Raw genomic sequence first — 54494 nt, 5'->3', positions numbered from 1 at the left:
TGTTGCCGCTGTGCTTCGGCGAGGCGACCAAGATTGCCGGTCTGCTGCTCGGCTCGGCCAAGGCCTACGACGCCGAGATCATGCTGGGCCAGACCACCGACACTGACGATTCCGAAGGCCAGGTGCTGTTGCAGCGCCCGGTGCCTTCGATCAGTGCCGAGGCCCTGCAGGCGGCGCTGGCGCCGCTGACCGGCAGCATCCGCCAGCGTGCTCCGATCTATTCGGCACTGAAGCAGGGTGGGGAGCCGCTGTATGTGAAGGCCCGCCGCGGTGACGTCATCGAAGCGCCGGAGCGCGAGGTGCAGGTGCACGCCATCGAGGTGATGGAGCAGCAGCCCGAGCGGTTGCGGCTGCGCGTGACCTGCGGCTCCGGCACCTACATCCGCAGCCTGGCCCGCGACCTGGGCGAGGCACTGGGCTGCGGTGCCCACATCAGTGCGTTGCGCCGGCTCTGGGTCGAGCCGTTCCATGAACCGGCGATGGTCACCCTGGACCAGCTGCGGGCGATGGTCGAGGCCGGTGACGAGGCCGGGATGGACGCGCTGCTGCTGCCGCTGGCGGCCGGCCTGGCTGAATACCCGCGGGTCGACCTCGATGCCGACCAGGCCCACCGCTTCTGCGTCGGCCAGCGCCAGCGGGACCTGTCCTGGCCGCATGGCCTGGTGGCCGTGTTTGGCCCGGACGATGCTGTCCAGGGCCTGGGCCAGGTCGATGACAGTGGCCTGCTGGCCCCGCAGCGTCGTTTCAACCTCTGACCTGGGCCGGGCGGTTCAGCCCCGGTCCTTGTCCCGGAAGCCCCCGACCGTTACAATTTCGCGGCCGTTTTCCGGCAGCCTGCCTCGCGCAGGTTTCATCCTCGTAGTCCACGGCGAGCCTGGCGGTGCGCGAAGCGCGTTCCTGCCGGCCACGCATCACAGAGAAAAAAGAAATGTCGATCGACACCCAGAAGGTCATTGAAGACAACAAGCGCAGCTCGGCTGACACCGGCTCCCCGGAAGTCCAGGTTGCACTGCTGACCGCCCGCATCGAACTGCTGACCGGCCACTTCAAGACCCACAAGAAGGACCACCACAGCCGCCGCGGCCTGCTGCAGATGGTCAACCGCCGTCGCAGCCTGCTCGACTACCTGAAGAAGAAGGACGTCGAGCGTTACAAGGCCCTGATCGAGAAGCTTGGCCTGCGTCGCTAAGCAACGAATCCCCCGCGGCGCAGCGATGCGCCGCGGTTTTGTTTTGTAGCACCGCAATCCCCGATTCAGGCCGGAACGATCCGGCCACCCGCTGGCGGCAAGGGTCGCCGACGGTCCAAATTCGCAGACAGCATCCCCAAGGACACCCTCCGTGGCAAAAATCACCAAAACCTTCCAGTACGGCAAGCACACCGTCACGCTCGAGACCGGCGAAGTCGCCCGTCAGGCCAGCGGTGCCGTCATCGTCAAGATGGACGACACCGTACTGCTGGTCACCGCCGTCGCCGCCAAGAGCGCGCGCGAAGGCCAGGACTTCTTCCCGCTGACCGTCGATTATCAGGAAAAGTTCTACGCCGGCGGCCGTATCCCGGGTGGTTTCTTCAAGCGTGAGGGCCGTGCGACCGAGAAGGAAACCCTGATCTCGCGTCTGATCGACCGTCCGATCCGTCCGCTGTTCCCGGAAGACTACAAGAACGAAGTGCAGATCATCGCCACGGTCATGTCGTTGAACCCGGACGTGGACGGCGACATCCCGGCCCTGATCGGCGCCTCGGCTGCCCTGGCCCTGGCCGGCACCCCGTTCATGGGTCCGATCGGCGCTGCCAAGGTCGGTTACAAGAACGGCGAGTACATCCTGAACCCGACCGTCAGCGAACTGGCTGACTCGCAGCTGGAACTGGTCGTCGCCGGTACCTCCAACGCTGTGCTGATGGTCGAATCCGAAGCCGCGCTGCTGTCCGAAGAAGTGATGCTGGGCGCCGTGACCTTCGGTCACCGCGAAATGCAGAAGGTCATCAACGCGATCAACGAGCTGACCGTCGAAGCCGGCACCAAGCCGTCGACCTGGGAAGCTCCGGCCAAGAACGACGCGCTGATCTCCGCCCTGAAGGAAGCCATCGGCCCGCGCCTGGGCGAAGCCTTCCAGGTGCGTGACAAGCTGCAGCGCCGTGACGCCATCTCGGCGATCAAGAAGGACGTGGTCGAAACCCTGGCTGGCCGCGTGGCCGCTGAAGGCTGGAACCCGGCCGAGCTGTCGAAGGAATTCGGCGAGCTGGAATACCGCACCATGCGTGACTCGGTGCTGGACACCAAGGTCCGTATCGACGGCCGTGCGCTGGACACCGTCCGCCCGATCGCCGTGAAGACCGGCGTGCTGCCGCGTACCCACGGTTCCTCGCTGTTCACCCGCGGCGAAACCCAGGCCATCGTGACCATCACCCTGGGCACCGCCCGTGACGGCCAGGTCATCGACGCCGTTGCCGGTGAGTACAAGGAAAACTTCCTGTTCCACTACAACTTCCCTCCGTTCTCGGTGGGTGAGTGCGGCCGCATGATGGGCCCGAAGCGCCGCGAAATCGGCCACGGTCGCCTGGCCAAGCGCGGCGTGCTGGCTGTCATGCCGTCGCTGGAAGCCTTCCCGTACACCATCCGCGTCGTCTCGGAAATCACCGAGTCGAACGGTTCCTCGTCGATGGCCTCGGTCTGCGGTTCGTCGCTGGCCCTGATGGACGCCGGCGTGCCGGTGAAGGCGCCGGTTGCCGGTATCGCCATGGGTCTGGTCAAGGAAGGCGAGCGCTTCGTCGTCCTGTCCGACATCCTGGGTGACGAAGATCACCTGGGCGACATGGACTTCAAGGTGGCCGGTACCGCTGAGGGCATCTCCGCCCTGCAGATGGACATCAAGATCGAAGGCATCACCGAAGAGATCATGAAGCAGGCCCTGCAGCAGGCCAAGGCTGGCCGTCTGCACATCCTGGGCGAAATGGCCCACGGCCTGACCGCTCCGCGTGAAGAGCTGTCGGACTACGCGCCGCGCCTGCTGACCATCAAGATCCACCCGGACAAGATCCGCGAAGTGATCGGCAAGGGTGGCTCGACCATCCAGGCCATCACCAAGGAAACCGGCACCCAGATCGACATCCAGGACGACGGCACCATCGTCATCGCTTCGGTCAACGCCATCGCTGCCCAGGCCGCCAAGGCCCGCATCGAGCAGATCACCTCGGACGTCGAGCCGGGCCGCATCTACGAAGGCAAGGTCGCCAAGATCATGGACTTCGGTGCGTTCGTCACGATCCTGCCGGGCAAGGACGGTCTGGTCCACGTGTCGCAGATCTCCAGCGATCGCGTCGAGAAGGTCGGCGACGTGCTGAAGGAAGGCGATGTGGTCAAGGTCAAGGTGCTGGAAGTCGACAAGCAGGGCCGTATCCGCCTGTCGATGAAGGCCGTGGAAGAAGGCGAAGCCGCCAGCGCCGAGTAATCGACCTCCGGTCGATTACGGTAGGTGTCAACCTTGGTTGACACGCTTCTGGAATCGCTGAATTGAAAAAGCGGGCTTCGGCCCGCTTTTTCTTTGCCTCGCTGGTATCAAGAACCGCGCACCCAGGTCGTTGCATGTCCTGCCGCAGTGCACGAGAGGCGCTATGCAGCCATCGTTCTGTCGCGGTTGCGCGGATCGCACCTGTCCACTGGACGACATGCCGCGACAACCGTCCCACAGCCCCATCCGTTTGCTAACGTGGCGGCGCCTTCGAACCGGGAGATCCCATGTTCCGCCAGACTGTGGCTGCCCTTGCCGTGCTGATTGCCGGTGCTTTGCCCATGGCCGTGCATGCGGCACCCGCGCAGCCGCCGATCTTCGGTGCCTACTACCCCGGTGGTTCGGCCGAGCGCTACCCGGTGTCGAGCATTCCGGCCGAGCGCCTCACCCACCTGTTCTACGCGTTCTCCACCATCGAGGACGGGCGCTGCACGATCGGTGCGGAAGCGCCGAAGAATTTCGCGGCGCTGGCCGAGCTGAAGAAGGCGCACCCGCATCTGCGCACGTTGATTTCGATCGGTGGCTGGGGCGCAGGTGGATTCTCCGATGCAGCGCTGACCGAGGCCAGCCGCAAGCGCCTGGTCGACTCATGCATGGCGCTGTTCTTCGATCGTCATGCTGGCAGTTTCGATGGCGTGGACATCGACTGGGAGTTCCCGGTCAGTGGCGGGCCGAAGGAGCTCGCACACCGTCCGCAGGACCGCGCCAATCTGACCCGGCTCGCGCAGGCGTTCCGCGTGGCCCTTGATGCGCATGGCCGCAAGGCGGGGCAGCCGATGCTGTTGACCGCCGCACTGGCCGCCGGTCGCCTGCAGACCGATGGCCCCTACGATCCAGCCGCAAGCTATGACCTGCCGGCGCTGGCCAAGGTGTTCGATTTCATCAACCTGATGAGCTACGACATGGGCACCGGCTTCTCGGTGGTGTCGACGTTCAATGCGCCCCTGCATGAAGTGCCGACCGATCCGCTGGCGCCGGAACTGCGGCGCTGGAACAACGTTGCCGGCGCGGTGCAGTACTACCGCGAGCGCGGGGTGCCAGCCCACAAGCTGGTGCTGGGTGTGCCGTTCTACGGGCGCGGCTTCAAGGTCACCGGCGATGCGCCGGATGGGCTGTACCAGTCCTACAGTGCACCGGCCGATGCCGGCGACTGGCGCGTGATCAAGGCGCGCTATCTCGACCAGCCGGGCTGGACGAAGCACTGGCAACCACAGGCGCAGAGCCCGTGGCTGTACAACGCCGAGCAGAAGGTTTTCATCAGCTATGAAGACCCGCGCTCGATCGGCCTGCGTGCGCAGTTCGCCCGCGAGCAGGGCCTGGCCGGCGTCTTCATGTGGGAGCTGACCGGCGACGACGAACAGGCCAGCCTGCTCAACGCCATGCTGGGCCCTTGGCAGAAGGCACGCATCGGCGATTGAGCTGCATCAGGCGATGTCCGGCGCCACGCCGCAACGCCATCGGCCCGACTCCGCACAGCATGTCCATGCCCGCAGCGTTACGCTGCGGGCATGATCCATCTCGAACGCCTGGACCACCTGGTCCTCACCGTCGCCGACATCGACCGCAGCTGTGATTTCTACCAGCGCGTGCTCGGCATGCAGGTCGTGCACTTCGGCGCGGGCCGCACCGCACTGCAGTTCGGCCAGCAGAAGATCAACCTGCATCCGGCCAGCGCCCCGCTGCAACCGCATGCGCTGCGGCCCATGCCGGGCAGCGCCGATCTGTGCCTGGTCACGCGCACGGCGACGACCGATGTGCTGGCCCACCTGCAGGCGCAGTCCGTTGCAGTGGAGGAGGGGCCGGTGGCACGTACTGGCGCGCTGGGGCCGATCGAATCGGTGTACTTCCGCGACCCGGATGGCAACCTGATCGAAGTGAGTCGTTACCCCGGCGAGGCATGATCCTGCTTGGGTAGCGTCGAGCTTGCTCGACGGTGCTTGGCGCGAAATCAACAGCTGTCGAGCAAGCTCGACGCTACAGGGAGCGTTGCGCGTAACGGTCGGTAGCGCCGGGCCATGCCCGGCGAAGGCTCAGTTTGCCCAGACGCTGTTGGGATCGCCGTTGCGGGCGCGGCGTTGGCTGGCCACAGCCAGGCGGGCGAAGCCGAAGGCCATGGCCAGCGCGATGGCATCGACCCAGAACAGCGGCCAGTGGCCACGCGCGGCAGCACGCCACAGCCAGTCACCATTGAGCGCGCCATGCAGGATCGGCACCAGTGCGGTACTGATCGCCGCCGCCCACAGCAGTTCGCGTGCCGCCTGCGCCGGGCGTCGCAGCGCGGCCCACAGCGCACAGGCCGCCCAGCTGCCGAAGCAGGCCCAGCGGATGCCGTGATCGACCGCGGACGGTGCCAGCCGCTCCAGCACCAGTGCGGTGACGAACGCCACCGAAATCGCAACGCACAGCCCGATGCAGACGCCGACCGTGGCCCGTGCCATGTTCACGCCGGCACGCGGTTGCTGCGGCTGGCGACGCTTGCGCCGCGATTCGATCCACAACAGGTTGCCGGAGTAGAACAGGAAGGCACCGCCAAGGCCGAGCAGGAAGTACAGCCAGACCACCACGCCGTTGCCGAACTCGCCGAAGTGCAGGGCATAGGCCGCGCTGAGCGTGGCGTGGTTGGCGTCGCGCTGGCCGGGCAGCTGCGAGGCCAGGACGTTGCCGGTGGCCACGTCCAGTGCCACCGCGCCGAGCGGGCCGAGCGTTCCGGTGGATTCGCCGGTGATCTCGATGGTGGCGTTGGCATCGCCGGCGTTGGCCAGCTTCAGGTAGGCCGGTTCGAAATTGGCCACGCCCTGTGCGCGGGCCACTTCAAGCGCGCGTGCATGCAGCAGGCGCAGGCTGCCCGGCGGTGCCGGGATGCCGCTTGCGTCGCGCACGGGCGCGGTGTCCATTGCGGTCGGCACCGCCTGCAGGGCCTTGCCGTCGTAGATCAACGGGTTGAGCAGGGCCATCTGCACGAACACCAGGCAGAGCAGGGCACCGGTCACCGCGAACATCAGATGGAAGGGCAGGCTGAGCACGCCGATCACGTTGTGCGCGTCCTGCCACAGCTGCTTCAGGTTGCGGCCCGGACGCAGCGCGAACAGATCACCGAACAGCTTCGGCAGGTGGATCACCAGGCCGCTGAGCAGGGCCATGCCATACAGCAGGCTGACGATGCCCATCACGTAGATGCCGGCCACCGGCAGTCCGAGGCTGTAATGCAGCTCGTTGACCAGTTCGGCCAGCCCGGTCTGTGGCGGCGTGGTGCTGCCGGCGATCTGTCCCGGCCAGGCGTAGCGCCAGCTGCCGTCATCGGCCTGCCAGTAGGCCAGTGGCTGCGGGTGTTCGGTGCCGGGGAAGGTCATGCCGACGTGGCGGCGCGCTTCCGGATGCGCGGCAAGCACGTCTTCCAGCAGGTACTGCGCGTCGTCCAGGCCGGCGGGGAGTGCGGTGGCTGCACCGGGCGTCTGCCACAGCGGCAGGTCGTGGTGGAACAGGGTCAGCGCACCCGCGTAGAAGGCCACGAACAGGCCGAAGCCGGCAACCAGGCCGACCCAGGTGTGCAGGGTGGTGAACGTGCGCAGCGTCTGCGAACTGAACTTCATGGGAAAGGTCTCATTGCACCGCGCCGGTCAGGCGCAGCAGCCCGAGCACGGCGAAGCCGGCGGCGGCGCTGCCGGCCAGCACCAGCCAGGCGCGCAGCGCGCTGCGGAAACTGAACGCCCACAGGGCGGCCAGCATCCACAGCGGGATGAAGGCGATGAGGGTCGGCACCAGCGCCCGTTGCCACGGGCCGGGCGGCAGCCACGCCAGCAGGCCGGTGACGGCGGCGGCCAGGAGGAAGCCGGCCACGATGCCGGCGAAGGCGCGCGGCCACATCACGGCGACTCCGTGCCGGGGCGATGCCAGGCGGCCAGTGCCGGCAGCAGCATCGCCGCCAGCATCCAGGTGCACAGCATCGCCACCAGGCCGGCGGCAAAACCGAGCTCGGCCATCCACAGCCACAGCGCGGCGGCAGCGGCGACCAGGCCGATCTGGCGGCCAAGGCGGCCGGCACGGCGCAGGCGCGGCCAGCGGCAGTGTGGCGAGGCGGCATAGAAGGCCAGCGCCGAGAACATCGCCGCCAGCATGCCCAGGCTGCAGAAGCCGAGCGTGGAAAGGCCGACGGTGATCATCGCGGGCAGCCGGCGCGGCGGCGGGCCGGCGAACGCGGGACACGGGCGGGGCCGGCGGGAGCCGGTCGGAGCGGGTGGCGCATCACGGGGTCCTGGGGGGAAGCGGGCAGGCTGGCACGGGGCGACCTGCGGCGACATGGTAATCATTGCAATTTCCCCCCGCCAGCGAGGCCCATTCAGCGGACCGTACGGTAGCCCTTGGGCTTTCCGCCGGGCTGGTTTAAGATCATCGCAGAACCCTGACTGGAACAAGGTGGCCCGCGCCCAGCGCCGGCCGAGCGTGCGACATGAGCACTACCACCGCCCACTGTTGACCTGCCCCCGAAGGCCCTGTGTTCCAGGCGCCCTCGCGGCGCTTTTTTATTGCCCGGGCGCCGCCCCGGGAACGCTTTCCAGCCCGCCCAGCGGGCCCCGCACGAAGCCACTGCGATGATCAACATTACTCTTCCCGACGGCAGCCGCCGCGAATTCGAAAATCCCGTCAGCGTCATGGAGGTCGCCCAGTCGATCGGCGCCGGCCTGGCCAAGGCCACCATCGCCGGTGCCGTGGATGGCGTGCTGGTCGATGCCAGCGACGTCATCGACCACGATGCCAGCCTGCGCATTATCACCGCCAAGGACGAGGAGGGCGTGGAGATCATCCGCCACTCCTGCGCCCACCTGGTCGGCCACGCCGTCAAGCAGCTGTACCCGGACGTGAAGATGGTGATCGGCCCGGTGATCGCCGAGGGCTTCTACTACGACATCTACTCCGAGCGCCCGTTCACCCCGGACGACATGGCCGCGATCGAGAAGCGCATGGGTGAACTGATCGCCCAGGACTACGACGTCATCAAGAAGGTGACGCCGCGCGCCGAAGTGATCGAGATCTTCAAGACCCGTGGCGAGGACTACAAGCTGCGCCTGATCGAGGACATGTCCGACGACATCCAGGCGATGGGCATGTATTACCACCAGGAATACGTGGACATGTGCCGCGGCCCGCACGTGCCGAACACGCGCTTCCTGAAGGCCTTCAAGCTGACCCGCATCTCCGGTGCCTACTGGCGCGGTGACGCGCAGAACGAGCAGCTGCAGCGCATCTACGGCACCGCCTGGGCCGACAAGAAGCAGCTCGAGGCGTACATCAAGCGCATCGAAGAAGCCGAGATGCGCGACCACCGCCGCATCGGCAAGCAGCAGGACCTGTTCCACCTGCAGGAAGAAGCGCCGGGCCTGGTGTTCTGGCACCCGAAGGGCTGGGCACTGTGGCAGGTGGTCGAGCAGTACATGCGCAAGGTGTACCGCAAGACCGGCTACGGCGAAGTGCGCTGCCCGCAGATCCTGGACGTGAGCCTGTGGCAGAAATCCGGCCACTGGGACAACTACCAGGACGCGATGTTCTTCACCGAATCGGAGAAGCGCACCTACGCGCTCAAGCCGATGAACTGCCCGGGCCACGTGCAGGTGTTCAACCAGGGCCTGCACAGCTACCGCGACCTGCCGATCCGCTATGGTGAGTTCGGTGCCTGCCACCGCAACGAGCCGTCCGGCGCGCTGCACGGCATCCTGCGCGTGCGTGGTTTCACCCAGGACGACGGCCACGTGTTCTGCACGGAAAACCAGGTCGAGGCGGAAGTGACCGCGTTCCACCAGCAGGCGCTGGCGGTCTACCAGCACTTCGGCTTCGATGAGATCCAGGTCAAGATCGCGCTGCGTCCGGAATCGCGCCTGGGCGATGACGCTACCTGGGACAAGGCCGAGGGCGCGCTGCGCTCGGCACTGTCCAGCAATGGGGTGGAGTGGCAGGAGCTGCCGGGCGAGGGCGCCTTCTACGGCCCGAAGATCGAGTACCACCTGAAGGACGCGATCGGCCGTACCTGGCAGCTGGGCACCATGCAGGTCGACTTCATGATGCCGGGCCGTCTGGGCGCCGAGTACGTGGACGAGAACAGCCAGAAGAAGCACCCGGTCATGCTGCATCGCGCCATCGTGGGCTCGATGGAGCGCTTCCTGGGCATCCTGATCGAGCACCATGCCGGCCAGTTCCCGACCTGGCTGGCGCCGACCCAGGTGGTGGTGGCCAACATCACCGACGCTCAGGCCGAGTACGTCTCGGGCGTGACCAAAACCCTTGCGGAGCAAGGCTTCCGCGTCAGCTCGGATTTGCGTAACGAGAAGATCGGCTATAAAATCCGCGAGCATACGTTGCAGCGCGTGCCCTACCTGCTGGTCATTGGTGACCGCGAGAAGGAAAATGGGGCTGTGGCGGTGCGTACGCGTTCTGGCGAAGACCTGGGCAGCATGAGCCTGCAGGCCTTCATCGAGCGGCTCCAGGCCGAGGGCGCGTAAGCAAAGGTCCGGTCCGGGGGCACAGGCACCCGGACCGGTTCGATACCCTTGGGAGAACGTAATATCAGCACCCCTGACAACAAACAGAACCGCAAGAATCAGGAAATCCGTGTGCCGCGCGTCCGCGTGATCGGCAGTGACGGAGAAATGATCGGCGTGTTGTCGCGCGACGAAGCGCTGTCCATGGCCGAAGATGAAGGCCTGGACCTGGTCGAAATCCAGCCGCAGGCCGATCCGCCGGTCTGCAAGATCATGGACTTCGGCAAGTTCAAGTTCGAAGCGCAGAAGAAGGCCAGCGAGGCCAAGAAGAAGACCAAGCAGGTCGAGATCAAGGAAGTGAAGTTCCGTCCGGTCACGGACGAGGGCGACTACCAGATCAAGCTGCGCAAGATGCGCGGGTTCCTCGAAGATGGTGACAAGATCAAGGTCAACATCCGTTTCCGTGGCCGTGAAATGAGCCACCAGGAACTGGGCCGCGAAATGGCCAACCGGATCGAGACCGATCTGGGCGAGGACATCGTCATTGAATCCCGTCCGCGCCTGGAAGGGCGTCAGATGGTCATGATGATCGCGCCGAAGAAGAAGACCTGAGGCCTGACGGGCCGCCTTCCGGGGCGCCTGGCTGAATGGTTCAGGGTAGAGGGACGCCATGGGCGTCCCTTTGCTTTTGCAGGAAGCCGGTGAATTGCCGGCGAAAGGGTTGCAGGGGCTGGTGGCAGGGCGGTTTTGCCTGTATCATGCCCGGCTCGACCCACCCAGGACGGGTCGTACGCCGATCATGGCAGGACGGAAAGAGCGGCCCAGGCCGCCGCCAGATCAGTCAGAAACCAGGGTCATATCCCATCAAGGACATTGCAATGCCCAAGATCAAGACCAACCGGGCAGCGGCCAAGCGTTTCCGCAAGACCGCCTCGGGCAAGTACAAGTGCGGCCACGCCAACCGTAGCCACATCCTCACGAAGAAAGCGACCAAGCGTAAGCGTAATCTGCGTCAGACGGGCCATGTCCGTGCAGAAGACGCAGGCCGTCTGGACCGCATGCTCCCTTACCTCTGAGGAACTGAAAAATGGCACGAGTTAAGCGTGGCGTACAGGCGCGTCGCCGCCACAAGAAGATTCTGGATCTCGCCAAGGGCTATTACAACGCCCGTCGCAAGGTCTTCCGCGTCGCCAAGCAGGCGGTCATCAAGGCACAGCAGTACGCCTACATCGGCCGTAAGCAGAAGAAGCGCAACTTCCGTTCGCTGTGGATCACCCGTATCAATGCGGCTGCCCGCATCAACGGCCTGAGCTACAGCCGCTTCATGAACGGTCTGCTGAAGGCCGGCATCACCCTGGATCGCAAGGTCCTGGCTGACATCGCCGTGCACGACGCAGCCGGCTTTACCGCGCTGGCCGAAAAGGCCAAGGGCGCGCTGGCGGCATAAGTCCTTCCCGATGCCGTAACCGTTCACTCGGAACGGTGTCAGGTCAAGGCAATGCATGGGGAAGGGCGCAAGTCCTTCCCCATTCTTTTTTGGGTCCCGGCGAGGCCATGACGGCAGCGCGGGGACGGCGGTGGCGACAGGGGTCGGCCCTTCGCGCATCGCGATGGCAGATCGACTGGAGTTCCGGCCCCCCATGAGCGACATCCAATCCCTCACCACCCAGGCGCTGGCCGATGTGGCCGCCGCACAGAGCCCCGACGTGCTGGAACAGCTGCGTGTGGCCCTGCTTGGCAAGAGTGGCAGCATCACCTCGCAGCTCAAGCAGCTCGGCGCCCTGCCGGCCGACGAGCGCAAGGCCGCCGGTGAAGCGATCAACCAGGCCCGCGACGCGCTGACCCGCGCGCTGGGCGAGCGCAAGGCGCTGCTGGAAGACGCGGCACTGGATGCACGCCTGGCCGCCGAAACCATCGACATCACCCTGCCGGGCCGCAATGGCGACCGCGCCGGCCTGCATCCGATCACCCGCACCCTGGAGCGCATCACCGGCATCTTCGGCCGGCTGGGCTATGAGCTGTCGGAAGGGCCGGAGATCGAGGACGACTGGCACAACTTCGAGGCGCTGAACTTCCCGCCGCACCATCCGGCGCGCGCGATGCACGACACCTTCTACTTCGGCGACGGTCGCCTGCTGCGCACGCATACCTCCGGTGTGCAGGTGCGCTACATGGGCGACCACGCGCCGCCGCTGCGCATGATCGCCGCCGGCAAGGTGTACCGCAGCGACAGCGACCAGACCCATTCGCCGATGTTCCACCAGGTGGAAGGCCTGCTGGTGGACGAGCATTCGACCTTCGCCGACCTGAAGGGCACGCTGGCCGAGTTCGTGCGCGCCTTCTTCGAGCGCGATTTCGAGATGCGCTTCCGCCCGAGCTACTTCCCGTTCGTTGAACCGGGTGCGGAAGTGGACATCGCCTGGCAGCAGCCCGATGGCAGCACCCGCTGGCTGGAAGTGCTCGGCTGCGGCATGGTCCATCCGAACGTGCTGCGAAACGTCGGCATCGATCCGGAGCGCTACACCGGCTTCGCCTTCGGCATGGGCGTGGAGCGCTTCGCGATGCTGCGTTACGGCGTCAACGATCTGCGCGCGTTCTTCGAGAACGACGTGCGCTTCCTCAAGCAGTTCGCGTAAGCGCCGGTCCGTAGAGTCGAGCTTGCTCGACTGCTTCTAAATTCGCAGGCCCAGGCGCATGCGCCGGGCCCACCAGGGTGACACCATGAAATTCTCCGAAAACTGGCTGCGCAGCCACGTCCCGACCCGCGCTTCGCGCGATGAACTGAGTGCAGTGCTGACCGCCATCGGCCTGGAAGTGGAAGAAGTGACCGCGCTGGGCGAAGGCCTCGAACACGTGGTCGTGGCGCGCATCGTCGACGCCGTACGCCATCCGGAAGCCGACCGCCTGCAGGTGTGCAAGGTAGATGCCGGGCAGGGCGAGCTGCTGCAGATCGTGTGCGGCGCACCGAACGCACGTCCAGGCCTGGTTGCGCCGCTGGCGATGGTCGGCGCGCAGATTGGCGAGCTGAAGATCAAGCCGGCCAAGCTGCGCGGTGTCGAGTCCAACGGCATGCTGTGCTCGGCCAGGGAGCTGGGCCTGGACAACGATGCCTCCGGCCTGCTGGAACTGCCGGATGACGCACCGGTCGGCCAGGCTCTGGTCGAGTACTTGGGCCTGCCGGACGCCAGCATCGAGATCAAGCTGACCCCGAACCGCGCCGACTGCTTCAGCCTGCGCGGTATCGCCTACGACGTCGCCGCGGCCACCCGCAGCGACGTGCTGGATTTCACCGCCGAGACGATTCCCGCCATCGGCAGCCGTGAGCTGGCCATCCAGCTCGACGCCGGCGCCGAAGCACCGCGTTACCTGGGCCGCGTCATCGAAGGTGTCAACGCCGCCGCCGAGACCCCGCTGTGGATGGCCGAGCGCCTGCGCCGCAGTGGCGTGCGCCCGGTCTCGCTGCTGGTCGACATCACCCAGTACGTGATGCTCGAGCTCGGCCAGCCGATGCACGCGTACGACCTGGGCACCCTGCAGGGCAGCATCGCCGTGCGCCGCTCGCGCACAGGTGAAAGCCTGAAGCTGCTGGACGGCCGCGATGCCACGCTGGACGACAGCTTCCTGGTGGTCACCGACGCCGATCGTGCGGTCGGCCTGGCCGGCCTGATGGGCGGCTTCGACACCCGCGTCACCGACGCGACCACCGCCGTGTTCCTGGAAGCCGCGCACTTCGCGCCGGCCGCGATCATGGGCCGTGGCCGCAAGCTGGGCCTGCACACCGATGCCGGCCACCGCTTCGAGCGCGGTGTCGACCCGGCACTGCCGCGTACCGCCATCGAGTACGCCACCCGCCTGGTGCTGGACCTGGCCGGCGGCACCCCGGCGCCGGTCACCGAGGCCGTGCGTGAGGCCGATCTGCCGCAGCCGGCAACCATCGTGCTGCGCCGCGCCCGCATCACCCGCGTGCTCGGCATCAGCATCGACGATGCGGAAGTGGAGCGCATCCTGCGCGCGCTGGGCATGGACGTGGTTGCCACCGCCGACGGCTGGCAGGTCACGGCGCCGAGCCGGCGCTTCGACATCGCCATCGAAGAAGACCTGATCGAAGAGCTGGCGCGCATCCACGGTTACGAGCAGATCCCGACCACGCTGCCGGGCGGCGCCTCGCGCGTGGCGATGCCGAGCGAGACCCAGCTGGACGCGCTGAGCGTGCGTCGCCAGCTGGTCGCCCGTGATCAGCAGGAAACCGTCAATTTCGCTTTCGTCGACGATGCGCTGCTGAGCCAGTGGCAGCTGCGCGACGGCCTGGTACCGCTGGCCAACCCGCTGTCGGCCGAACTGGCGGTGATGCGCCCGTCGCTGCTGCCAGGCCTGGTCGCCACGTTGGGCCGCAACGCCGCCCGCCAGATCGGCCGCGTGCGCCTGTTCGAGTTGGGCCGCGTGTTCGCCCAGCAGGCCGGCGACGGCCGGCCGGCGCCGCTGGAAACCCCGCGCGTGGCCGCTGCGGTCTGTGGTGACGCACAGGCACTGCAGTGGGGCCTGCCGGCCCGCAAGGTCGATTTCCATGACCTGAAGGGCGATCTGGAATCGCTGGCCGCTGCCAGTGGTGCGGTACTGGAGTTCCGCCCGTCGGCCCGCCCCTACGGCCACCCGGCCCGTTCGGCCGAGGTGTTCCGCGATGGCGTGGCGATCGGCTGGATCGGTCAGATCCACCCGCGTCTGGCCAAGGCAATGGACATCGAAGCCGACGTCTATGCCTTCGAACTGGACCTGGGGCCGCTGACCGCCCGCCGCCTGCCGCGTGCCGGCGAGCTGTCGCGCTTCCCGGCAGTGCGCCGCGACCTGGCATTCCTGGTGCCTGAACAGGTGGCCTGGGCCGATCTCGCGGCCACCGTCCGCCAGGCTGCTGGCCCGCTGCTGCGCGACCTGAACCTGTTCGACCGCTACGTCGGCCAGGGCGTCGAGCCGGGATTCAAGAGTCTCGCTATGGGCTTGATTTTGCAGGACAAGTCGCGCACTCTGACGGACCGCGACGTGGATGCGGTGGTGGCCGAGGCGGTCACTGCCATCGAGCGTGAACATCACGCCCGGATCCGCGGCTGAGCGGGCAGCACTCGGGGGTAGCAGGCAATGGCATTGACCAAGGCGGAGATGGCGGAAAAGCTGTTCGACGAAGTCGGTCTGAACAAGCGGGAAGCCAAGGAATTCGTCGACGCGTTTTTCGATGTGCTGCGTGAAGCATTGGAACAGGGACGTCAGGTGAAGCTGTCGGGCTTCGGTAATTTCGATCTGCGGCGCAAGAACCAGCGCCCGGGTCGCAACCCCAAGACCGGCGAGGAAATTCCGATTTCCGCCCGTACGGTGGTCACCTTCCGTCCGGGCCAGAAGCTCAAGGAGAGGGTGGAAGCTTATGCTGGATCCGGGCAGTAACCGCGAACTACCGCCGATCCCGGCCAAGCGCTACTTCACCATCGGTGAGGTCAGCGAGCTGTGCGACGTCAAGCCGCACGTCCTGCGCTACTGGGAAACCGAGTTTCCCAGCCTTGAGCCGGCCAAGCGCCGAGGCAACCGCCGCTACTACCAGCGCCACGACGTGCTGATGGTGCGGCAGATCCGCAGCCTGCTGTACGAACAGGGCTACACCATCGGTGGTGCACGCCTGCGTCTGGATGGCCCCGATGCCCGCGAGGAATCGGCGCTGAGCAACCAGATCATCAAGCAGGTGCGCATGGAGCTGGAAGAAGTGCTGCAGTTGTTGCGCCGCTGATCCCATTTCCATCGTAATCCGCTATACTTCACGGCCCGCCGCACTGGCGGGTACATCGCAGCATCAGTCGGGGCGTAGCGCAGCCTGGTAGCGCATCTGCCTGGGGGGCAGAGGGTCGTCGGTTCGAATCCGGCCGTCCCGACCACTGTGATGAATCAAGAAGCCTGCGCAGCGATGCGTGGGCTTTTTTGTGCGTGCGGTGTATGCTGCGCGCCACTCGTACTACCGCGGCTGCTGAACCCGGTACTCACGAGAACACATCATGGAATCTGCAAGAAACCGTGCCTGGCGTCGCAGCCAGGCACGCAACCGTGGTGGCGACCGCGCCACGACCGCCTACAGCTACAAGCCCGAGAAGAACTGGAAGCTGCTGTACACGCGCGATGCCAAGCTCGCGCGCGCACGCCAGCTGGGCTTCACCTATCCGGTGCTCAGCGCCCGCCAATTGCAGGAACAGGAATGATCAACCTGCTGTTCGTCTGCAGCCGCAACCAGCTGCGCAGCCCAACCGCCGAAGCCATGTGGCGACGGCGGCCCGGCTTCACTGCGCTGTCGGCCGGCACCAGCCCGCATGCACGACGCCCCATCGGCCCGGCGGACATCCGCTGGGCCGATGTCATCTTCGTGATGGAGGCCAAGCATCAGCATCGCCTGCAGGCCGCATACTCGCGCCTGCTGGAACACAAGCGCCTGCATTGCCTGGATATCCCGGACGACTATCGCTGCATGGATCCCGTGCTGATGGATCTGCTGGACATCAAGGTGACCGCGTATCTCGATCAGCTGCCGGCAAAGCGGTAGATCAGCTCCGGGTCGCCGTCATCCAGTCCATGCACGATGCCGCTGTCGATGAAGCCCGATGCAACGAGCAGGCGCTGCATGGCGATGTTGGAGGCATTGGTCGAGGTGAACAGCTTGCGCTGTCCACGCTGTGCGATCGCGTGCCGCAGCAGTGCGGCGCCGACGCCCTGGCTGCGCCGCTCGCGCGCGACCATCAGCATTTCGACGAAGCCTTCGCCGAAGAAGTGCTCATGGAGGGTCATGTAGCCAACGATCTCGCGCTCCTGCTCGGCAACATGCACGTTGCCCCGCGCCAACCACTCGCCAATCTGTTCCGCCCGTCGAGGGTCGCTTGCCGCCACGCTGTCGAGTGCGATCAGCGCGGAGGCATCGGCGGGCGTCGCGTCGCGGAGGCGCAGCGCAGTCGCAGCGGGCATGGTCGGGCTCCTGACAGGAGGGGCCAGTCTATCGGCTATGCCACAGGTGCAGTCGCACCCGCCGCAGCCAGCGCGTGCTCGGCAGTCAATACACGCGGAACTCGGCCCGGCAGCCGTCGCTGACCCACACGCCGCGGCGGTCCCAGCCCCAGTTCTGGTCCTCGATGCAGGCCGTCACCGACTTCTGCTTGACCAGGCGCACCTCGTGGCGCACACGGATGCGGCATTCCTTGTCCTTCTTTTCGTAGGACTCGCAGACCAGGCGCTCGCCATCATCGTCACGGTCCCTGCCGCGGCCCGGCCAGCGTCCGCGCCCATAGCCGTCGGCGACGAACTCGGCGCGGCAGCCGTCGGTCACCCACAACGTGCGGCGGCTCTGGCCCCAGTTCTGGTTCTCCACGCAGCGGGTGACCGACAGTTGCCTGGCCAGGAGCATCGGGCCCTCGATCGGGCATTGCGCGGTCTTGTTGAACTGCGATTCGCAGCGCAGCGCCGGAATGTGATCGGTGTCGTAGTCCTGTGCGGCCACGGTGGTGGCGGCCAGCAGCAGGGCAAGGGAGGTGCCGGTGATCGTCAGCAGCAGGCGATGGGACATGTGCAGGCTCGGTGGGGATGGGGCGGCAAGAATGGCCCAGTCCGGGGCTGCCGGAACGCTTCGTTCCGAAGATGGCTCAGTGGCGGTTTAGTAGTACGCGCGGGCCCATGCAGAGGCTTACATCCCGTATCATCGCTGCACATCCGATCGCATCGGTTTACACCCTCTTACATGTCTCCCACGCCGGTCGGCACAGCCTGTGGCTGTTGTCACTGGCATGCGGCCGGCGCGTGGAGGAGGATGCGCGGACCACGACGACCACAGGGGGTTGCGTTGATCAGCAGTACCGTCATTCATCGCTCGGCCGACGCAGGTGGCGCCGAGGTGCGGGTCCTGGACACCACGTTCAAGGGCAAGCATGTGTTCATTGCCTGGGGCCTGCGCGGGCCGGAACTGACCCGCAGCGCGGACCCGGCTGCCACCGTGGCCGCACGCAAGGCGCTGCACGCGGTTGCCGGCCACAGCGAGGGGCCGCGCAGCCCGGAAGTGTTCATCGCCAACCAGTCGGCGGTGGCGATCACGGTCTATCGCCTGCTTACCGAGGCGCGCTCCGGCGATGCCATCTTCTTCCTGTGCGATTCACAGGCGGTGGTCGAGTGGCTCATCACCGCGCTGGAAGTGCAGGGCGCGGACTGATTCCGCGCTCCGGCGCGCATCGATTCACGCCAGCGCCGCGTCCACCGCAGCCCATGCGTGCAGTGCAGTGGTATCGAACAGCGGCACTGCGCTGTCTTCCGGTCGTACCAGCAGCATGATCTCGGTACAGCCCAGGATGATGGCTTCGGCACCGCGCGCCACCAGTCTCGCGATCACGCCGGCGTAGACCTGTCGTGAGTGCTCGCTGACCACACCGGCGATCAGTTCCTGGTAGATGATGTCGTGCACGCTGCGACGATCATCGGCTTCGGGAACCAGCACCTCCAATCCGAAGCGATCCTGCAGCCGGCCGCGGTAGAAGTCCTGTTCCATGGTGAAGGCGGTACCGAGCAGGCCCACCTTGCGTGCGCCTGCCTGCACGATGGCCTGGGCGGTGGGATCGGCGATATGCAGCAGCGGCAGTGGGCAGACCGCCTCGATGCGGTCGGCCAGCTTGTGCATGGTGTTGGTGCAGATCAACAGCAGATCGGCGCCACCGGCCTGCAGGCGCCGTGCAGCGTCGGCCATATGGTCGCCCAGCGCATTCCAGTCGCCGTCATGCTGCAGCTGCTTGATGCCGGCGAAATCCACCGACCACAGCAGCAGCTGCGCCGAATGTGCGCCACCGAGGCGCTGCCGCACGTCCTCGTTGATGAGCCGGTAATACTGCGCCGAGCTTTCCCAGCTCATGCCGCCGATCAAGCCAAGGGTCTTCATGCACAGCTCCATGCCGGGGAGCCGTCATTGCAGCACAGCCGATGCGGGAGTTGCACTACACATTAGTGATTGCTAATGTGTTGGTCATGATCGAGAACGCCCTCTTCAAAGCGCTGGCCGACCCCACCCGCCGCCACATCTTCGAAAAGCTGGCCGAGGGCGGGCAGCATGCCAGCGCGCTGCGCGAGGGTATGGCGATCAGCCAGTCTGCGATGTCCCAGCACCTGGCGGTGCTGCGCGATGCCGGGCTGGTGAGCGAACAGCGCCAAGGCCGCTTTGTCCACTACCAGGTCGATCCGCGCGGGCTGGCGCACATCGGCAACTGGCTGCAGCGCTACCGGGCCTACTGGCCCGCGCGGATGGATGCCTTGCAGGATCTGCTGAAGGAGATGGACTGATGGACGATGTTCTGCACGAAGCGACTCCCGCGTTGGTGATGGAGCAGTGGCTGCCAGCGCCACCGGAACGGGTCTGGCGCGCACTGTTCGATCCGGCACTTCGTGAGCGCTGGTTGCCGGCGGCCGATCTTGCCGATCCGCAGCCTTGCCTGTGCGAGGAGGGGCGGGAACTGGGGTTCCACCTGCGCGATGCGCAGCCCCCGCATCTGCACAGCCTGGTGTGTTTCCGGCTGCGCGCGGACGGCGGGGGGACGGTGCTGACCATCGTGCATCGGCTCACCGACCTGCGCGCGCTGCTGCCGTTGGCCGCCAACGACGATCATCGCACCATGATGCGCGCGGCCTGAGCCGGCGCCTGGATCAAACGCTACAGGGAGCAGGCACATGCGGGACAGAATGCAGCTGATACCAATGGTGGTGGAACGCAGCGAGCGCGGTGAGCGCTCCCATGACATCTACTCGCGGCTCCTGCGCGAGCGCATCATCTTTCTCAACGGTGAAGTCGATGACACTGTGTCGGCGCTGGTCTGCGCGCAGCTGCTGTTCCTGGAATCGGAAAACCCGGAGAAGCCGATCCATCTGTACATCAACTCGCCGGGTGGAGTGATCTCCAGCGGCCTGGCGATGTACGACACCATGCAATACATCTCGGCCCCGGTGCATACGCTGTGCATGGGCACCGCGCGGTCGATGGGTTCGTTCCTGCTGATGGCCGGCGAGCCCGGTCACCGTGCGGCGTTGGCCAATGCCAGCCTGCATGTGCATCAGCCGCTGGGCGGGGTGCAGGGCCAGGCGTCGGACATCTTCATCCATGCCGAGGAAATGCAGCGCACCAAGCAGCGCATCACCCGGCTGTATGCGCAGCATTGCGGACGCAGTGTCGAGGAGGTCGAGCAGACCCTGGACCGCGATCGTTTCATGAGTGCCGAGCAGGCATGCGAATGGGGCTTGATCGACCAGGTACTGGTACGGCGCGACGCGCTCGCGGCCTGAGCCTGCCTCTGTAACCACCGCATCCATGCTGCGCTGTGTGTGCCGCGCCAGGCCGGCGCACTCTATGCTGGTGGGATCTTCTGAAGTGGATGTCCGATATGGCCCTGCATACCTGGTGGTGGTTTCTCGCCACGGTGTTCGTTCTGTGTGGTACGCCGGGGCCGAACATGCTGCATATCCTCGGTCGCAGCGTCGGGCTCGGCTTTCGCGGTAGCGTGCCGGCGATGGCTGGCTGCCTGCTGGCGATGCTGCTGGTGCTGGCGGCCTCCGCAGCAGGCCTGAGTGCGTTGCTGCATTCCTCGCCGATGCTGTTTGAGGTGTTGCGCTATCTGGGCGTGGCCTATCTGGCCTGGCTGGGCCTGAAGGCATGGCGTGACAGTTGCCGTCCGGCACCACCGGTGACGGTCGATGCTACGCCGCCGGTTGCGGCCTCGCTGGGCGCGTGGAAGGTGTTCCGTGGTGGTCTTCTGGTGGGCCTGAGCAATCCCAAGCTGCTGCTGTTCGCGGCGGCGTTCCTGCCGCAGTTCGTCGACCCATCACGCGGCCAGGCGCTGCAGTACAGCGTGCTGGTTGCCACCTTCGCCGGCTGCGAACTGTTCTGGTACGTGATGTATGCCGCCGGTGGCCATGGCCTGCGCCGATGGTTGGCCAAACCCTTCGCGCGGCGCTGGTTCGAGCGGCTGGTGGGTAGCGTGTTCCTGGCCTTTGCGGTGGCACTGCTGCGTTTCCGCCCGCGCTGATTCACGCCGCGCACGCGGCCTGTTCACGACTGCCGCATCGGCTACGGCCTAGCCTGATCATCCTGTACGCAGTCCCCACGGGGAAAGGTTTGACATGATCAAGTGGGCCATCATCTTCGCCATCATCGGCGTCATTGCGGGCGTGCTCGGCTTCGGCGGCATTGCCGGTGCCGCGGTCGGCATCGCCAAGTTCCTGTTCTGGGCCGGCATCATCATCGCCGTGGTGCTGTTCCTGCTCGGCATGACCGTAGCGAAGAAGGTCAGCTAGCGTTGATCGCGCAGCAGCGTACTCAGTGTGCGCTGCTGCGCGAGAACAGATTGATCACCAGTACGCCAGCACAGATCAGGCCGATGCCGATCAACGCCGGTGCATCCAGGCGCTGCTTGAACACCACCAGCCCGATCAGCGAGATCAGCACGATGCCGACGCCGGACCAGATCGCGTAGGCGATGCCGGTCGGGATCGACTTCATGGTCATCGACAGCAGGTAGAAGCACAGTCCATAGCCGACCAGTGCGCCCAGTGTCGGCGCCAGCCGGCTCATGCCGTCGGATGCCTTCAGCAGCGACGTGGCAATTACTTCCAGCACGATGGCAGCGGCAAGGTAGAGGTAGGGATTCATTGAGCGCTCCTGCTTACTGCGGGTCGCATAGTTTCAGGGCCTGTTCGGCCATCGCCAATGCGTTGGCGCGTTCTTCCTCGTCCAGCGGTCGCCCATAGGCCGTGGCCCAGTAGCCATCGGCAGCGCAGCGCGCCGCATACAGTCGGGGATCGTTGGCTTCGCCGGCGAACTCGGCCAGCATCGCACGCTTCCAGGTACGCCAATGCGCGAGCAGGGCTGGTTCCATCAGGTTGCCCAGGGTCAGGCCGATGTCGTTGTCCTGTTCCTGCTGCAGCAGATGCTCGAAATTGGCCTGCACATAGGCGCGGCTGAAACGACCATGCCCTTCGGGGTTTTCCTGCAGCAGGGCACGTACCCGCGCTTCGAATTCGCCGATGAGCGCTCCGATGGCTTCATCCACCAGTGCCTGCTTGCTGCTGAAATGATGGAACAGCGCACCCTTGCTGACACCGGCGGCCTGTGCGACGTCCTGCACGGTCAGCGCGGCCAGGCCATTACGGCCGATCACTTCAATGGTGGCCTGCAGCAGTGACTGGCGCACGCTGTCGGGCGCCTTGCGGCGCGAGCGGGAGGGGGATGCGGACATGGCGGGAAGAAACCGACTGGACGGTACGATTGTAACGCAGGCCCGTGGTGTCACCGCGCTGCCGGCCAGGGCCGGCAGCGGAACCGTCATGCGTCGATGCGGGCGAAACGCGGCTGCGGTCCGTGTTCGCCCGGTACCTGTTCGACGAACATGGCATACGGGCGCACCCACAGGCCGCCTTCGCCATAGAGCGCGCGATACAGCACCAGTGGCTCCAGCGTCTCGCTGCTGCGGACGATATCGAGCACGTCGTACTCGCCGCCCTTGAAGTGGCGGTAGCGACCCGGGGCCAGGGTGGGTAGCGGGCTCAGCTCAGCCATGGGGTGCGCGCCTCACTTGCGTGCCGGGCTGGCCGGCTTCGCGCAGTAGGCATCGATGGCCTCGGCGGTATTGGCCAGGCCCTGTGCCTGTGCCAGTTCCCACGGGCGTTCGCAACGCTGGCTGTGCTCGCACCACTGGTAGCCGGCCGAACCAATGCATCCGTGGGCATCGCGATCGCCGCCCACCTTCGGTATCGCAGACGAGGTGGGCGCCGCATCGGCGCGTGCGGCGGCGTCGTGCTGGTTGGCGCACGCGGTCAGCACCAGCAGGGCTGGAATCAGAAGAAGCGCTTTCATCGGGCGGGCTCCGTGCCTAAAGCGACAGTGTCTGTCGCAAATAGCCCTCCAGCAAGCGCTCAGTGCATGGCGGCGCGGATCAGCTCTTCAATCAGCACCAGATAGCTGGCCACGAAATAGAACTTCAGCAGCGTCCAGCGCTGCTGCGAGAAGAAGGTGCGCATGTGGAAGGGGCCCCTGTTGGTGACGGTAGTGTGAAGCTCCGTCAACTCCGTGACAAGGGTCACGGAACGCCTTCACTAAACAGCCTCAGGGATGTGAGGGTTGGGAAGCGCCCGACCGAATCCTGAGGCATTTTCGTACAAATCTGATGGGCCATCTCCGACGCGATCGATAGCCTGAGGGTGTACTGGCACGTGGCTCTGCCGCCTGTCACCGCCTCTTTCCTTCCGCAGGAGCTTCTCATGGTCTTTACCGTCCAATGCACTGCCCGGCACTGGTCCGTGTTGCATCCGAAGGCGGGTGACGCCACCCGTTACGCCCGCGGTGCCGATGCCTTCGACGCGGCCGCTGCGCTGGCCCTCGAGCACCATCGTCGCACCGGCCAGCGCAGCACGGTCCGGGTCGAGGCGCTCGGCAGCACCGTGGATGCGCTCCATATCGGGGAGTGACGCCACCGGCCGAGGCGCAGTCAGCCACGGTTGAGTTGTTTGAATGGGGAAAAAACCGCCGTGGTGCGCCCCCCTGTGCGCCGCGCCACGAATCCCGGATGCTTGCGCCATCGTATTCATCCGGAGATTCCGATGGGCAAGGCACTCACCTGGCGAACCCTGGCCTGCACGCTGCTGCCGATGCTGGCGGCCGCAGGCGGCGCGCAGGCGCAGAGCTATGGCTACGGTTATGACGACGATCGCTATGGCGGTCGTGATGGCGGCGGCATCGTCCGCTGCGAATCGATCAAGAACCGCAGCAATGAATGCCGCTTGGAAGGCCGTGCCCGGATGATCCGCCAGTTGTCCGGTTCGCCGTGCGTGGAAGGCGAGACCTGGGGGCAATCGCGCTACGGTGTGTGGGTCACCCAGGGCTGCCGTGCCGAGTTCGTTGGCGAGTACCGCCGTGGCGGTGGCTGGGGTGGTGGCCATGGCAACGGCTGGGGTAACGGTGGCAATGGCTGGGGCGGGGGTGAGGTGATCAGCTGCCATTCCAACGGCCACCGCCAGGAGTACTGTGATGCCCGCATCCGTCGTGGTGTGCGCCTGGTGCGTCAGGATTCACGCAGCGCCTGCATCGAGGGCCAGACCTGGGGCTGGAACCGTCGTGGCATCTGGGTCAGCGACGGCTGCCGGGCGCAGTTCCAGGTGAATTGAGCTCGCCCATCGAAAATCAGAATAATCTGATACAGCTCACATTTTGAACGTCGTATCTTCTGTGATCAGGGCACCCCTGCGTGCCCCTGATCCGTCGCGATGAAGTCTGCCGTAACCGGCACGCCCGTCCCGCCACCGTCGATACGCTGCCTCAAGGAGTGAGCTGCATGTTGATCCGCCTGCAATGCGAGCAACGCCAATGGCGCGTGCTGCACCCGGACCGGCCGGAACCGATCGAGTTCCGCGATGGTGCCCGGGCCTACGATTTCGCTGAAACCCTTGCACGCCTCCACTTCGTCGACACCGGGCAGCGCGCTGCGGTGCGGGTGGAGGCCAGCGGTGCGTTCGTGGAAGCGGTCAGCTACGGCTGAGGGTTGGGGTTTCCGGCCAGATCATCGTTCCGGAGCCCGCCATCCACGCACGGCGTGGATCTACTTTGCATCTGTCTCCACGCATGGCGTGGATCGACCCCTGTTCCGCAGTAGATCCACGCCATGCGTGGATCTACTGGTGGTGACCGGCCTCAGCCCGCCGCGCTGAGCGGCGGGGTCCCGGCAGCCAGCTGCGGCCAGCGCTTGAGTACCGCCGCGCGGATGCCCGCCGCATCGATACCGGCTTCGGCCAGCAGGTCCTCACGGCTTGCGTGGTGCTGGTAACTGTCGGGCAGGCCCAGGTGCAGGATCGGGCGCAGTACGCCTTCGGCGTTGAGCAGTTCGCCGACGCCGGAGCCGGCGCCGCCGGCCACCACGTTGTCTTCGATCGTGACCAGGCCCTCGTGCTGGGCGGCCACGGCCAGCACCAGTTCGCGGTCCAGCGGCTTGATGAAGCGCATGTTGACCACGCTCAGCCCCAGTTCGCGGCCGACCTGCTCAGCGGCGGCCACGGTGCTGCCGAAGGCGAGCAGCGCGACGCGGCTGCCCTGCAGGCGCAGCTCGCCCTTGCCGATCGGCAGGGTGGACAGGTCGGTACCGGCGGCAACGCCGGTGCCGGTGCCGCGCGGATAGCGCACGGCGGCCGGGCCCGGGTGCTGCAGGCCAGTGCTGAGCATCTGCCGGCACTCGGCTTCGTTGGACGGTGCCATCACCACCATGTTCGGCACGCAGCGCAGGAAACTCAGGTCGAGGTTGCCGGCATGGGTCGCGCCGTCCGGGCCGACCACGCCGGCGCGGTCGATCGCGAACAGCACGTCCAGGTCCTGGATGGCCACGTCATGCACCAGCTGGTCGTACGCACGCTGCAGGAAGGTCGAGTAGATCGCCACCACCGGCTTGCCACCCTGGGTGGCCATGCCGGCGGCGAGGGTGACCGCGTGCTGCTCGGCAATTGCCACGTCGAAATAGCGTTGCGGGTATTCCTTGCTGAAACGCACCAGGCCGGAGCCTTCGCGCATCGCCGGGGTAATGCCGTACAGGCGTGGCTCGGCAGCGGCGGCATCGCACAGCCAGTCGCTGAACACATCGGTGTAGGTCGGCTTCTTGGCACCGGCCTTGGCCACCAGGCCCTTGTCCGGATCGAACGGGCCGACGGCGTGGTAACCGATCTGGTCGCCTTCGGCCGGCTCGTAGCCCTTGCCCTTGGTGGTCATCACGTGCAGCAGCTTCGGGCCCTTGGAGGCGCGCAGCGTCTTCAGCGTGGACAGCAGGGCGGGCATGTCGTGGCCGTCGATCGGGCCGGTGTAGTGGAAGCCCATTTCCTCGAACATCGTGGACGGCACGAACATGCCCTTCCAGTGTTCTTCCCAGCGCTTCACGAAGCGCGCCGGATTGTTCTTCTTGTCGCCGAGGATCTTCTTGCCGCCTTCGCGCAGCGCATTGAGCGTGCGGCTGCCGGTGGCACGGCCGAGCATCTTGGTCAGGCCGCCGACCGCCTCGGAGATCGACATGTTGTTGTCGTTGAGGATCACCAGCAGGTTCGGCTCGGGCTCCATGCCACCGGCGTGCATCAGCGCTTCGAACGCCATGCCGGCGGTCATTGCGCCATCACCGATCACTGCAACGACCTGGCGGTTGTCGCCTTCGGACTGGCGGGCGATGGCCATGCCGAGTGCGGCCGAGATCGAGGTCGAGGAGTGGCCGACGCCGAAGGTGTCGTACTCGCTCTCTTCGCGCTTCGGGAACGGCGCGACGCCGTCCTTCTGCTTGACGGTGTGGATCTCGTCGCGGCGACCGGTCAGGATCTTGTGCGGGTAGGTCTGGTGACCGACGTCCCAGACCAGCTGGTCCTGCGGGGTCTGGTACAGGTAGTGCAGGGCCACGGTGAGTTCGATCACGCCCAGACCGGCGGCGAAGTGGCCGCCGCTCTTGCCCACCGACTCGATGAGGTAGGCGCGCAGTTCGTCGGCGACCGCCCTCAATTCGGATTCGTCGAACGTGCGCAGGTCATCCGGTGTCTGGATGCGCGCGAGGCGGGGATAGCGGGCAGAGTCGATCATCATGTTCGCACTTGTTCTGAACGCCCATTTTCGCCCTCAAACGGGGGTGGGGCAAGCAAACGCCGCCGCCCGTGACAGGACGGTGAGGGTTGCATTTTCAGCGATTCAGGTGCTCAGTTTTGACCGCTTGGGCAATTGCGCCTTCAGGAAGGCCATCTGGTCGGCCAGGATGTTGCGGTTGGACAGGATCAGGTGCTCGATCCAGCTGGGCCGGTAAGGCACCGCCAGCAACGGCATTCCGGCCTGCTGCGGGGTGCGGTCGCTCTTGCGCGAGTTGCAGTGGAAGCAGGCGGTGACCACGTTTTCCCAGCAGTCCAGGCCACCCTTGGACAGCGGCATGACGTGGTCGCGGGTGAGCGTGGGGCGGTTGAACTGCTGGCCGCAGTACATGCACAGGTGCGCGTCGCGGGCGAACAGGGCCGGGTTGGTCAGGTTCGGCGTCGGGTCGATCGCGCGGGAGCGGGCGTGGCCGCGAGCGGCGATGATGGGGTGCAGGTCCATGCCGCTCTGCAGGCCGCTGAAGCGGTTGGTGCCGCCGTGGATGTGCAGGCAGGGATCGCCCAGCGTCCAAGCCACCGCCTCGCGGGCGTAGAGGCAGGCCGCATCCTGCCAGGTGATCCAGTCCAGTACGCGTCCGTGGGCATCAAGCGAGAGCAGCCGGACCGAACCGGGGCGATGCAGCGTCGTGGCGTTGGGCGATGCTTCGGCGCCCGGAGCAGAAAACGGAGCTCCGGCTTCGATCAGACCCAAGCGTGTAGTGTCTGTCTCCATCGGGAGAACAGCTTATACCTGAATGTTGACGATTTGTGTATCGCCGACAGGCGATACACAAATCGTCAACATTCAGGTCCACGCATTCCTCCTATCCCCCGCACCTGTCGGTGCGCCCCCTTTAGCAACCCAGCCCGCCGTTGGCGCGCTGGGTTGCCCGCGCATTCTTCCTAATCCCCGCGCCTGTCGGCGCGCCCCCTTTAACAAAAGGGGGCTTTTCTCCAGATGGATTTCGGTGGTTTCCATCCACGCATGGCGTGGATCTACGGTGTCGACCAAGGTCGACACCTACCAGCAGCAGAAATCTGTCGAGGGCGGGGTGGGTCCGGTTGCGGGGGCGTGAGCGCCATGGATGGCGCGACCGAGGCTACAGGGACGTACTTGCGCCGTCCCCCGCAATTGGACCCACCTCGCCACCCTGCAGGAAGCCAGCTCTTGCCGTTGATGTTGCTGTTGCGGTGGCCGGCCAGCGGCCGGCACTACCGCGGGTGCCGGGCGCAGCCCGGCTCAGGCGCCGAAGCGCTCGTCGTCCATCGCCATCAGCGGGGCGGCGCCGGCCTGGATCGCGGCGGCGTGGCTGAGGGTGCGCGGCAGCACGCGGGCGAAGTAGAACCGTGCGGTCTCGCGCTTGCCCTGGGCGAAAGCGGCGCCGTGCGCGCTGGCATCGGCGGCCGCCACGCTGCGGGCCCACCAGTAAGCCAGCACCACGTAGCCCGAATAGAACAGGTAGTCGTAGCTGGCCGCGCCGAGTTCGTCCGGATTGGAAGCCGAACGCTGCAGCACATCCATGGTCAGCTTGCCCCATTCGGCGGCCTTGGCGCGCAGCGGGCCGATGAACTCGGCCAGCGCTTCGTTGCCCTCGTTGGCCTTGGCGAAGGCTTCGATCTCGGCCAGCATCAGCTTCAGGCCGGCGCCCTGGCTGGACGCGGTCTTGCGGCCGATCAGGTCCAGCGCCTGGATGCCGGTGGTGCCTTCATACAGCGTGGTGATGCGCGCATCGCGGGCCAGCTGCTCCATGCCGTGTTCGCGGATGTAGCCGTGGCCACCGAAGCACTGCAGGGCGTTGTAGGTGTTCTCGATGCCCCATTCGGTCTGGCAGGCCTTGGAGATCGGGGTCAGGAAGCTCACCAGGGTGTCGGCGCGCTCGCGCTCGGCGGCATCCTCGGCGTGGTGGGCGACGTCGATCAGGGTGGCGGCGTGCAGGGCCAGCAGGCGGCTGCCCTCGACCAGTGACTTCACCGTCAGCAGCATGCGGCGCACATCCGGATGGACCAGGATCGGGTCGGCCGGCTTGTCCGGGAACTTGGCGCCGCTCAGGGCGCGCGACTGCAGGCGCTCACGGCTGTACTTCAGTGCGTTCTGGTAGGCGCGCTCGGACAGGCCGATGCCCTGCAGGCCGACGCCCAGGCGCGCGGTGTTCATCATGGTGAACATGGCCTGCAGGCCCTTGTGCGGCTGGCCGACCAGGTAGCCCTGCGCACCATCGAAGTTCATCACGCAGGTGACCGACCCCTTGATGCCCATCTTGTGCTCGATCGAGCCGCAGCGCAGTGCGTTGCGCTCGCCGACGTTGCCTTCGCGGTCGACCTTGAACTTCGGGGTGACGAACAGCGAGATGCCCTTGGCACCCGGAGGGGCGTCGGGCAGCTTGGCCAGCACCAGGTGCACGATGTTGCCGGTCAGGTCGTGCTCGCCGGCGGTGATGAAGATCTTGGTGCCGGTGATCGAGTAGCTGCCATCGGCATTCGGCTCGGCCTTGGTCTTGAGCAGGCCCAGGTCGGTGCCGCAGTGCGGCTCGGTCAGGCACATGGTGCCGGTCCAACGGCCCTCGATCAGCGGCTTCAGGAAGGCCTCGTGCTGCCAGGCCTCGCCGTGCTGCTTCAGCGCTTCGATGGCGCCGTGCGAGAGCAGCGGGAAGTTGCCCCACGCCAGGTTGGCGGCGTTGATCATCTCGTTGAGCGGCACGCCCAGGGTGTGCGGCAGGCCCTGGCCGCCCAGCTCCGGCGAGGCGGTCAGGCCGGTCCAGCCGCCATCGACGAACTGGTCGTAGGCCTGCTTGAAGCCGGGCGGGGTGGTCACTTCACCGGTGGCCTGGTCGAGCACGCAGCCGATCTCGTCGCCGACGCTGTTGAGCGGGGCCAGCACGGTGGCGCTGAAGCGGCCGGCTTCTTCCAGCACGGCATCGACCACGTCGGCGGTGGCGTCGGTGAAGCCCAGGCGGGCGAACAGGGGTTCGACCTTGAGCACATCGTGCAGGGCGAAACGGAGGTCGGAAAGCGGGGCGGTGTAGCTGCTCATCGGTACGTCTCGATTTGATCAGGGACAGGGGGAGCGGCGCCGGGCGCCGCGGCGGAAAGCGGGAGTCAGCGCAGCACGCCCGGCAGGCCCGGGGCCTGGTTGAGGGTGCTGCGGCTGCTGATGTCGAAGCTGCGCTGCTTCTTTTCCTGCGGCGTTGCTGCCACCGTTCCCTTCAGGCCATAGGCCAGGGTGCGGTTGCTGGCCAGCGCATCGGCCACCACCAGGCGTGCGGCCGAGCTGGGCACCAGGTTGACCTGGATGACGTCGGCCGAGGTGCCGCCGATGGAAATGCCCGGCTTGGCCTGCAGGGTGCCGGCGTCGCTGTCGCCGACGGTCAGCGCCAGCGCGACGTCATCGAAGGTCATGGGCATGGAGCTGTAGTTCTGCAGGCGCAGGGCTACGGTCCAGTTGCCGTCGGCGCGCACGGTCAGCTGCTGCAGGCTGGCCGCCGGTTCCGAAACACGCTTGACGATGCCGTTGTTGCAGGCAACAAGGGCGAGGGTGCACAGGACGATCAAGGCGATACGGAAGCGGTGGAGCATGGGCGCAGGTCCTCTGGAGGGGTGCGTTGGATAAGCATACTACGGCGTATGGTCGTTTGGATCGCCTGTGGCGACCCGTCGCAGAGGGTAGCGCGTGAAGATGGCGGCCGGGCGTGCGCGGCGCCGGATGGCGCGCGCGTGGTGCGCCGGATGCGACGCGGTTCAGTCGGCGGGCGTATCGCGAATCGGAGCCATCAGGCGCAGTGGGCCGAGGTCGTAGCCCATCGTCTCGGCTTTCTCTTTCAACTGTTCGAACCGGGCGCGATCCATTTCCGGCAGGCGCGAGAGGATCCACAGGTACTTACGGTCCGGCTCACCGACCAATGCCCACTGATAGTCCGGGTCCAGTGCCAGGACCCAGTAGTCCGCCCAGACCAGTGGCACCCAGCTCAGCCAGTCCGGCACGAAGCGCACCTGCAACTGGCCGGGATGGCCTGCAACCGGGCGTGCAACGCCTTCAGCAACCACGCGTTCTCCGTCGCCGTTGCGGCAGGCATTGGTGACACTGATGCGGCCATCGCGGCGCAGCCCGTAGTTGGCGGTGATCTCGCCGACGCACTGCTTCTGGAACGACACCGGAAGATGCGCGATCTCGTGCCACTGGCCTGCGTAGCGGTCGATGTCCAGCGTGTCGACTGCGCGCACCGGTTCGGCGGCGATCACCGGGGAGGCGGCCAGCAGCAGGCAGGCAAGCAGGGTCGGGCGCAGAGGCATCGGCAGGCTCCAGGCAGGAGTCTGGAGCGTAGGTGCCACCGCACATGCCGGTGTAAATGTTTCGTCAACCGGGTGGTGTGGCCGCCGCTTGCGCGGAGCGCGAACAAAAAAAAGACCTGCATTTCTGCAGGTCTCTGAAGATGGTGGCCGAAGACGGAATCGAACCGCCGACACGGGGATTTTCAATCCCCTGCTCTACCAACTGAGCTACTCGGCCAAATTGTGTGGCAACCGTGATCAAACCCGGTTTCCGGAAAAAAAAGACCCGCATTTCTGCAGGCCTTCGAAAGTGGTGGCCGAAGACGGAATCGAACCGCCGACACGGGGATTTTCAATCCCCTGCTCTACCAACTGAGCTACTCGGCCACATGTTTCGTTGCAGCGAGGTCGCTGCCAAGGACGCGTATATTACGGAGGTCGGCTGCCTTCGGCAAGCGTTTTGCCAAGATTTCTTCACATTGCCGTCTGCGCGCTCGCAAGTGCTTGATCCTCCGTTCTGGGGCGGGGTGTGGCCAGTCGATCATCGTCTGCGGTGGAAATCAGCAGATCGCCGCGATCGCCAAAGCTGCAAGGGCAAGGGCTGCGCCGGACCTGCGCCGGTCCGGGCGATGGAACGCTGTTTTCGTGGCCGCCATCGGGGATGGCTGCGGCGTAGTGTCGGCACTCCTTTCCTGATGCTGGCAACAGCAGAGACCTGGCCATGTCCGATCCCTCGACCACCTCCCGCATCGTGCTTGCGTCGCGTCCGCAGGGGGCGCCAAGTGCAGCCAACTTCCGCCTGGAACAGGTTGCGTTGCCGTCATTGGCCGATGGCGAAGTGCTGCTGCGCAACCGCTACCTGTCGCTGGACCCGTACATGCGTGGGCGCATGGACGAGGGCCCCTCGTATGCCGCGCCGGTGGCGGTGGGCGCGGTGATGGAAGGGCAGACCGTGGCCGAGGTGCTGCAGTCCAACGCCGAGGGCGTAGCCGCAGGTGAGCTGGTGCTGGCGCCGGGTGGCTGGCAGACCCACGCGGTGCTGCCGGCCAAGGCACTGGGGCGCCGCCTGGACCCGGCCGGACTGCCGCTGAGTACCGCGCTGGGCGTGTATGGCATGCCCGGCTTCACCGCCTATTCCAGCCTGCATGAAATCGCCCGTTTGAAGCCGGGTGAGACGCTGGTGGTGGCTGCCGCGACCGGGCCGGTGGGCGCGACCGTGGCCCAGCTGGCCAAGCTGCAGGGCGCGCGCGTGGTCGCCATCGCCGGCGGCGAAGCCAAGCGTGCCTATCTGCAGACGCTGGGCGTGGACGTGGCGCTGGATCATCGCGCCGCTGATTTCGCCGCGCAGCTGCGTGCGGCGGTGCCCAGGGGTATCGACGTGTATTTCGAGAACGTAGGCGGGCACGTGCTGGATGCAGTGCTGCCGCTGCTCAACGATTTCGCCCGCATTCCGGTGTGCGGCACCATCGCCACCTACAACGAGCGGGGCGTCGAGCAGCCCGGCCCGGACCGGTTGCCCGCACTGTTCAGCCAGATCCTGCGCCAGCGCCTGACCGTGCGTGGTTTCATCGTGCACGACTTCAACCACCTGTGGCCGGAGTTCGAACGCGAGATGCCGCAATGGCTGCGCGACGGCCGCATCCAGTACCGCGAGGATGTGGTGGAAGGGCTGGAGAATGCGCCGGAGGCGTTCTTCGGGCTGTTGCAGGGGCGCAACTTCGGCAAGCTGGTGGTGAAGCTGGATTGAGGCCTTGGCGGTGTGCCTACCAAGGTCGGCACCTACGGGAAGCTGAGTGTGCCGACCAAGGTCGGCAGCTACCGGAAGCTGGGTGTGCCGACCAAGGTCGGCACCCACGTCAGGCAGTCGAGGCCTTTTCCCGGCGCAGCAGTTCGCGCTTGCGCGCTACGCCCCAGGCATAGCCGGACAGGTCGCCATCGCGGCGCACCACGCGGTGGCAGGGCACGGCCACCGCCAACGGATTGCTTGCGCATGCGCGTGCGACGGCACGGCTTGAGCGCGGCGCGCCGATACGCGCGGCGATATCCGCATACGAGGCAGTCTGCCCACGCGGAATCTGCTGCAGCGCCTGCCACACCCGTTGCTGGAACGCGGTGCCGCGGATGTCCAGTGGCAACGTGGCGCCTCGCGAAGGATCCTCGACCAGGCCTACGACCTGTGCCACCAGTTGCTCGTAGCCCTGGTCGGCGCCCACCAGTTCGGCCTGTCGGAAGCGTTGCTGCAGCGACTGCAGCAGGGTCTCCGGATCGTCGCCGAGCAGGATCGCAACCACGCCGGTCCCGCTGCTGGCCACCAGCACGCTGCCCAGTGAGCTTTCGGCAAGCGCGAAGTGGATGACTTCGCCGCGCCCCCCTGCGCGCCATTGCTTGGGCGTCATGCCCAGCAACTTCGGTGCGTTCTCGTAGAAGCGTCCACTGGAACCGAAGCCAGCATCGTGGAAGGCGTCGGTGATGCGTTCCTGTTGTTCCAGCCCGGTGCGCAGGCGGTCGGCGCGCAGCGCGGCGGCGTACTGCTTGGGGGTCAGCCCGGTGGACTGCTTGAACAGGCGATGCAGGCGCGTCGGGCTGCAGCCAGCGATATCGGCCAGTTCCTGCAGCGAGGGTTCGTCGAGGCTGGCCTGCAGGTGCCGGCAGACCCGTTCGATGCGGTCATCGAGGGCGGTGGTGGCGGTACTGTCCATGGCCGGATTCTGGCACGTGCCGGTGCTGCGGAAACTCCGTTTCCTGCACTCACCTGTGAGGCCCGGAAACGGAGTGTTGGCGGGCCGAAGGCACGGCATCGTGGCGGCCACTTCACAACCGGTACCACGACCATGCGCCTGAACAACAAGATCGCTCTCATCACCGGTGCCAGCGCCGGTATCGGCCGCGCCAGCGCGCTGCGCTTCGCCGCCGAAGGAGCAAAGCTGGTGCTCAACGCACGGCGGCCGGAGCCGCTGCAGGCGCTGGCCGAGCAGATTCGCGCTGCCGGTGGCGAAGCCGTGGTGCACGCCGCCGACGTGGCCAACCCGGGCACGGCGCAGGCGCTGGTCGATCTGGCCCAGCAGTCATTCGGCGGCCTGGACATCGCGCTCAACAATGCCGGCATGCTCGGCCCGGGCGTGCCGGCGGCGGAGTTTCCGGTGGATGCCTGGCGCGAGGTGATGGCCACCAATCTCGACGCCGCTTTCCATGCGGCACGCGCGCAGCTGCCGGCACTGCTGGCGCGCGGCGGCGGCTCGCTGGTGTTCGTCGGTACCTTCGTCGGCCACACCGTGGGATTCCCGGGCATGGCGGCCTATGCGTCAAGCAAGGCCGGGCTGATCGGCCTGAGCCAGGTGATCGCTGCCGAATACGGTGCGCGCGGTGTGCGCAGCAACGTACTGCTGCCCGGTGGCACCGATACGGAGATGGGCCGGCAGGCCGCACCGACCGGCGATGCCCGCGACTTCGTGCGCTCGTTGCACGCACTCAAGCGCCTCGCCGAGCCGGAGGAGATCGCCAATGCGGCGCTGTTCCTGGCCAGCGATGAGAGCAGTTTCGTTACGGGTACCGCGATGCGCGTGGAGGGGGGGGTGTCGATCACCCGTACCTGAGCGCGGTCACGTGCGTGGTGAGTAGCGAATGCCGCTGCTGGCCATGAAGCCTTTCGGATCGAAACGGGCCCAGGCTTCGCCCCAGTTGAACCGGGCTTGGCCGCCGCTCAGCTTGCGACCCAGCGCCACACCCAGCGTGCGGCGCATGAAGGCGACTTCTGCATCGATTGCGGCCTGGGTCGGCCAGCCGTCTTCCAGTGCTGCACCGGGTAGATCGACCCCCATCGTCACCATGTCGAGCTGTTGTCCGAGGAAGCACAGGCTGATGCCAGCGGGCGCACCGCCTAGGCTGAGCCGGTGCAGGCTCAACCAGTGATAGCCGGTGCCGACATCACGCTCCCCACTTACCAAGGCGGTAAAGGCGATGCGCGCTTCATCCAGTGAGAGCGTGGGGCAGATCAAGGCCGGCAGATTGCCGAGCTGGATGCTGCCGTCGGTCGCATCGAGGCGCATCGGCACGGCGTGTGCTGCGTGCTGGGCAGAAGAGGGCATGGCATACCGGTGGGCGTGGTGCCTCGGATTCTGGCTGCACGGGGGCCGCAGCGGCAAGCCAGTGCCTGCACATGACGTTGGCACAGGACTGACCTGTGGCCCGGTCATGCTGAGGCGGCCTACGTGCTCGCTGGCATGCTGCCACAGGTCGATTGCCAAGACTCGATCACCGGGTGGAGGATGAGCGACGAAGCGGAGCGCTATCTCGTTGAGGCCGCCGCGTGGAACCATGGCGATGCCCGCGATGTGCTGGCCCGGCAGGCTTGCCGCAGCAAGTCCGGGTTGAACCGAGCATTGGAGGCGCGCATTGCAGAGCTGGCACATGACGGCGACTGACTCCTACAGAATCACCAGGCAGCCGGCCCCGAGCCGGTTGCCTACGGTCCACATCGACGCTGACAGGGCGGGCGCGTTTCGAGCCTTGGCGCGGCAGCAGGGCGTAACACCCACCGCAGCCCTTGCGGCACTGGTGAACACGCACGCCAAGGTCCGCGAGCCGTTCTCGGCCCGGGTTCGGGCCAAGGCCGGGCAGGGTAAGCGCTACAGCGATCTTCTTCCGGACCCGAAGGTTCCCAAGTCTCAAGCAGAGCTTCTGGCAGTAGATGCCAAGGCCGCTGGGATCACGCTGGGCGAGGCGCTGAGGCAGCTGGTGGACCGGTGCCTGAGGTATAGCCGGTAAGCAAGAGCGCAAGGTAGACGCAAGCCGAACTGCTCAACCATCTTGATTTCCCTGCGCAAAGTTGATGAAAGCAGGATTTCCCGCCCTTGCCGTGATGAATGAAGCATATCGAGTGGCGTGGGGGCTGACGACAGAGTCAGTCCTCTTCATAGATCTTCGTCAGAAGGGATCGCATATCTTCCTCTGAAGCCAAGGGATCGGCCGTTCCAATAAGCGCTTGGAGTTTGAGCAGATCTGGATGCTCCCCCGACTTTGAGATGAAGAAGCGATGCGACAACGCTGCAGATGCACTATTGATCTCCTTCAGTTGAGCCCAGGCGCTCTCTCCCTTCCGCACTGCGGCAATGCATCGCGTGGGGGAGACTGGGAGGTAGATCTGATCCAGCGGAGAATCGTCGTCAAAATCTCCGATGGGCAAGCGAGGTGAGCGATCAGCGCGAAAGCCGATTGCGGCGCAGTCCCCAAGAATGAACTCATCGCCTACGGATGCATTGATGACGGAAAAATCGTAAAGCTGGGTGAGAGAGGCCACTCGCTCCGGGATCGTCGGGTCATCTTCGAAGACTCTGCGGAAAGCTCTATCGGCCATTTGCGCGCTTTCATGATCCATGCGTGCAAAAAGCTCAGCAGCCAAGGCTCTCCCGTTGATCTGCATCTGGGCTATTATCTGCTCACGTCGCCTGTGCCACTCCTGCTTTAGCCGAGAAACTAGCTTTGCGCGCATCTCGCGAGGCATGGGGGGAAGTTTCTTCAGTTCCCCTTGGATGACTTCCTCAAGTTTGGACTTGTCGCTCCAGTAGGCTTCTATCTCCTGGCGTCTGATGCCGTGCGTCTGGATCAGTCCCGCCAGCTCGTTGATGAAAACTTTCACCGTGGTCTCGAGCGATTCTCGCATCTTCTTCGTTCTTACCGCAAGTGCAGCAACGAGCAGCGCCTGCTCACCTTGCGAAACGCTGGATGGGTTCTCGTTCAGCCGATTAAGTATCAGGGCGAGTCGGTTCTCGCTCTCCGTAACGTTGTCGTCAGCGCACGATTCTTCTGGATTTCCGTAGAAATCCCTTTCTTGCCCTAGGCCCATGGTGCTGGGCGCATAGCTCCGCGTGCTCTCGTGGGCGTGCACGTAGTCCTGCGTGCCGCTCGTTCGGTAGCGAAAGGTGCGTTGCAGGAATCGAGGGAGGTAATGCTGTCGTCGGCCGGCCATATCTCATCATGCTCCAACTTGGGAAGTTTGGCACCTGCCGAATAGCTGCCCTTAGGCGGGCGGATTTGCCCTTGCCTCTCGCAGCGGTACCCAGTGGCGTCGGATGTATAGGGAAAGCGTTGCCCATCTAGCCTGGCGGGCTGTTGAATGCTAGCTCCGCAGCTGGATGTCGCGGCCGCTCGGGTTAAGCTAAATACTCGGGATGTCCGGTCGGATCGGTCAGGTTAGCTTGGTGGCCGACGTGAAGATTTTTGGGTGCACGTTGGATGGTGCAATAAGGCCGGGGTGGTGGGATACAATGCGGCAATCCGGCAGGCTGATTCAGGGGATGGGCAGCGGAATGTGCAGCATGAGTGACGTTCGGCGGACACTTCAAGAAAGGAGTGCCGTTTGGGCTTACCAGCAGTTTCAGTTTGCTTATCCCGAACTGGAGTCGATCCTGCACGGCGAGGATGGTCGTTATGAAATCCACGTCGTGGGTCCTGTGGGCGATTGGGACGAGCTTTCCCGAATTTTTGATAGAGAGATTCGACCAATCACCGCCAATGTGAAGTTGGTGAGTGAGCCGCCCTCCCTTGAAAAGCTGAACATCTCGACCACAGCTGCTGACGACGCCTGGTTGATCAACGAGCCGATGACCCACCCCTGGATCAATGATCTGCTGAGCCTTGCTGCACCCGGTCTGCCTGCGGGAAATTTGGTGTTTAAGTTCGACCTTGATGGCTTCTTCTTTGAGCATCAAGGGTTGTCGAATGAGGAGCTGGCATCTGTAGATGCAGCGTACCGGAAACTTCAGTTGCCAGGGTCTTTGCGCTTCGCGCAGCTGTCCGCGTCTCCTACAAAGGAAGAAGTAGTTTCCGCCGCGGTCGCGCCTGAGAATTTTCTCGATCTGCCAGTCGTTCGACGGTTCAGGGCTTCATCTCAAGCTATCCGCGGGCTGGTTGAAGAAGATGAGGACTCTTGGCGAGAGTTCACCAGTTCCCGCAGTCAACAGCGGTTCTCCAGGAGCGAGTCGAGTCGTGAAAAGTTCTCGGTACTGTTCGGTGCAGATGATCTAAGTGACGTAAAGCTGGCTGAGCTATTGTGCATCTACGATGTCGTCAACATCGTGCCAACCTATGACCTGGGGTGGCTTGGTCGCCACGAGATTGACTTGGCTTCCTTTGAAGAGCTTGTCGGCATGGGGAGGATAAGGCTCGTACTGCCGGTGCCGGTCGCTCGTTATCCTTCGTCTCTGGTAGAGGCGGCCGTTGGAGCAAACAAGTCCTCGGTGATCCTGAGCCGGCGCCTGGCTTCGCTTACGGTGTCGCACGGGCAGCACAAGGATCCACTCCTGTATGGACCATTCAGTAACCAAGAGCGCATTGATCTCCTGCGAATGATTCAATCTGTCGGATCTTCGACTCCGTTGGCCCCTTTGGTCTCGGCCTACGGCAGGGTCCTTAGGCAACAGCATACCGCGTTGTTCCGTCATGGCGCGGTTGCGACCATGGAGTCCGGCTTTGGAGCACTGGTAGGGGAGTTGGTGCACGCGACACGCGGCGTCGATGCGCGCTTGGAGCTGAGCCACGCCGGCGCCATGGTCGAATGGGCGGCGTGCCTTGGTGCGACCTACTTGCCCCGCGAGTTTGCTGATTACGATGAGTCCGGCAATGCAACCACCATCGCCAACTACTTTAACCGGACGTCTGGAACGACTCCTGGACACGTCGCGGATCGAATGCATCGCGTCGTCGATGGCCTTCTAGCCCCGCGAGGCTTGTCAGCGTTGGAAGTGGCTCGGGGCACAACTGCCGAATCGTTCTGGAAGTTCCGCCGGGTGGCGCGCGGCCTATTGACGGCGGATATCGATCGAGAGGAGCTGAGTCAGGCGGTGAGAATGCTTAACGACGATGTCCGGTCCTTTGAGCGTCGGCGAGAGTTTCAAGCCAAGTACCACATAAGAACTACATTGACGGAACTGGTCACGCTTCCGCTTAACACCAAGATTGATTTGCTATTTCCGGGCGCGTCTTTCGTTGCTGCAAGCCTCGCTCGCATCTGCAAGACCGTGCTTAAGGACAGGGGGGTGTTTCCGAGTGAGGAGGGGCCTTGGGGAGACGTTGTGGATGCCATCCATGGGTTGGCTACGTGGACGTCACTGGATGCGGTCGTTATATCGAGAGCCCGTGACCGACTGAGGAATTGATTGCCGTGTGCGCAGAGGACGGGTGCTGCGGCGAACGAGCCTAGCCGGTGAATTTCCATTCCCTGGACTGCCTGGGCTGGCCCTGGCGCGTTCCAGTTACCCACTATGACATTGGAGTGGCGGTGGGGTTTCAAAGTAGGTGCCCGCTGGCTATGATCCGCCTGAGGACCACGGTAGGTCCATAGGTATTGGCATGGCGACGATCCAGGTTCATGCAGGGGATTTTGGTAAAGGAAAGGCCACATTGATGATGGGAGTCATCACGTTCGCGTGGCAGGCGGGGGATGGTTGGGCCGGGGGTTCGCTGCTCCTAAAGGACATTGAATCCGTGGATGTCGCTACGGAGGAAAGTGTTAAGCGGATAGGTGGAACAGTAGGGTGGGGCTTGGTGGGTGGTGCATTGCTGGGCCCGCTCGGGCTGCTCGCAGGGCTGCTGGCAGGTGGTCGGAGTAAGGACATCACGTTCGTGGCGAAGACCAAGGGAGGCAAGAAATTCCTAGCGACCACAGATTCGGCATCATTCAAAAAGATTGCCGCCGCCGCCTTTTGAGTTGTCTGAGTGATCTAATCATGTGCTAGGTGACCTCTGGTTCTTCAGCAGAGAGGCGTACCAGCATTTGTTCTTCCGTTCACAGGAGAGGTCTGCATGCTTGAGTTGTTCACTATCTCGTCGAAAACGCTTTGTTTCATTCTTTCCGCAGATCCGGCAAGTCTCAACGCAATTCAGGGTGCTATTCGACGTGCCCTCGAAGACGGAAATTCGCCAGACGAGCTGGAGGCAATGCGCCAGAGGGCGTGCCTTTCGGAACATTTGGGGACTTACTCAGTCAGCTCGGAAGGTCGGGCGCGGCGACTTTAGCCTTCCAGTAATCTGTTTTGCATGGTCGTTGAGGTGATACATGCAACGTCCTGGCGGCCTGCTGTATGCGTGGCAGGCCGTGGGTAGGTCGCGCTGGTCCCTTTCGGATCCTATTCTTGTCGCGCCAAGTTCAAGCCTAGTTGCCTTACCTCATCGCTCCAAGCCCGGTAGTCATCCAGCGGCATAGGGGCCTCCAAGCCACGCTCCACCCGTTCCAGGTATCTGCCCTTCCGGGCCATCGCCCCTCGATACAACAACTCGGCTTCTTCCAGTCTATCCGCCCGCTTCGCGGCCCGCAGCTGGGCTAGCCGACGAACCGAATCCGGGTTCGTGGATAGCACACGGGGAGCATGAGGAAGAGGCGGACCGCCTGTCAGGGGAACCCGCTTGTTGTTGCTCACTACGTCACGGACCAGGTGGTGCCAGCACTCCCGCCAGTCCTCTGCACCGACCGGGCCACCGCCTGGCACGTCCAACGGCGCGACGATCCCATGGGCCTCAATGAGCGCCCAAACCGCCCCTAGGAAGGCTCCCGCCGGCAGGCGCAGGAGGTGGGTGTGGTCCTCCGCCAGCACCTCACCCCCATCCCGCATTCGCAACGCCAGCAGGGCCTCGCCCAGTGCTAGGGCATCGCCCGCACGGGTGCTCCAGCCAACTACGCACACTCGCTCACCATCGACCATCCCAGCCCACGCATGGACCCGGAACCGGGGCTTGTTGAAACGAGAAGTTAGGTGGTCCAGCACGCGGCCCCTCTTCGCATGGCGGCTGAGTGGGGTGAAGTGGTTCTCGGCATACAGCAACGCCGACCTACGGCGTTCTAGCAGCAGGGCCGCTCGGTCAGTGGGCGCTGTCGCTTGCCACTCTGACCAGCTCACCAAATCGCGAAGGCCCTTTGCAGCAGCGCAGGTTCGGCAGGCAGGCGCCCAGTTCTCGCTGACTTGGGCTGGACCACCCAGTTGTGGCGGCACCAGTGCTACGGCTTGCCAAGCACGGCCACTGGTGCCCTCCAGAGGGGCGGAGCAGAACGCGCAGCACGAACCAAACTCTGCCAGCAGCGCGTTGCGGTTCCAGCGCTGTGAGAACTTGCGCGCGGGGGCTTCGGCACGGGCAACGGCTTCAAGGAACGGGACGGTATCAAACACCGCATGCCCCCACGCCGTTCAAAACTGCTTTCGTCCCCCGACTTCGCAACGCGACGAGAGCGGCCCGGCAGTGGCTTGAGAAAGATTTGACTAAAACGACCTGGCGGGCCTCAGGGAGCATCCTCGCACCAGGCAGCCAGTTCCCCAGTCCCCGCACTGGCAAATGGCAGAAAGCCCGCCAGTGCCCCTCCCTGCGCTGAGCAAGGTGGTGGCTTTCGGTAACGCTGACCCGGCTAAAACGCAACTCCAAAAACCCTTGAAGAAGACCGCAACCGTTTGGGTGCCGTCTGAGTTGTTGGTGACTTCGACGTTCTTGCCCGCCTTTGCTGTCGAACCCGAGCCGGTCCCGGCGGTTCCGTCCACGCCATCGTTGCCGGCAGGCCCCTGCGCTCCTGGTTGCCCTTTCAAGCTTGCCAGCCAATCTTGTTCATTGCCCTGGAAGCCGTTGGCCAGCGCCACCTCGTAGGCGCTTAGCCCATCGACACCACGCGGGCCCGGGGTACCCGTGCCGCTGCCTGGGTTTTGCTCAAGGGAAGTCACGCGTCCATCTAGGTCGTCCAAAGCGGCTCCCACGGTTTGATGAGTGGCCCCGCTCCGGAACTGATAAATCGGCGCTACAAAGTTCCCATTAACGAACGTGGCACCACCGCCAAGCGCTTGTGCGGCCTGACGGACCTGCCCGAGGTTCGCTACATCGGTGTCGGACGTCCCGGCCCGCACGTTGGTAATCCGGCGGGAGCTCTGGCCTCCGCCCTCAGAAGTGGCGCCTACGCTGACTTCGTCGCTGGCCCAGCAACGGCTATTGGAGCCCAAGGCGACGCAATCCTACGCCCGTGACTCGGCCCCGACGCCCACCGCCACAGACTGGCGTGCATCGGCGACGGCAGAGGAACCAAGGGCAACAGCGTGATCGGCGTTGGCCTGGGCCAAGTTGCCTTGTGCGATCGAAGCGTTGCCTCGCGACCTGCTGAAATAGCCTATCGACATCGACAGGTCTCCACTTGCTTGTGACTGAACACCGACCACTAAGGAGTGGACGCCGGTAGCCGCGGATTGGGTTCCCAGTGCGATCGCCGCTTCACCGCTGGCGTAGCTCAACGTGCCAGTGGCTACCGCGTTGACGGCCGTCGCATTTGCGCCCTGGCCCGTGGCGATGGAGTTCACGCCGGAAGCTTGCGCGTTTGTTCCTGAGGCAATCGCGTTGTCTGCGGAGGCGCTGGCTTGAACGCCGGTTGCAATCGCCCCGTCGCCGGACGCATTGGCGTATGCGCCCGTTGCAGTGGCATTCGGACCTGAAGCTTGTGCGTATTCCCCGGTGGCGGTGGAGTTGGGGCCTGAAGCGGTAGCCCCGGTTCCTGTGGCGGTTTGAGCAAACGATGGGGAGGAAAGCAACGTGGCTCCCATCAAAGCCGTTAAGATCGAAATGCGAAGCGACGACATGAAAACCCTCCCCACTATGAGTTGATACTTAACCCATAGCAGGGGATTTCATTTGCGCAAGGCGATCAGGCGATCTTTCTCAAGCTGTTAGGAAAGGTCGCAGAATAAACCCGCTCCGGGATAGCCAAGCTCCATGCGTAGCGGTTTTCATTGCTCCACAGCAAGCACTCGGTTGCCATGCCGGCAGGGCACCACTGCGGTGTCAGGGCTAGGGCCAGGGCGTACGGCGCGGGTTTGCCAATGACGGGAGCAAACGGGCGGCGCGGCTTTCCGTTTCGGTGGGCCCACTTCGCCTGGACGCATTCGGCCCTGAGCTCGACGTGGGGGTAGTCCTTCGGACTGGTCCACCGGCCTCCCCAGTTCAACCCGACCATTTCTGACAGCTCGCCGAACCGAAAGTAGCCGGCCATCACATGCGGATCGCCCAGGTCCCAGCTGGGCTGCCCGTTGACGAACACGGCTGCATCCAGTGCCAGACCAAAGTTATGGCAACTGCTGTAGGCACCAACGGTGGTGACGCCAGAAGCTGAAGCGAGGAGCGCAGCCTGTCGCTCTGGCGAACGGTAGCCCTCAAGTGGGCGCACGTCGAACCCTTCCACAGCAAGCTGGGCTTGGACGGCTTCCACCTTTTCCCTCAAAGCAGGAGAGACCCCTTTCCAAACCCGGCCACTCTTCGGATGGAAGAATCGGTGGATAGCGCCATGCGATTTTGGGGGTTGGTAAGCCCAGGCGGAGAACGGCTTGGGTTTGGGTTCGACGGTCGAACACCCAGCCAAGGCCAGACAAGCCAGAGCAGCGGCGATTGTAAAGCGGAGTTGCATGCTGTCCTCCCAGAAAGATCATTGGATGCTTTCAGGGGTAGTGGATTTCTAGGAAGGCGCAAGCAAGCTAAAAGAAAGCCCCCGAACAACCGGGGGAGGAGGCCTGTTGCCGAGGGCTTAGAGAGGCCCGGGACTAAAGTCCCAGCCTCGTTGCAAGGCATAGCATGCAAAGATTGAAAGTCAATCTGGGAAGCTATGCCGCGATCACCACGATGTCGCCTGCCATAGAGGCATCGTTTACGGCATCGATATCGAAGTGATCGACCCCGAGGAGATCGGCTTGATATGTCAGGGCTGGGATGGTCTGCTTTCCGCTCTCAATGAACGAAACTACTTGGCCCAGCTGGTCTTCGGTAATGCGGAAGGAAAGGTCTCGATCAGAAGTCAGTGCCTTGACGCGGTTTCCGTTGAGCTCATCAAGGTCTTGTGCGAGGTTGTGAAGAGTTTCTTGGCCGCGCTTGCGAGCACCCACCTTGGTTTGAACTTGGGCGAGGAACAGCCCAAGGTTTACCAAGCGGTCTTGGAGCACCTGGATGTCAATCAGGCGGTCCACGTTGCTTGCTGCTTTGACGGCGTGGCGCTGCAACACCAGCTTGGTGAACTGGTATTGCTCATGGAAGTCCTGAATCTTGTGCTTGAGGAGCTCGATATCGTTCTCCTCAAAGTGCTGCTCGCAGGCGAGCACCAGGCCACGAAACCTCGCCTCATCCATCAGCAAACTGCGTTCGTGGGCTTCGCTGACCATTTGAAGTGTTTGAGCGATGCCGGCTGACTGCGCTTCGATCTGGCCGCTGATCTTGTTCAGCTTCCTGCAAACGATGACGAAGCCCGCGGTCGTGACGGCCAGATTCAAGCCGGCCATGGCGAGGTTGGCCATCTGTAGTGCTTGAAGTGAACCCATGCTCTGTTGGAGGACATCCATGCCGCCCTGAAGGTTGCCCATGCTGTGTTGCATGGCGGCCTGCAGTTGGGAAATGCTCTGCTGGGCCTGCTGCGGGTCGCCTGGGAATACAAGGTGCGCGGCGATCTGGCCCCCCTTTCCAGTTCCCGCGGCGTATCGCACCACGCCTCCAAAAACGTTTAGCTCTCCAGAGGCGATACGCACAAGGATGTCTTGAAGCTTGGGCAGATCACGCGCCAGCTCTGCATTGGTCAAAGACATGCTTTCAGCCTCTCAGAATAGTGTTGGAAATCGGCGTCAATGCGCTTGCGACGAATTTTGGCGATCTGAAGGACAGCAGGGACTGTAATGCGGAATGCTGGGCCTGTCGCTTCGTAGAGTGAGTACCCCGCAGCCCCAACCGCGACAGGGCCCGCGACAAACGACGCCGCACGAGCGCTCAAAGCGGATGCAAAGCCTGCGACCCCGCCAGCGGAGGCCAAGCCTGCTGCCGTCCCTGCGTTCTGAACTAGTTGTTGCACTACCTTGTCGATGACCGAGTTGGGCGTGGTCTCGCCGGCGCCCTCTGCAGTTGCATCGTCGGGCGAATATTTCCCGATGGCTCCCACAAGGGCCAACTCTTCGAGAGCATAGACGTCGGCGTCCTCTGGGATCTTGCCAACCAGCTTTTTAGCAACGTCTTTGGCCAGCTCCGAGTATTCGACCCCGGAGGACCGGTAGGTGTTCATTAGAGTGTTGCCGCCGAAGGCGCAGATCTCCTTTTCCAGCACATCAGCAATCGACTGAAGGCTCCCCGCGGCCTTTCGATCAACGATGAGCGCCTTGATGCCAGAGTCGAGCGCTAGCCGTCCCTTGCCGTAGTCGGTGATCAAGTCAGCCAGGACGTCCAGATCTTCACTGCCGGCTTGAGAAAGAAGCTCGGCCAATGGCCGGTTTCGTGGAACGCTGAAATCCATGTTTTCCCCCGTATGGGTTGCCTAACCCGTCTGTCTCTTGGCGTCAGGGCTTTATCTACAATCGGCCCTTCGGATCGGATTCTAACCAAAGCCACCGTAGTCTCGGTCGTTGGAGTCGCACTGAAAGAGATCGGAAGTTCGGTCACTGGGAAAAGCGCGTGCAGCGCTTCTCGGCCATGAAGAGGGAGGGGCGGGCGATGATGAAAGTCAAGGCGGCTCAGGGGCCGAACCGCGGCAGCGCCGTTGTCAGGATCTCGATCAGCCCATGCGGCTGCTCAGTGTGGAAAGGGTTGAGCTACTGGCGCATCTAGTGACTGCCACTTGGTGTCCTTCGGAGGTCGGGGAAAGACGGCGTGGTGCTGTTCTCGGAAAGCGCTTGCGCAGCAGATCGGCGCGCGGCAGCGCCAGCGAGGGCCTTATCAGCAGGGCCGACAGCGGCAGCCAGCGTTGGGGTATCTCGATGCGGCGCCCTTCGGCCAGCATGATCGCCAGGAACTGCAGCGCCGTCACGAGGACATCCGACCAGGTGAATGCAAAAATTGGCGTGTGAAGCTCTGGCGTTCGTATCAGAAAGGATTTCGGGGAAGGGGGGCGGCCGGAGGCGGAAGCGCGGCGTCCAGTTCCCAGCCCCTCAAGGTTGACAGTACCAGCGGCCAGAACTGACTAGCCCGGGCTTGCTGAAGCTCGAGCCGCTGCTTGGCTCGGGTGGGCATTCGACCGGCCCGGCGAGGTACCAGCGGCTCTGCAGAGACCACCGTATGTGTAGCGGGCAAGGCATTTGGTGTCGATCTGCCCGTCCCGTCGGTCTCCACCAGACCATCGAGGGCGGCCGCCAAGGTGGTGATAGGCACCAACCAGCTTCCGCCGAACTTCCTCAGGCCAGGGACGATGAGTCCTCTGGAAAGCTGATCTCAGGTCTGCTCATAGCCGCCCGCACCCGTACGGTTGAGCACGCGGGCCACGTCCTCGACGGTCAGCATCGCCTTGCCGGGGAACATTTCGCGCAGCACAGGCAGGATGCCGGTCATTGCCTTGGGAAAAAGTTGGGAAAAACCATCCTTGGAAAGACCTGTTTTTGCTTGGATTTAGTGGCGTGGAACAACAAAAAAGGTTGGGCAGCTTCCTGTCCAACCTCTTGATAAATAAAGCAAATTTAGTGGTGGAGCCAAGGAGGATCGAACTCCTGACCTCGTCATTGCGAACGACGCGCTCTCCCAGCTGAGCTATGGCCCCACGGCAGGGCTTCAGTCTAGCCAAGCGCCTGCCGCTTGCCAAGCCGATCAAAGGAATTCCATGTCGAGACGCGAGGCACATCAGCGGGTGACTGTGCCGAAACCGCTTGTTTCGCCGGGTTTGGGTGCTGCGCAACGAAATCGTAACAATTTGGGGGATAATGGCGGCTTGCGCAGTTATCCTCCTTTTTGCCGCCCGGCTCGCGCAGGCCGCACGGACGCCTCCTCAGAGCATTTCATGCCCTCCCATTCCGATTCCCGCCGCCTGTCGGGTATGTCGTCTTCTTTTGTTTCCTTCCGCCGCCATCCGCTGGCCCTGGCCTGTGCCGGCCTGGCCCTGGTCGGCAGCTTCGGCGCCGCCGCACAGGACAGCGCGCCGACCCCGACCGGCCTGGACACGATCACCGTGACCGCCGAACACCGTGAGCAGAACCTGCAGGAAGTGCCGGTCTCGGTGGGCGTGGTGCAGGGCGAGCGCATGCGCGACTTCACCGCCGGCGGCGACGACACCCTGCTGGCGCTGTCCGGCCGCGTGCCGAGCCTGTATGCGGAAACCACCACCGGTCGCATCTTCCCGCGCTTCTACATCCGTGGCCTGGGCAACATCGACTTCTACCTCGGTGCCTCGCAGCCGGTGTCGATCATCCAGGACGACGTAGTGCTGGAACACGTGGTGCTGAAGTCCAACCCGGTCTATGACGTGGACCAGGTGGAAGTGCTGCGCGGCCCGCAGGGCTCGCTGTTCGGCCGCAACACCACCGCCGGCATCATCAAGTTCGACACGCTGAAGCCGACCCAGGACTACACCGGCCGCGTCAGCGCCAGCTACGCGTCCTACAACAGCGTGTCGATCGACGGCGGCTTCGGTGGCCCGATCAACGACATCGCCTCGTTCCGTGTGTCGGCCCTGTACCAGCACCGCGACGATTACGTCGACAACACCTACAAGGGCCCGAGCGCCGACGGCACGGTCAGCCCGAAGAAGAACGCCATGGGCGGCTTCGATGACCGCAACGTGCGCGCCCAGCTGCTGCTGACCCCGAGCGACCAGTTCTCGATCCTGGCCTCGGCCCACGCCCGTGATTACGAAGGCACCTCAACCCTGTTCCTGCGCGGTGCGCTGACCAAGGGCTCGAACAAGACCGACGTGCCGCGCGACAAGGTCGCCTACGACGAAGCCGGCAACAACCCGCAGGCGTACAAGACCTATGGCGGTTCGGTGAAGGCGCGTTATGACTTCGGCGCGATCGACTTCACTTCGATCACCGCCTACGAAACCACCTCCGGTTACAGCCGTGGCGACACCGACGGCGGTGCCGCGGTGAACTTCCCGGTCAACGGCGTGCCGAACGGCTACGGCCAGTCGATGGGCCGCATCCGTGACCTGGACCAGTGGACCCAGGAATTCCGCCTGGCCAGCCATGACGACAGCGCCCTGCAGTGGCAGGCCGGTGCGTTCTACTTCAACGGCAGCGACACCACCGACTTCTACCAGCGTGCATGGTTCCTGCAGGGCGCGGCCCGCAACCCGAACAACTGGGTGCGCCTGCGCAACAAGAACACCTCGTGGGCCGGGTTCGGCCAGATCAGCTACGCCTTCACCGACAAGTTCACCGTCACTGCCGGCCTGCGCCAGACCAAGGACGAGAAGCACACCCGCCTGCTGAAGACGGCTGACACTGCCGCTGGCGTGGTCACCTACAAGGGCCGCACCGACGTCAAGATGTCCGACACCACCCCGAGCTGGGATCTGAGCGCGATGTATCAGATCACGCCGGACGTGAGCGTCTACGCCAAGGTCGCACGCGGCTTCCGCGGCCCGACCATCCAGGGACGTTCGGCGGTGTTCAATGCCGACTTCACCACCGCTGATTCCGAGACCATCCTGTCCTGGGAAGCGGGCGTGAAGAGCAGCCTGTGGGACAACCGCCTGCGCCTGAACGCCACCGCGTTCACCTACACCGTCAACGACATCCAGCTCAACGGCAACGATTCGGACGGCAACGGCGTGCTGTTCAACGCCGACAAGGCCAAGGCCTACGGTTTCGAAGCGGACATGGAGCTGCGTCCGATCCCGAACCTGACCCTGAGCGCCGGCCTGAGCCTGCTGCACAGCGAGATCAAGGACAAGCGCGTCTACGCGCAGGTCTGCGGCCTCAACGGCCAGGTGGTGTGCACCGTCGGCGACCCGACCATCAAGGTCGGTGCCAACACCTTCGCGCAGATCGACGGCAACCCGCTGCCGAACGCGCCGAAGTACAACGTCAACCTGGCGGCCCGCTACGACTTCCCCGTGAGCGACGCTGGCACCATGTTCGTCTCCACCGACTGGAACAAGCAGGGTTACACCAGCTTCGTGCTGTACGACAGCAAGGAGTTCAACTCCAAGGGTGACTTCGAGGGTGGCCTGAAGATCGGCTACTCGGGTAACTACGGTGCCTACGAAGTGGCGCTGTTCGCGCGCAACATCACCAACGAGAAGAACCTCAAGGGTGTGATCGAGAACTACATGGCCGCGGTCTACAACGAGCCGCGTACCGTCGGTGTCTCGCTGAACATGAACTGGTAAGCCTTACCCCGTCGTGTAACGGAAACGGCGCTCATCGAGCGCCGTTTTTCGTTGCTGGCCAGGCATCATCCGTGCTCAAGGCGTGGCGCTGACGCCCTTGCCCAGCGCTGCATCGGACGGCGCACTGGGGCCCAGCACCTGCAGCTGCATCGCCTCCATCCGCTCCAGTACCTTGCGCTGCTTGCCGTTGAGGCCGCGCGAGGTGATTGCGATGTGCTTGCGTGCAGCGTCCAACGGCGCGGGTTGGTAGTGCACCCTGAAGCGGCGCAGGGCGCAGCCCGTCAGCTTGTCGACCGGTGCGCAGTCGTTCGCGTTGAAATCGATATCGCCGTCGGCGGCAACAATGAAGGGGCTGAGCAGGATCTGCCCTTCGTGGGCAGTGAAGGCCAGTGGCGCGTGGGCCTTGGCGATGACCGCCTGGATGCGTACGGCAGGGATGTCTTCAGGGACGATCCTGTCATCCCAGTAGCCTTCGGTCGGGCGCGAGGTTTCATAGTTCTGGGTGCCCCATGCCACGCAGTTGCCGGAAGCCACGTGCACCGAGATGCAGACCTGCTGGGAGTGCTGATCGGTCAGGACGCCCGGTGGTACCCAGACCTTCTTCCAGGAATAGAAACGGTAGTCGACGTCGGCAAGGCGGGTGGCGCCGATGTCCTTCGATACTTCGTCCATGGTCCCCAGCGGCTTCAGCTTGGCCACGCGGGTGTTCAGGCGGTAGTTCTCCGCACCGTTCAGCAGATAGGTGCCCGGCGGAATCAGATGCACCTCGAACACGTCCATCAACACCGTCCGCTGCGGGCCGGTTTCCAGTTCGTTGGTGTTGAACAGCTGCACATAGCCCTGGGAGGGAATGTCCTTGTGCTGGAAGGACACCCGCGTCGAGAACCCGGGCAGGTCGGTCGAGCGGTTGCCCAGATGAAAGCCGGGGACCGGAGAGCCGACGCCTGGCCCGCCGTTGTGCACGACATACGGGGCCGGCACCAGCACGGCAACCAGACCATCGCGGGTGGCACCGTCAATGATGTCCACCAGCTTGGCTGTGTTCTCCTTTTCCTGTGCATAGGAAAGCGGTGCGGCCTGCCCAGCGCATGCCAGGACCAACGGGGTTAGCAGCAGTGCGCAGGCGGTCGCGATCTTGAGGGTCTGCATCGACGTCTCCTTGTCAGTACCGGCAAACCCTAGCACGGCCCCAGCAGGCCTGAGGTGCACGGCGCCGGCGTGGTTCGGCGCCTTGTGCCATCAACGTGCCGGCAGCAGCGCCTGCAACCGCGATTCCAGTTCCTGCTGGCGCCAGCCGGCCAGTGCTGCCGGCCATTGGCGGCGTTCCAGATAGCTTTCCAGATGCTTGCGGGAGGCCAGCACGCCATCCGGCAGGCCCAGCTCGCGGCTGCGCTCGGCCACCGCGTCTTGAAGCTTCTTCACCGCCTGCTTGTTGCTGTCGTTGGCGGGTAGCGCCAGCGGTGCCCCGGCCTCATCGGCCAGCGGTGTGGACAGCGCCTGCCAGACCGCGCCGGCAAGCTTGCGCGGTGCCTTCGGGAACTGCTCGAACAGCTTGCCCAGCGCAGCCTCGTCGGCCGGTGGCGTGCGCGCCAGGGTGGTGGCCAGTTCGTTGTCCAGGATCCAGCTTCGCGGGCGGTCGCTGTTGCGTGCCTGTACATCACGCCAGCGCAGCAGGCGCAGCAGGCGGTGCTGTGCGGCCGCGTCGAGGAACTGCGCCGAGCGCATCGCCAGATGCGGCCAGCGGTCTTCGTCATTGGCGACGCTGGCCAGCAGGCGCTCGCCATCGTCGTGCAGCCACTGCTGGCGGCCGAGTGCCTGCAGCTTGGCATCAATGGCGTCATGCAGCGCGAACAGGTGCTCGACGTCGTCGGCGGCATACTGCAGCTGCGACTCCGAAAGCGGGCGGCGCATCCAGTCCGAACGGGTTTCGCCCTTGGCCAGGGCGACGCCGGTGATTTCCGCCACCAGCTTCTGGTAGCCCATGCCGCCGCCGATGCCGGCCAGCGCAGCACCGATCTGGGTGTCGAACAGCGGCCGTGGCAGCACGCCGCACGCCCACTTGAAGGCGACCAGGTCTTCGCTGGCGCTGTGCATCACCTTGGTGATGGATTCATCGCCCAGCCACGGCGCCAGCGCCTCGGTCATGCCGGGAATCAGCGGGTCGATCAGCAGGATGTCCTGCCCGATCGCCATCTGCACCAGGGCCAGCTGCGGCCAGAAGGTGCGTTCACGGATGAATTCGGTGTCCAGGCCGATGCGGGTCGGGCGCTGCTGGAAGTACGCATCCAGCTCGGCGGGGGTGGTGATCCAGGTTGCCACGGGTCAGGGCCTACTACTCGGGTTTGCTCAGGCAGGGGAGAATAGCCTAACGTCGGTGCGCGTCCGTGCCGAAGGAGGCTTTGCTTGCGTTTTTCGTTGTCACCCGTGCTGTGCACCGCCCTGGCCTTGGCCCTGGCCGGCTGCACGCCGTCACCCCCCACGGCAACGGACCAGAGTGCCGGGGAACAGGCGCGCCCGTCCGCGGACGCAGACAGCGACGAGCGCCCGCAGGCCGGGCAGGGCAGCGTGACCATCGCCGGTGAGGATGCCGCCGAGGATGTACAGCAGTGGACGCCCCCGCGGGTGGACCGCCAGGGCCGCAGCCTGGCCCAGTTGCGACGCGCCGCCGAGCAGGCGTTCGCCGAAGGACGGCTCTATGAGGATGCCGATGCCGCCATCCCGCTGTGGCTGGCGGTACAGGAAGAGGATCCGGATGACCGCCAGGCCCGCCAAGGCCTGCAGCGCGCCCGCCAGCGCCTGCAGCAGCAGGCGGATGCGTTGCTGGTGCGGCCGCTGAAGCAGCGCGAGGCGCTGGCCGAGGCCAGCCGCCAGGCGCTGGTGCTGCTGACGCTGGCGCCGAAGGACGAGAAGGTGCGTGCGCTGCAGGGACGGGTGGAGCTTGCCCAGCGGGTCGTGGCCTATAACCGCGCCGGCGAAGAGGACCTGCGCTCGGACCGGATCGGTGAAGATGGGGATGGGGCCATCGGCAACTTCCGTGAGGCACTGGCACTGGATGAGGACAACAGCCGCGCACGGCAGGGACTGGCCGCGGCCGAAAGTGGACTGATCCGCCGCGCCGAAGACGCGGCACGCACGCGTGATTTCGCCAGCGCCGGCACCTGGCTGGCCGAAGCGAGCAAGGTGCGCGACTCGTCGCCCACCATCGCCGACGCGTTCGAGCGCATCGAGCAGATCCGTGCGGCGGCATTGCTGCAGCTGCGCGATGACGGCCTGCGCGACCTGTCCACGCCGCAGGGCCTGAAGCCGGCGCGCGAGAAACTGGCCGAGGCCCTGCGAATCGCCCTGCCGGGAGACGCGGTGGTGGCCCAGCTGCGTGAGCGTATCGACCTGGCCACCCACTACGGCAGCTTCCGCCCTGGACAGGTGTTCAGCGACGCCATGCGCGATGGCGGACGCGGGCCGCAGATGGTGGTGGTGCCGCATGGCGGTTTCCAGATGGGCGCCGGCGATGCCGAGCCGGGCTCGAGCGATGCCGAGCGACCATCGCACTATGTGCGCTTTGATCGAGGCTTTGCGATGGCGATCACCGAGGTCACGGTCAGCGATTTCCAGCGCTACGTGAAGGCGACCAATGCGCGCCCACGGGCGACGCGGCGCGGCCATTCGGTGGTCTATGACGAACGCAGCGGCAACTTCATCCGCCGCAGCGGCGTGGACTGGCGCTCGGATTACGACGGTGGCCGCGCGATGGCCAATTCGCCGGTGATGCACGTCAGCATCCGCGATGCCGAAAACTATGCGGCGTGGTTGTCCGAGCAGACCGGGCGCAGCTACCGGTTGCCCAGTGAAGCAGAGTTCGAGTACGCGCTGCGCGGTGGCAGCAGTGGTCGCTACCCCTGGGGCGATGCCGGCACGCCGCCGCCGGGCAGCGGCAATTTCACCGGCAGCAAGGACGTGTCGCCGTCAGGGCGGCATTGGCACAACGCCTTCATCGGCTATGGCGATGGCTGGTGGGGGCCGGCACCGGTAGGGAGTTTCCAGGCCAATGCCTTCGGCCTGCACGACATGGGCGGCAATCTCAGCGAATGGGTGGCCGATTGCTGGCATGCCAGCTACCGGCGCGCGCCCTCCGATGGCGCCGCCTGGTTCAACCCGGGCTGCCGCGCACGGGTGATCCGGGGCGGCAACTGGGCCAATGCGCCGGAGCAGACCCGTGCCGCCTGGCGGCAATCCCAGGACTCGGATACCACCAACGCGCGCATCGGCTTCCGCCTGGTACGCGGCATCTGATCGGCGGCCGGCTTCACCCGTTGCTGGCATCGGCGCACTAAGATTGCGCCGTGCCCGCCGGCCGGCGGGGCCTGCTGGAAGCCGACCCGATGCGCAATGATCCCTTCTCCCGCTCGCCGCAAGGCCCGCAACGGCGCGGCCTGTTCGGCAACATCCGCTGGTGGGTGCTGTTGCTGGCCGCCGGCTATGCGGTCTTCTACTGGTTTTCCAACCGCACGGTGGATCCGTATACCGGCGAGAAGGTGATGATCGACAGCAGCCTGGATGCGCGGCAGGAGACCGCTTTGGGGCTGCAGGCCTACCAGCAGATCCTGTCGCAGGAACGGCCGATGGATCCCAATGCGCCGATCGCGCGCGATGTGCGCGACATCGCCCAGCGGCTGATTGCCAAGGTCGACGTGGTGGAGACCGCGCTGGCCCAGGAGCACGGTGTGCAGCCGGCGCATTTCGCGCGGGATTTCCAGTGGGAAGTGAATGTGATCCCATCCGAGCAGGCCAACGCGTTCTGCCTGCCGGGCGGCAAGATGGCGGTCTACACCGGGCTGGTGCCGGTGGCGCGCACCCGTGATGCGATGGCGGTGGTGATGGGCCATGAGATTGCCCATGCGCTGCTGCGCCACGGTGCACAGCGCATGGCCCAGCAGAAGCTGACCCAGATCGGGCAGGTGGCCGGCGCCGCCAGCGGCATGGATGCGCAGCAGCAACAGATGATGATGTCGGCGATGGGTTATGGGTATCTGCTGCCGTATGCGCGCAGCCACGAGACGCAGGCCGATGAAGTGGGGCTGATGCTGGCCGCGGCAGCGTGCTTCGATCCACGCGAGGCGGTGCCGCTGTGGCAGCGCATGGGCCAGGCCAGCGGTGGCCAGTCACCGCCGGAATTCTCCTCGACCCATCCCAACCCGGGTACCCGCATCCAGAACCTGCAGGCGTTGATGCCGAAGGCGCTTGAGTACCGGCAGAAGTTCTGCGAGCAGGCAAAGTAGAGGGTTGTTCGGCAGGGCTGCGCCCTGCACCTGCCGAAGCAACAGCAACAGCGTGCATTCCGTGGGATGGCGGGGTGGGTCCGGTTGCGGGGGCCGCTGCAAGTCCCCCTCCGGGGCCCGGCCCAGCCGCTGGCGGCTGTGCGTTCGGGCGCTTGCGAAGCAGTGCTTCGCAAGCAAAGCGCCCTCACCCATGTAAGCTCGGTCGCCGCTTGCTCGTGTGCGCAGTCCTGCG

57 protein-coding genes and 4 tRNA genes (1 of these 61 running past the window's edge) are annotated in these 54494 nt (G+C 64.9%); 33 read left to right on the top strand and 28 right to left on the bottom strand.

The features are described from left to right. The 5 genes from truB to V3B25_RS10365 form a co-directional block, all read left to right on the top strand. Positions 1-755, top strand: partial view of a tRNA pseudouridine(55) synthase TruB gene (gene truB / locus V3B25_RS10385; protein ID WP_049423846.1) — the 3' portion only. It extends 154 nt beyond the left edge of the window; only the last 755 of its 909 coding nucleotides appear in the window; its start codon lies beyond the left edge, outside the window; it ends in the stop codon at positions 753-755. 173 nt (positions 756-928) lie between these two features. Next, on the top strand, positions 929-1189 hold the full coding sequence (gene rpsO / locus V3B25_RS10380) for a 30S ribosomal protein S15 (protein WP_005410445.1): 261 nt from the start codon (positions 929-931) through the stop codon (positions 1187-1189). 151 nt (positions 1190-1340) lie between these two features. Beyond that, positions 1341-3449 (top strand): polyribonucleotide nucleotidyltransferase, encoded by a 2109-nt coding sequence (gene pnp / locus V3B25_RS10375; protein WP_125427128.1) that lies wholly within the window; start codon positions 1341-1343, stop codon positions 3447-3449. 287 nt (positions 3450-3736) lie between these two features. Beyond that, positions 3737-4927 (top strand): glycoside hydrolase family 18 protein, encoded by a 1191-nt coding sequence (locus V3B25_RS10370; RefSeq protein WP_329810631.1) that lies wholly within the window; start codon positions 3737-3739, stop codon positions 4925-4927. 90 nt (positions 4928-5017) lie between these two features. Then, positions 5018-5410 carry a VOC family protein gene (locus V3B25_RS10365; RefSeq protein WP_049423851.1) on the top strand — a complete coding sequence of 131 codons (393 nt, stop codon included), beginning with the start codon at positions 5018-5020 and terminating at the stop codon, positions 5408-5410. Between the two features lie 129 nt (positions 5411-5539). Here V3B25_RS10365 and V3B25_RS10360 read toward each other — a convergent pair whose 3' ends face one another. From V3B25_RS10360 to V3B25_RS10350, 3 genes are read right to left on the bottom strand one after another with little or no spacing between them, the layout of a single operon-like run. Beyond that, the gene (locus V3B25_RS10360; RefSeq protein ID WP_149909456.1) at positions 5540-7099 is read right to left on the bottom strand and encodes a PepSY-associated TM helix domain-containing protein; all 1560 of its coding nucleotides are present in this window, start codon (positions 7097-7099) and stop codon (positions 5540-5542) included. Between the two features lie 10 nt (positions 7100-7109). After that, positions 7110-7373, bottom strand: coding sequence for a hypothetical protein (locus V3B25_RS10355; RefSeq protein ID WP_049401219.1), 264 nt, complete (start codon positions 7371-7373; stop codon positions 7110-7112). Further along, on the bottom strand, positions 7373-7669 hold the full coding sequence (locus tag V3B25_RS10350; RefSeq protein ID WP_005410439.1) for a hypothetical protein: 297 nt from the start codon (positions 7667-7669) through the stop codon (positions 7373-7375). The genes V3B25_RS10355 and V3B25_RS10350 overlap by 1 nt, the downstream gene beginning before the upstream one ends. Before the next feature lie 429 nt (positions 7670-8098). On the opposite strand from V3B25_RS10350, the gene thrS reads away from it, so the two are divergent. The 11 genes from thrS to V3B25_RS10295 all read left to right on the top strand — a co-directional run bounded on the left by thrS (position 8099) and on the right by V3B25_RS10295 (position 16547). Further along, complete coding sequence (gene thrS / locus V3B25_RS10345) at positions 8099-10000, top strand: threonine--tRNA ligase (RefSeq protein WP_121504558.1); 1902 nt, start codon at positions 8099-8101, stop codon at positions 9998-10000. A gap of 63 nt (positions 10001-10063) precedes the next feature. Then, entirely contained in the window at positions 10064-10591 is a 528-nt protein-coding gene (infC, locus tag V3B25_RS10340) for a translation initiation factor IF-3 (RefSeq protein WP_074725076.1), read from the top strand. A gap of 266 nt (positions 10592-10857) precedes the next feature. Beyond that, positions 10858-11055 (top strand): 50S ribosomal protein L35, encoded by a 198-nt coding sequence (gene rpmI / locus V3B25_RS10335; protein ID WP_005410436.1) that lies wholly within the window; start codon positions 10858-10860, stop codon positions 11053-11055. Between the two features lie 11 nt (positions 11056-11066). Next, the gene (gene rplT, locus V3B25_RS10330) at positions 11067-11426 is read left to right on the top strand and encodes a 50S ribosomal protein L20 (RefSeq protein ID WP_006380762.1); all 360 of its coding nucleotides are present in this window, start codon (positions 11067-11069) and stop codon (positions 11424-11426) included. 193 nt (positions 11427-11619) lie between these two features. Next, positions 11620-12615, top strand: coding sequence for a phenylalanine--tRNA ligase subunit alpha (locus tag V3B25_RS10325; RefSeq protein ID WP_014037935.1), 996 nt, complete (start codon positions 11620-11622; stop codon positions 12613-12615). Positions 12616-12700: 85 nt separating this feature from the next. Beyond that, a complete protein-coding gene (pheT, locus tag V3B25_RS10320; RefSeq protein ID WP_329810629.1) occupies positions 12701-15082 on the top strand; it encodes a phenylalanine--tRNA ligase subunit beta in 2382 nt (793 codons plus the stop codon). Between the two features lie 27 nt (positions 15083-15109). Then, positions 15110-15409: an integration host factor subunit alpha gene (locus tag V3B25_RS10315; protein ID WP_005410432.1), complete on the top strand. Its 300-nt coding sequence runs from the start codon at positions 15110-15112 to the stop codon at positions 15407-15409. Then, positions 15390-15746: a MerR family transcriptional regulator gene (locus tag V3B25_RS10310; RefSeq protein ID WP_005410431.1), complete on the top strand. Its 357-nt coding sequence runs from the start codon at positions 15390-15392 to the stop codon at positions 15744-15746. The genes V3B25_RS10315 and V3B25_RS10310 overlap by 20 nt, the downstream gene beginning before the upstream one ends. Positions 15747-15814: 68 nt before the next feature. After that, a tRNA-Pro gene (locus V3B25_RS10305) sits at positions 15815-15891 on the top strand. Between the two features lie 117 nt (positions 15892-16008). Further along, positions 16009-16209 (top strand): hypothetical protein, encoded by a 201-nt coding sequence (locus V3B25_RS10300; protein ID WP_014037933.1) that lies wholly within the window; start codon positions 16009-16011, stop codon positions 16207-16209. Continuing rightward, positions 16206-16547, top strand: coding sequence for a phosphotyrosine protein phosphatase (locus V3B25_RS10295; protein WP_329810628.1), 342 nt, complete (start codon positions 16206-16208; stop codon positions 16545-16547). Before V3B25_RS10300 ends, V3B25_RS10295 begins: the two co-directional genes overlap by 4 nt. Here V3B25_RS10295 and V3B25_RS10290 read toward each other — a convergent pair. Next, entirely contained in the window at positions 16526-16963 is a 438-nt protein-coding gene (locus V3B25_RS10290) for a GNAT family N-acetyltransferase (protein ID WP_032128661.1), read from the bottom strand. The genes V3B25_RS10295 and V3B25_RS10290 overlap by 22 nt on opposite strands. Before the next feature lie 85 nt (positions 16964-17048). Next, positions 17049-17558, bottom strand: a complete 510-nt coding sequence (locus tag V3B25_RS10285; protein ID WP_329810627.1) for a DUF3011 domain-containing protein — start codon at positions 17556-17558, stop codon at positions 17049-17051. 240 nt (positions 17559-17798) lie between these two features. On the opposite strand from V3B25_RS10285, the gene V3B25_RS10280 reads away from it, so the two are divergent. After that, entirely contained in the window at positions 17799-18194 is a 396-nt protein-coding gene (locus V3B25_RS10280) for a hypothetical protein (RefSeq protein WP_012511691.1), read from the top strand. Positions 18195-18218: 24 nt separating this feature from the next. Here the strand turns inward: V3B25_RS10280 and V3B25_RS10275 are convergent, their stop codons facing one another. Further along, positions 18219-18911 (bottom strand): aspartate/glutamate racemase family protein, encoded by a 693-nt coding sequence (locus V3B25_RS10275; protein ID WP_329810626.1) that lies wholly within the window; start codon positions 18909-18911, stop codon positions 18219-18221. Between the two features lie 86 nt (positions 18912-18997). Here V3B25_RS10275 and V3B25_RS10270 point away from each other — a divergent pair, with 86 nt between their 5' ends. The 5 genes from V3B25_RS10270 to V3B25_RS10250 all read left to right on the top strand — a co-directional run bounded on the left by V3B25_RS10270 (position 18998) and on the right by V3B25_RS10250 (position 21310). Further along, complete coding sequence (locus V3B25_RS10270) at positions 18998-19309, top strand: metalloregulator ArsR/SmtB family transcription factor (RefSeq protein ID WP_032128664.1); 312 nt, start codon at positions 18998-19000, stop codon at positions 19307-19309. Further along, on the top strand, positions 19309-19656 hold the full coding sequence (locus tag V3B25_RS10265; protein ID WP_329810625.1) for a polyketide cyclase: 348 nt from the start codon (positions 19309-19311) through the stop codon (positions 19654-19656). The genes V3B25_RS10270 and V3B25_RS10265 overlap by 1 nt, the downstream gene beginning before the upstream one ends. Before the next feature lie 37 nt (positions 19657-19693). After that, positions 19694-20302 (top strand): ATP-dependent Clp protease proteolytic subunit, encoded by a 609-nt coding sequence (locus V3B25_RS10260; RefSeq protein WP_032128666.1) that lies wholly within the window; start codon positions 19694-19696, stop codon positions 20300-20302. Between the two features lie 98 nt (positions 20303-20400). Next, a complete protein-coding gene (locus V3B25_RS10255) occupies positions 20401-21042 on the top strand; it encodes a LysE family translocator (RefSeq protein ID WP_329810624.1) in 642 nt (213 codons plus the stop codon). Between the two features lie 94 nt (positions 21043-21136). Further along, positions 21137-21310 carry a DUF1328 domain-containing protein gene (locus V3B25_RS10250; protein ID WP_006380555.1) on the top strand — a complete coding sequence of 58 codons (174 nt, stop codon included), beginning with the start codon at positions 21137-21139 and terminating at the stop codon, positions 21308-21310. Positions 21311-21332: 22 nt separating this feature from the next. Here the strand turns inward: V3B25_RS10250 and V3B25_RS10245 are convergent, their stop codons facing one another. From V3B25_RS10245 to V3B25_RS10230, 4 genes are all read right to left on the bottom strand, one after another. Then, positions 21333-21665, bottom strand: a complete 333-nt coding sequence (locus V3B25_RS10245) for an SMR family transporter (protein WP_005410423.1) — start codon at positions 21663-21665, stop codon at positions 21333-21335. Between the two features lie 13 nt (positions 21666-21678). After that, on the bottom strand, positions 21679-22251 hold the full coding sequence (locus V3B25_RS10240; protein ID WP_049401207.1) for a TetR/AcrR family transcriptional regulator: 573 nt from the start codon (positions 22249-22251) through the stop codon (positions 21679-21681). Between the two features lie 86 nt (positions 22252-22337). After that, the gene (locus tag V3B25_RS10235) at positions 22338-22571 is read right to left on the bottom strand and encodes a DUF1653 domain-containing protein (RefSeq protein WP_032128669.1); all 234 of its coding nucleotides are present in this window, start codon (positions 22569-22571) and stop codon (positions 22338-22340) included. 12 nt (positions 22572-22583) lie between these two features. Further along, entirely contained in the window at positions 22584-22868 is a 285-nt protein-coding gene (locus V3B25_RS10230; protein WP_032128670.1) for a hypothetical protein, read from the bottom strand. 404 nt (positions 22869-23272) lie between these two features. Between V3B25_RS10230 and V3B25_RS10225 the strand changes: the two genes are divergently transcribed. The 3 genes from V3B25_RS10225 (at position 23273) to V3B25_RS10215 (ending at position 24546) form a co-directional block, all read left to right on the top strand. Continuing rightward, the gene (locus V3B25_RS10225; protein ID WP_049423877.1) at positions 23273-23479 is read left to right on the top strand and encodes a hypothetical protein; all 207 of its coding nucleotides are present in this window, start codon (positions 23273-23275) and stop codon (positions 23477-23479) included. A 132-nt stretch (positions 23480-23611) separates the two neighbouring features. Next, positions 23612-24175: a DUF3011 domain-containing protein gene (locus V3B25_RS10220; protein WP_329810623.1), complete on the top strand. Its 564-nt coding sequence runs from the start codon at positions 23612-23614 to the stop codon at positions 24173-24175. A gap of 167 nt (positions 24176-24342) precedes the next feature. After that, positions 24343-24546, top strand: a complete 204-nt coding sequence (locus tag V3B25_RS10215; protein ID WP_005417823.1) for a hypothetical protein — start codon at positions 24343-24345, stop codon at positions 24544-24546. 152 nt (positions 24547-24698) lie between these two features. On the opposite strand, the gene dxs is transcribed toward V3B25_RS10215, so the two are convergent. From dxs to V3B25_RS10180, 7 genes are all read right to left on the bottom strand, one after another. Beyond that, positions 24699-26606 (bottom strand): 1-deoxy-D-xylulose-5-phosphate synthase, encoded by a 1908-nt coding sequence (dxs, locus tag V3B25_RS10210; protein ID WP_032130306.1) that lies wholly within the window; start codon positions 26604-26606, stop codon positions 24699-24701. Positions 26607-26711: 105 nt separating this feature from the next. Further along, the gene (locus tag V3B25_RS10205) at positions 26712-27377 is read right to left on the bottom strand and encodes an HNH endonuclease (protein WP_019336875.1); all 666 of its coding nucleotides are present in this window, start codon (positions 27375-27377) and stop codon (positions 26712-26714) included. 507 nt (positions 27378-27884) lie between these two features. Next, entirely contained in the window at positions 27885-29675 is a 1791-nt protein-coding gene (locus tag V3B25_RS10200) for an acyl-CoA dehydrogenase C-terminal domain-containing protein (RefSeq protein WP_201116893.1), read from the bottom strand. 65 nt (positions 29676-29740) lie between these two features. Further along, positions 29741-30217 (bottom strand): LEA type 2 family protein, encoded by a 477-nt coding sequence (locus tag V3B25_RS10195; RefSeq protein WP_032130304.1) that lies wholly within the window; start codon positions 30215-30217, stop codon positions 29741-29743. A gap of 162 nt (positions 30218-30379) precedes the next feature. Beyond that, positions 30380-30931, bottom strand: coding sequence for a lipocalin family protein (locus V3B25_RS10190; RefSeq protein ID WP_032130303.1), 552 nt, complete (start codon positions 30929-30931; stop codon positions 30380-30382). A 141-nt stretch (positions 30932-31072) separates the two neighbouring features. Further along, positions 31073-31148: transfer RNA gene (locus V3B25_RS10185), tRNA-Phe, on the bottom strand. A gap of 73 nt (positions 31149-31221) precedes the next feature. Further along, positions 31222-31297 (bottom strand) — tRNA-Phe (locus V3B25_RS10180). 334 nt (positions 31298-31631) lie between these two features. Between V3B25_RS10180 and V3B25_RS10175 the strand changes: the two genes are divergently transcribed. Continuing rightward, positions 31632-32657 (top strand): NADP-dependent oxidoreductase, encoded by a 1026-nt coding sequence (locus V3B25_RS10175; RefSeq protein WP_049423881.1) that lies wholly within the window; start codon positions 31632-31634, stop codon positions 32655-32657. Between the two features lie 109 nt (positions 32658-32766). On the opposite strand, the gene V3B25_RS10170 is transcribed toward V3B25_RS10175, so the two are convergent. Beyond that, positions 32767-33609 (bottom strand): methylated-DNA--[protein]-cysteine S-methyltransferase, encoded by an 843-nt coding sequence (locus V3B25_RS10170; protein WP_049423883.1) that lies wholly within the window; start codon positions 33607-33609, stop codon positions 32767-32769. 132 nt (positions 33610-33741) lie between these two features. Between V3B25_RS10170 and V3B25_RS10165 the strand changes: the two genes are divergently transcribed. Then, complete coding sequence (locus V3B25_RS10165) at positions 33742-34503, top strand: SDR family oxidoreductase (RefSeq protein ID WP_032130300.1); 762 nt, start codon at positions 33742-33744, stop codon at positions 34501-34503. 6 nt (positions 34504-34509) lie between these two features. Here V3B25_RS10165 and V3B25_RS10160 read toward each other — a convergent pair whose 3' ends face one another. Continuing rightward, positions 34510-34995 (bottom strand): hypothetical protein, encoded by a 486-nt coding sequence (locus V3B25_RS10160; protein ID WP_329810654.1) that lies wholly within the window; start codon positions 34993-34995, stop codon positions 34510-34512. Positions 34996-35175: 180 nt separating this feature from the next. On the opposite strand from V3B25_RS10160, the gene V3B25_RS10155 reads away from it, so the two are divergent. After that, positions 35176-35331, top strand: coding sequence for a hypothetical protein (locus V3B25_RS10155; protein ID WP_177179536.1), 156 nt, complete (start codon positions 35176-35178; stop codon positions 35329-35331). A 479-nt stretch (positions 35332-35810) separates the two neighbouring features. Here the strand turns inward: V3B25_RS10155 and V3B25_RS10150 are convergent, their stop codons facing one another. Then, complete coding sequence (locus V3B25_RS10150; RefSeq protein ID WP_329810622.1) at positions 35811-36875, bottom strand: DUF4238 domain-containing protein; 1065 nt, start codon at positions 36873-36875, stop codon at positions 35811-35813. A 349-nt stretch (positions 36876-37224) separates the two neighbouring features. Here V3B25_RS10150 and V3B25_RS10145 point away from each other — a divergent pair, with 349 nt between their 5' ends. Together V3B25_RS10145 and V3B25_RS10140 are read left to right on the top strand one after the other, a co-directional pair. Continuing rightward, a complete protein-coding gene (locus V3B25_RS10145; RefSeq protein WP_177179537.1) occupies positions 37225-39063 on the top strand; it encodes a hypothetical protein in 1839 nt (612 codons plus the stop codon). A 193-nt stretch (positions 39064-39256) separates the two neighbouring features. Then, a complete protein-coding gene (locus V3B25_RS10140) occupies positions 39257-39613 on the top strand; it encodes a hypothetical protein (RefSeq protein ID WP_071229684.1) in 357 nt (118 codons plus the stop codon). Positions 39614-41892: 2279 nt separating this feature from the next. Here the strand turns inward: V3B25_RS10140 and V3B25_RS10135 are convergent. The 6 genes from V3B25_RS10135 to V3B25_RS10110 all read right to left on the bottom strand — a co-directional run bounded on the left by V3B25_RS10135 (position 41893) and on the right by V3B25_RS10110 (position 46418). Further along, positions 41893-42507, bottom strand: a complete 615-nt coding sequence (locus V3B25_RS10135) for a hypothetical protein (RefSeq protein WP_180844525.1) — start codon at positions 42505-42507, stop codon at positions 41893-41895. 65 nt (positions 42508-42572) lie between these two features. Further along, the gene (locus tag V3B25_RS10130) at positions 42573-43328 is read right to left on the bottom strand and encodes a M15 family metallopeptidase (RefSeq protein ID WP_329810621.1); all 756 of its coding nucleotides are present in this window, start codon (positions 43326-43328) and stop codon (positions 42573-42575) included. Positions 43329-43521: 193 nt separating this feature from the next. Beyond that, on the bottom strand, positions 43522-44490 hold the full coding sequence (locus tag V3B25_RS10125; RefSeq protein WP_329810620.1) for a hypothetical protein: 969 nt from the start codon (positions 44488-44490) through the stop codon (positions 43522-43524). Then, entirely contained in the window at positions 44481-45185 is a 705-nt protein-coding gene (locus tag V3B25_RS10120; RefSeq protein ID WP_143048267.1) for a hypothetical protein, read from the bottom strand. Before V3B25_RS10120 ends, V3B25_RS10125 begins: the two co-directional genes overlap by 10 nt. Before the next feature lie 258 nt (positions 45186-45443). After that, entirely contained in the window at positions 45444-45725 is a 282-nt protein-coding gene (locus V3B25_RS10115; RefSeq protein ID WP_256201545.1) for a DUF2834 domain-containing protein, read from the bottom strand. Positions 45726-46342: 617 nt separating this feature from the next. Further along, positions 46343-46418: transfer RNA gene (locus V3B25_RS10110), tRNA-Ala, on the bottom strand. A 237-nt stretch (positions 46419-46655) separates the two neighbouring features. Here V3B25_RS10110 and V3B25_RS10105 point away from each other — a divergent pair. Further along, positions 46656-48986 carry a TonB-dependent receptor gene (locus V3B25_RS10105; protein WP_032130294.1) on the top strand — a complete coding sequence of 777 codons (2331 nt, stop codon included), beginning with the start codon at positions 46656-46658 and terminating at the stop codon, positions 48984-48986. A gap of 75 nt (positions 48987-49061) precedes the next feature. Here V3B25_RS10105 and V3B25_RS10100 read toward each other — a convergent pair whose 3' ends face one another. Then, complete coding sequence (locus V3B25_RS10100) at positions 49062-50135, bottom strand: hypothetical protein (protein ID WP_032130293.1); 1074 nt, start codon at positions 50133-50135, stop codon at positions 49062-49064. Positions 50136-50225: 90 nt separating this feature from the next. Beyond that, on the bottom strand, positions 50226-51305 hold the full coding sequence (rnd, locus tag V3B25_RS10095; protein WP_049423888.1) for a ribonuclease D: 1080 nt from the start codon (positions 51303-51305) through the stop codon (positions 50226-50228). Between the two features lie 84 nt (positions 51306-51389). On the opposite strand from rnd, the gene V3B25_RS10090 reads away from it, so the two are divergent. Then, the gene (locus tag V3B25_RS10090; RefSeq protein WP_201116891.1) at positions 51390-53276 is read left to right on the top strand and encodes a formylglycine-generating enzyme family protein; all 1887 of its coding nucleotides are present in this window, start codon (positions 51390-51392) and stop codon (positions 53274-53276) included. An 89-nt stretch (positions 53277-53365) separates the two neighbouring features. Continuing rightward, positions 53366-54262, top strand: coding sequence for a M48 family metallopeptidase (locus tag V3B25_RS10085; protein WP_049401698.1), 897 nt, complete (start codon positions 53366-53368; stop codon positions 54260-54262). Positions 54263-54494 lie beyond the last annotated feature (232 nt).

The organism is Stenotrophomonas sp. SMYL8 (assembly GCF_036320065.1).
Lineage (GTDB): Bacteria > Pseudomonadota > Gammaproteobacteria > Xanthomonadales > Xanthomonadaceae > Stenotrophomonas > Stenotrophomonas maltophilia_A.
Note: the sequence above shows the minus strand (reverse complement) of the source record. Positions and strands in the feature narration are given on the sequence as shown.

Bases quoted from the DNA above. Each gene is read 5' to 3' on its own strand.
- rpsO (WP_005410445.1), top strand. From the start codon at position 929: ATGTCGATCGACACCCAGAAGGTCATTGAAGACAACAAGCGCAGCTCG.
- V3B25_RS10370 (WP_329810631.1), top strand. From the start codon at position 3,737: ATGTTCCGCCAGACTGTGGCTGCCCTTGCCGTGCTGATTGCCGGTGCT.
- V3B25_RS10365 (WP_049423851.1), top strand. From the start codon at position 5,018: ATGATCCATCTCGAACGCCTGGACCACCTGGTCCTCACCGTCGCCGAC.
- V3B25_RS10360 (WP_149909456.1), bottom strand. From the start codon at position 7,099: ATGAAGTTCAGTTCGCAGACGCTGCGCACGTTCACCACCCTGCACACC.
- V3B25_RS10355 (WP_049401219.1), bottom strand. From the start codon at position 7,373: ATGTGGCCGCGCGCCTTCGCCGGCATCGTGGCCGGCTTCCTCCTGGCC.
- V3B25_RS10350 (WP_005410439.1), bottom strand. From the start codon at position 7,669: ATGATCACCGTCGGCCTTTCCACGCTCGGCTTCTGCAGCCTGGGCATG.
- thrS (WP_121504558.1), top strand. From the start codon at position 8,099: ATGATCAACATTACTCTTCCCGACGGCAGCCGCCGCGAATTCGAAAAT.
- rpmI (WP_005410436.1), top strand. From the start codon at position 10,858: ATGCCCAAGATCAAGACCAACCGGGCAGCGGCCAAGCGTTTCCGCAAG.
- rplT (WP_006380762.1), top strand. From the start codon at position 11,067: ATGGCACGAGTTAAGCGTGGCGTACAGGCGCGTCGCCGCCACAAGAAG.
- V3B25_RS10325 (WP_014037935.1), top strand. From the start codon at position 11,620: ATGAGCGACATCCAATCCCTCACCACCCAGGCGCTGGCCGATGTGGCC.
- pheT (WP_329810629.1), top strand. From the start codon at position 12,701: ATGAAATTCTCCGAAAACTGGCTGCGCAGCCACGTCCCGACCCGCGCT.
- V3B25_RS10315 (WP_005410432.1), top strand. From the start codon at position 15,110: ATGGCATTGACCAAGGCGGAGATGGCGGAAAAGCTGTTCGACGAAGTC.
- V3B25_RS10310 (WP_005410431.1), top strand. From the start codon at position 15,390: ATGCTGGATCCGGGCAGTAACCGCGAACTACCGCCGATCCCGGCCAAG.
- V3B25_RS10300 (WP_014037933.1), top strand. From the start codon at position 16,009: ATGGAATCTGCAAGAAACCGTGCCTGGCGTCGCAGCCAGGCACGCAAC.
- V3B25_RS10295 (WP_329810628.1), top strand. From the start codon at position 16,206: ATGATCAACCTGCTGTTCGTCTGCAGCCGCAACCAGCTGCGCAGCCCA.
- V3B25_RS10290 (WP_032128661.1), bottom strand. From the start codon at position 16,963: ATGCCCGCTGCGACTGCGCTGCGCCTCCGCGACGCGACGCCCGCCGAT.
- V3B25_RS10285 (WP_329810627.1), bottom strand. From the start codon at position 17,558: ATGTCCCATCGCCTGCTGCTGACGATCACCGGCACCTCCCTTGCCCTG.
- V3B25_RS10280 (WP_012511691.1), top strand. From the start codon at position 17,799: ATGCGCGGACCACGACGACCACAGGGGGTTGCGTTGATCAGCAGTACC.
- V3B25_RS10275 (WP_329810626.1), bottom strand. From the start codon at position 18,911: ATGAAGACCCTTGGCTTGATCGGCGGCATGAGCTGGGAAAGCTCGGCG.
- V3B25_RS10270 (WP_032128664.1), top strand. From the start codon at position 18,998: ATGATCGAGAACGCCCTCTTCAAAGCGCTGGCCGACCCCACCCGCCGC.
- V3B25_RS10265 (WP_329810625.1), top strand. From the start codon at position 19,309: ATGGACGATGTTCTGCACGAAGCGACTCCCGCGTTGGTGATGGAGCAG.
- V3B25_RS10260 (WP_032128666.1), top strand. From the start codon at position 19,694: ATGCGGGACAGAATGCAGCTGATACCAATGGTGGTGGAACGCAGCGAG.
- V3B25_RS10255 (WP_329810624.1), top strand. From the start codon at position 20,401: ATGGCCCTGCATACCTGGTGGTGGTTTCTCGCCACGGTGTTCGTTCTG.
- V3B25_RS10250 (WP_006380555.1), top strand. From the start codon at position 21,137: ATGATCAAGTGGGCCATCATCTTCGCCATCATCGGCGTCATTGCGGGC.
- V3B25_RS10245 (WP_005410423.1), bottom strand. From the start codon at position 21,665: ATGAATCCCTACCTCTACCTTGCCGCTGCCATCGTGCTGGAAGTAATT.
- V3B25_RS10240 (WP_049401207.1), bottom strand. From the start codon at position 22,251: ATGTCCGCATCCCCCTCCCGCTCGCGCCGCAAGGCGCCCGACAGCGTG.
- V3B25_RS10235 (WP_032128669.1), bottom strand. From the start codon at position 22,571: ATGGCTGAGCTGAGCCCGCTACCCACCCTGGCCCCGGGTCGCTACCGC.
- V3B25_RS10230 (WP_032128670.1), bottom strand. From the start codon at position 22,868: ATGAAAGCGCTTCTTCTGATTCCAGCCCTGCTGGTGCTGACCGCGTGC.
- V3B25_RS10225 (WP_049423877.1), top strand. From the start codon at position 23,273: ATGGTCTTTACCGTCCAATGCACTGCCCGGCACTGGTCCGTGTTGCAT.
- V3B25_RS10220 (WP_329810623.1), top strand. From the start codon at position 23,612: ATGGGCAAGGCACTCACCTGGCGAACCCTGGCCTGCACGCTGCTGCCG.
- V3B25_RS10215 (WP_005417823.1), top strand. From the start codon at position 24,343: ATGTTGATCCGCCTGCAATGCGAGCAACGCCAATGGCGCGTGCTGCAC.
- dxs (WP_032130306.1), bottom strand. From the start codon at position 26,606: ATGATCGACTCTGCCCGCTATCCCCGCCTCGCGCGCATCCAGACACCG.
- V3B25_RS10205 (WP_019336875.1), bottom strand. From the start codon at position 27,377: ATGGAGACAGACACTACACGCTTGGGTCTGATCGAAGCCGGAGCTCCG.
- V3B25_RS10200 (WP_201116893.1), bottom strand. From the start codon at position 29,675: ATGAGCAGCTACACCGCCCCGCTTTCCGACCTCCGTTTCGCCCTGCAC.
- V3B25_RS10195 (WP_032130304.1), bottom strand. From the start codon at position 30,217: ATGCTCCACCGCTTCCGTATCGCCTTGATCGTCCTGTGCACCCTCGCC.
- V3B25_RS10190 (WP_032130303.1), bottom strand. From the start codon at position 30,931: ATGCCTCTGCGCCCGACCCTGCTTGCCTGCCTGCTGCTGGCCGCCTCC.
- V3B25_RS10175 (WP_049423881.1), top strand. From the start codon at position 31,632: ATGTCCGATCCCTCGACCACCTCCCGCATCGTGCTTGCGTCGCGTCCG.
- V3B25_RS10170 (WP_049423883.1), bottom strand. From the start codon at position 33,609: ATGGACAGTACCGCCACCACCGCCCTCGATGACCGCATCGAACGGGTC.
- V3B25_RS10165 (WP_032130300.1), top strand. From the start codon at position 33,742: ATGCGCCTGAACAACAAGATCGCTCTCATCACCGGTGCCAGCGCCGGT.
- V3B25_RS10160 (WP_329810654.1), bottom strand. From the start codon at position 34,995: ATGCCCTCTTCTGCCCAGCACGCAGCACACGCCGTGCCGATGCGCCTC.
- V3B25_RS10155 (WP_177179536.1), top strand. From the start codon at position 35,176: ATGAGCGACGAAGCGGAGCGCTATCTCGTTGAGGCCGCCGCGTGGAAC.
- V3B25_RS10150 (WP_329810622.1), bottom strand. From the start codon at position 36,875: ATGGCCGGCCGACGACAGCATTACCTCCCTCGATTCCTGCAACGCACC.
- V3B25_RS10145 (WP_177179537.1), top strand. From the start codon at position 37,225: ATGAGTGACGTTCGGCGGACACTTCAAGAAAGGAGTGCCGTTTGGGCT.
- V3B25_RS10140 (WP_071229684.1), top strand. From the start codon at position 39,257: ATGGCGACGATCCAGGTTCATGCAGGGGATTTTGGTAAAGGAAAGGCC.
- V3B25_RS10135 (WP_180844525.1), bottom strand. From the start codon at position 42,507: ATGTCGTCGCTTCGCATTTCGATCTTAACGGCTTTGATGGGAGCCACG.
- V3B25_RS10130 (WP_329810621.1), bottom strand. From the start codon at position 43,328: ATGCAACTCCGCTTTACAATCGCCGCTGCTCTGGCTTGTCTGGCCTTG.
- V3B25_RS10125 (WP_329810620.1), bottom strand. From the start codon at position 44,490: ATGTCTTTGACCAATGCAGAGCTGGCGCGTGATCTGCCCAAGCTTCAA.
- V3B25_RS10120 (WP_143048267.1), bottom strand. From the start codon at position 45,185: ATGGATTTCAGCGTTCCACGAAACCGGCCATTGGCCGAGCTTCTTTCT.
- V3B25_RS10105 (WP_032130294.1), top strand. From the start codon at position 46,656: ATGCCCTCCCATTCCGATTCCCGCCGCCTGTCGGGTATGTCGTCTTCT.
- V3B25_RS10100 (WP_032130293.1), bottom strand. From the start codon at position 50,135: ATGCAGACCCTCAAGATCGCGACCGCCTGCGCACTGCTGCTAACCCCG.
- V3B25_RS10085 (WP_049401698.1), top strand. From the start codon at position 53,366: ATGCGCAATGATCCCTTCTCCCGCTCGCCGCAAGGCCCGCAACGGCGC.